The 55,300-nt window shown below is 63.8% G+C and carries 60 protein-coding genes (2 of these 60 only partly in view); 35 read left to right on the top strand and 25 right to left on the bottom strand.

From position 1 onward, the window contains the following. From dapF to AC1D1N_RS03080, 6 genes are all read left to right on the top strand, one after another. Positions 1-480, top strand: partial view of a diaminopimelate epimerase gene (gene dapF / locus AC1D1N_RS03105; protein WP_477346534.1) — the 3' portion only. It extends 405 nt beyond the left edge of the window; the window shows 480 of its 885 coding nt (coding positions 406-885); its start codon lies beyond the left edge, outside the window; the stop codon is at positions 478-480. Further along, the gene (gene mtaB / locus AC1D1N_RS03100) at positions 480-1,784 is read left to right on the top strand and encodes a tRNA (N(6)-L-threonylcarbamoyladenosine(37)-C(2))-methylthiotransferase MtaB (RefSeq protein WP_477346532.1); all 1,305 of its coding nucleotides are present in this window, start codon (positions 480-482) and stop codon (positions 1,782-1,784) included. The genes dapF and mtaB overlap by 1 nt, the downstream gene beginning before the upstream one ends. A gap of 12 nt (positions 1,785-1,796) precedes the next feature. Beyond that, positions 1,797-3,776, top strand: coding sequence for a signal recognition particle-docking protein FtsY (gene ftsY / locus AC1D1N_RS03095; protein ID WP_477346530.1), 1,980 nt, complete (start codon positions 1,797-1,799; stop codon positions 3,774-3,776). A 61-nt stretch (positions 3,777-3,837) separates the two neighbouring features. Then, positions 3,838-4,509, top strand: a complete 672-nt coding sequence (locus AC1D1N_RS03090; protein ID WP_436262406.1) for a septation protein A — start codon at positions 3,838-3,840, stop codon at positions 4,507-4,509. 92 nt (positions 4,510-4,601) lie between these two features. Further along, on the top strand, positions 4,602-5,222 hold the full coding sequence (locus tag AC1D1N_RS03085; RefSeq protein WP_436262405.1) for a pyridoxamine 5'-phosphate oxidase family protein: 621 nt from the start codon (positions 4,602-4,604) through the stop codon (positions 5,220-5,222). A 52-nt stretch (positions 5,223-5,274) separates the two neighbouring features. Beyond that, a complete protein-coding gene (locus AC1D1N_RS03080; RefSeq protein ID WP_477346527.1) occupies positions 5,275-5,808 on the top strand; it encodes an NADPH-dependent FMN reductase in 534 nt (177 codons plus the stop codon). A 39-nt stretch (positions 5,809-5,847) separates the two neighbouring features. Here the strand turns inward: AC1D1N_RS03080 and AC1D1N_RS03075 are convergent, their stop codons facing one another. Beyond that, entirely contained in the window at positions 5,848-6,054 is a 207-nt protein-coding gene (locus tag AC1D1N_RS03075; protein ID WP_013892236.1) for a tautomerase family protein, read from the bottom strand. 165 nt (positions 6,055-6,219) lie between these two features. Beyond that, on the bottom strand, positions 6,220-7,140 hold the full coding sequence (locus AC1D1N_RS03070; RefSeq protein WP_352556955.1) for an SMP-30/gluconolactonase/LRE family protein: 921 nt from the start codon (positions 7,138-7,140) through the stop codon (positions 6,220-6,222). A gap of 289 nt (positions 7,141-7,429) precedes the next feature. Here AC1D1N_RS03070 and AC1D1N_RS03065 point away from each other — a divergent pair, with 289 nt between their 5' ends. Further along, positions 7,430-7,597 (top strand): hypothetical protein, encoded by a 168-nt coding sequence (locus AC1D1N_RS03065; RefSeq protein ID WP_112560088.1) that lies wholly within the window; start codon positions 7,430-7,432, stop codon positions 7,595-7,597. Positions 7,598-7,639: 42 nt separating this feature from the next. Here AC1D1N_RS03065 and AC1D1N_RS03060 read toward each other — a convergent pair whose 3' ends face one another. The 4 genes from AC1D1N_RS03060 to ccmA form a co-directional block, all read right to left on the bottom strand. Next, positions 7,640-8,221 carry a DsbE family thiol:disulfide interchange protein gene (locus tag AC1D1N_RS03060; RefSeq protein ID WP_477346525.1) on the bottom strand — a complete coding sequence of 194 codons (582 nt, stop codon included), beginning with the start codon at positions 8,219-8,221 and terminating at the stop codon, positions 7,640-7,642. Continuing rightward, complete coding sequence (ccmD, locus tag AC1D1N_RS03055; RefSeq protein ID WP_477346523.1) at positions 8,218-8,409, bottom strand: heme exporter protein CcmD; 192 nt, start codon at positions 8,407-8,409, stop codon at positions 8,218-8,220. Before ccmD ends, AC1D1N_RS03060 begins: the two co-directional genes overlap by 4 nt. Positions 8,410-8,514: 105 nt before the next feature. Beyond that, positions 8,515-9,180 carry a heme exporter protein CcmB gene (gene ccmB / locus AC1D1N_RS03050; protein WP_436262401.1) on the bottom strand — a complete coding sequence of 222 codons (666 nt, stop codon included), beginning with the start codon at positions 9,178-9,180 and terminating at the stop codon, positions 8,515-8,517. A 52-nt stretch (positions 9,181-9,232) separates the two neighbouring features. Further along, a complete protein-coding gene (gene ccmA, locus AC1D1N_RS03045) occupies positions 9,233-9,841 on the bottom strand; it encodes a heme ABC exporter ATP-binding protein CcmA (protein WP_477346521.1) in 609 nt (202 codons plus the stop codon). A gap of 285 nt (positions 9,842-10,126) precedes the next feature. On the opposite strand from ccmA, the gene acnA reads away from it, so the two are divergent. From acnA to AC1D1N_RS03030, 3 genes are all read left to right on the top strand, one after another. Beyond that, positions 10,127-12,817, top strand: coding sequence for an aconitate hydratase AcnA (gene acnA / locus AC1D1N_RS03040; RefSeq protein ID WP_477346519.1), 2,691 nt, complete (start codon positions 10,127-10,129; stop codon positions 12,815-12,817). A gap of 321 nt (positions 12,818-13,138) precedes the next feature. Continuing rightward, entirely contained in the window at positions 13,139-13,918 is a 780-nt protein-coding gene (locus AC1D1N_RS03035) for a DUF1223 domain-containing protein (protein WP_477346517.1), read from the top strand. Between the two features lie 605 nt (positions 13,919-14,523). Next, positions 14,524-14,913 (top strand): DUF2794 domain-containing protein, encoded by a 390-nt coding sequence (locus AC1D1N_RS03030; RefSeq protein ID WP_112560078.1) that lies wholly within the window; start codon positions 14,524-14,526, stop codon positions 14,911-14,913. Between the two features lie 146 nt (positions 14,914-15,059). Here AC1D1N_RS03030 and AC1D1N_RS03025 read toward each other — a convergent pair whose 3' ends face one another. From AC1D1N_RS03025 to AC1D1N_RS03010, 4 genes are all read right to left on the bottom strand, one after another. After that, positions 15,060-15,638, bottom strand: coding sequence for an N-acetyltransferase family protein (locus AC1D1N_RS03025; RefSeq protein WP_477346516.1), 579 nt, complete (start codon positions 15,636-15,638; stop codon positions 15,060-15,062). Between the two features lie 118 nt (positions 15,639-15,756). Next, positions 15,757-16,497 carry a Bax inhibitor-1/YccA family protein gene (locus AC1D1N_RS03020; protein WP_112560076.1) on the bottom strand — a complete coding sequence of 247 codons (741 nt, stop codon included), beginning with the start codon at positions 16,495-16,497 and terminating at the stop codon, positions 15,757-15,759. Positions 16,498-16,737: 240 nt separating this feature from the next. Then, a complete protein-coding gene (locus AC1D1N_RS03015) occupies positions 16,738-19,236 on the bottom strand; it encodes an ABC transporter permease (RefSeq protein WP_477347363.1) in 2,499 nt (832 codons plus the stop codon). Positions 19,237-19,421: 185 nt separating this feature from the next. Beyond that, the gene (locus tag AC1D1N_RS03010) at positions 19,422-20,117 is read right to left on the bottom strand and encodes an ABC transporter ATP-binding protein (protein WP_112560074.1); all 696 of its coding nucleotides are present in this window, start codon (positions 20,115-20,117) and stop codon (positions 19,422-19,424) included. 85 nt (positions 20,118-20,202) lie between these two features. On the opposite strand from AC1D1N_RS03010, the gene AC1D1N_RS03005 reads away from it, so the two are divergent. Beyond that, entirely contained in the window at positions 20,203-20,847 is a 645-nt protein-coding gene (locus tag AC1D1N_RS03005) for an arylesterase (protein ID WP_477346514.1), read from the top strand. A gap of 138 nt (positions 20,848-20,985) precedes the next feature. Continuing rightward, the gene (gene thpR, locus AC1D1N_RS03000) at positions 20,986-21,582 is read left to right on the top strand and encodes an RNA 2',3'-cyclic phosphodiesterase (protein ID WP_477346512.1); all 597 of its coding nucleotides are present in this window, start codon (positions 20,986-20,988) and stop codon (positions 21,580-21,582) included. On the opposite strand, the gene AC1D1N_RS02995 is transcribed toward thpR, so the two are convergent. After that, a complete protein-coding gene (locus AC1D1N_RS02995; RefSeq protein ID WP_477346510.1) occupies positions 21,486-21,998 on the bottom strand; it encodes a low molecular weight protein-tyrosine-phosphatase in 513 nt (170 codons plus the stop codon). The two genes, thpR and AC1D1N_RS02995, sit on opposite strands and share 97 nt — an antisense overlap. Positions 21,999-22,101: 103 nt before the next feature. Between AC1D1N_RS02995 and AC1D1N_RS02990 the strand changes: the two genes are divergently transcribed. From AC1D1N_RS02990 to AC1D1N_RS02980, 3 genes are all read left to right on the top strand, one after another. Next, positions 22,102-22,398 (top strand): 4a-hydroxytetrahydrobiopterin dehydratase, encoded by a 297-nt coding sequence (locus AC1D1N_RS02990; RefSeq protein ID WP_352586466.1) that lies wholly within the window; start codon positions 22,102-22,104, stop codon positions 22,396-22,398. Positions 22,399-22,530: 132 nt separating this feature from the next. After that, entirely contained in the window at positions 22,531-22,893 is a 363-nt protein-coding gene (locus AC1D1N_RS02985; RefSeq protein WP_477346508.1) for a YkvA family protein, read from the top strand. A 318-nt stretch (positions 22,894-23,211) separates the two neighbouring features. Further along, entirely contained in the window at positions 23,212-23,715 is a 504-nt protein-coding gene (locus AC1D1N_RS02980; protein ID WP_477268350.1) for an invasion associated locus B family protein, read from the top strand. Between the two features lie 165 nt (positions 23,716-23,880). Here AC1D1N_RS02980 and AC1D1N_RS02975 read toward each other — a convergent pair whose 3' ends face one another. Then, positions 23,881-24,348, bottom strand: coding sequence for a hypothetical protein (locus tag AC1D1N_RS02975; protein ID WP_477346506.1), 468 nt, complete (start codon positions 24,346-24,348; stop codon positions 23,881-23,883). A gap of 103 nt (positions 24,349-24,451) precedes the next feature. Here AC1D1N_RS02975 and rlmN point away from each other — a divergent pair, with 103 nt between their 5' ends. Both rlmN and AC1D1N_RS02965 read left to right on the top strand, forming a co-directional pair. Next, positions 24,452-25,687, top strand: a complete 1,236-nt coding sequence (gene rlmN, locus AC1D1N_RS02970; RefSeq protein WP_477346504.1) for a dual-specificity RNA methyltransferase RlmN — start codon at positions 24,452-24,454, stop codon at positions 25,685-25,687. Next, the gene (locus AC1D1N_RS02965; RefSeq protein ID WP_477346502.1) at positions 25,684-26,157 is read left to right on the top strand and encodes a hypothetical protein; all 474 of its coding nucleotides are present in this window, start codon (positions 25,684-25,686) and stop codon (positions 26,155-26,157) included. The genes rlmN and AC1D1N_RS02965 overlap by 4 nt, the downstream gene beginning before the upstream one ends. On the opposite strand, the gene AC1D1N_RS02960 is transcribed toward AC1D1N_RS02965, so the two are convergent. Next, positions 26,129-26,770, bottom strand: a complete 642-nt coding sequence (locus AC1D1N_RS02960) for a LysE family translocator (RefSeq protein ID WP_477346500.1) — start codon at positions 26,768-26,770, stop codon at positions 26,129-26,131. The two genes, AC1D1N_RS02965 and AC1D1N_RS02960, sit on opposite strands and share 29 nt — an antisense overlap. Positions 26,771-26,828: 58 nt before the next feature. On the opposite strand from AC1D1N_RS02960, the gene AC1D1N_RS02955 reads away from it, so the two are divergent. From AC1D1N_RS02955 to AC1D1N_RS02940, 4 genes are all read left to right on the top strand, one after another. After that, positions 26,829-26,954, top strand: coding sequence for a hypothetical protein (locus AC1D1N_RS02955; RefSeq protein ID WP_477346498.1), 126 nt, complete (start codon positions 26,829-26,831; stop codon positions 26,952-26,954). Positions 26,955-26,995: 41 nt separating this feature from the next. Then, positions 26,996-28,219 (top strand): argininosuccinate synthase, encoded by a 1,224-nt coding sequence (locus tag AC1D1N_RS02950; protein ID WP_352556974.1) that lies wholly within the window; start codon positions 26,996-26,998, stop codon positions 28,217-28,219. A 150-nt stretch (positions 28,220-28,369) separates the two neighbouring features. Then, on the top strand, positions 28,370-28,945 hold the full coding sequence (locus AC1D1N_RS02945; RefSeq protein WP_477346496.1) for a hypothetical protein: 576 nt from the start codon (positions 28,370-28,372) through the stop codon (positions 28,943-28,945). A gap of 32 nt (positions 28,946-28,977) precedes the next feature. Continuing rightward, positions 28,978-29,568: a hypothetical protein gene (locus AC1D1N_RS02940; protein WP_477346494.1), complete on the top strand. Its 591-nt coding sequence runs from the start codon at positions 28,978-28,980 to the stop codon at positions 29,566-29,568. A gap of 93 nt (positions 29,569-29,661) precedes the next feature. On the opposite strand, the gene AC1D1N_RS02935 is transcribed toward AC1D1N_RS02940, so the two are convergent. Beyond that, positions 29,662-30,459 (bottom strand): lytic murein transglycosylase, encoded by a 798-nt coding sequence (locus AC1D1N_RS02935; protein WP_436262332.1) that lies wholly within the window; start codon positions 30,457-30,459, stop codon positions 29,662-29,664. A 141-nt stretch (positions 30,460-30,600) separates the two neighbouring features. Here AC1D1N_RS02935 and AC1D1N_RS02930 point away from each other — a divergent pair, with 141 nt between their 5' ends. The 9 genes from AC1D1N_RS02930 to AC1D1N_RS02890 all read left to right on the top strand — a co-directional run bounded on the left by AC1D1N_RS02930 (position 30,601) and on the right by AC1D1N_RS02890 (position 38,802). Next, a complete protein-coding gene (locus AC1D1N_RS02930; protein WP_477346492.1) occupies positions 30,601-31,848 on the top strand; it encodes a flavin monoamine oxidase family protein in 1,248 nt (415 codons plus the stop codon). A gap of 91 nt (positions 31,849-31,939) precedes the next feature. Continuing rightward, on the top strand, positions 31,940-33,037 hold the full coding sequence (locus AC1D1N_RS02925; RefSeq protein WP_477346490.1) for a zinc-binding metallopeptidase family protein: 1,098 nt from the start codon (positions 31,940-31,942) through the stop codon (positions 33,035-33,037). Between the two features lie 64 nt (positions 33,038-33,101). Continuing rightward, on the top strand, positions 33,102-33,701 hold the full coding sequence (locus AC1D1N_RS02920) for a DUF1236 domain-containing protein (RefSeq protein ID WP_112560060.1): 600 nt from the start codon (positions 33,102-33,104) through the stop codon (positions 33,699-33,701). 370 nt (positions 33,702-34,071) lie between these two features. Continuing rightward, a complete protein-coding gene (gene sdhC / locus AC1D1N_RS02915) occupies positions 34,072-34,491 on the top strand; it encodes a succinate dehydrogenase, cytochrome b556 subunit (RefSeq protein WP_477346487.1) in 420 nt (139 codons plus the stop codon). Beyond that, positions 34,491-34,886 (top strand): succinate dehydrogenase, hydrophobic membrane anchor protein, encoded by a 396-nt coding sequence (gene sdhD, locus AC1D1N_RS02910; protein WP_192254711.1) that lies wholly within the window; start codon positions 34,491-34,493, stop codon positions 34,884-34,886. Before sdhC ends, sdhD begins: the two co-directional genes overlap by 1 nt. Position 34,887: 1 nt before the next feature. Beyond that, positions 34,888-36,720, top strand: a complete 1,833-nt coding sequence (gene sdhA / locus AC1D1N_RS02905; protein ID WP_477346485.1) for a succinate dehydrogenase flavoprotein subunit — start codon at positions 34,888-34,890, stop codon at positions 36,718-36,720. Positions 36,721-36,722: 2 nt separating this feature from the next. After that, positions 36,723-37,160: a DUF3052 family protein gene (locus AC1D1N_RS02900; RefSeq protein ID WP_477346483.1), complete on the top strand. Its 438-nt coding sequence runs from the start codon at positions 36,723-36,725 to the stop codon at positions 37,158-37,160. Next, positions 37,160-37,939, top strand: coding sequence for a succinate dehydrogenase iron-sulfur subunit (locus AC1D1N_RS02895; RefSeq protein WP_477346481.1), 780 nt, complete (start codon positions 37,160-37,162; stop codon positions 37,937-37,939). Before AC1D1N_RS02900 ends, AC1D1N_RS02895 begins: the two co-directional genes overlap by 1 nt. 233 nt (positions 37,940-38,172) lie before the next feature. Next, the gene (locus AC1D1N_RS02890; protein WP_477346479.1) at positions 38,173-38,802 is read left to right on the top strand and encodes a YceH family protein; all 630 of its coding nucleotides are present in this window, start codon (positions 38,173-38,175) and stop codon (positions 38,800-38,802) included. A gap of 227 nt (positions 38,803-39,029) precedes the next feature. On the opposite strand, the gene AC1D1N_RS02885 is transcribed toward AC1D1N_RS02890, so the two are convergent. Further along, a complete protein-coding gene (locus tag AC1D1N_RS02885) occupies positions 39,030-39,455 on the bottom strand; it encodes an OsmC family protein (RefSeq protein WP_112560053.1) in 426 nt (141 codons plus the stop codon). 220 nt (positions 39,456-39,675) lie between these two features. Between AC1D1N_RS02885 and AC1D1N_RS02880 the strand changes: the two genes are divergently transcribed. Further along, complete coding sequence (locus AC1D1N_RS02880) at positions 39,676-39,885, top strand: hypothetical protein (RefSeq protein ID WP_112560052.1); 210 nt, start codon at positions 39,676-39,678, stop codon at positions 39,883-39,885. Continuing rightward, positions 39,882-40,238, top strand: coding sequence for a YciI family protein (locus AC1D1N_RS02875; protein ID WP_112560051.1), 357 nt, complete (start codon positions 39,882-39,884; stop codon positions 40,236-40,238). Before AC1D1N_RS02880 ends, AC1D1N_RS02875 begins: the two co-directional genes overlap by 4 nt. A gap of 38 nt (positions 40,239-40,276) precedes the next feature. Here the strand turns inward: AC1D1N_RS02875 and AC1D1N_RS02870 are convergent, their stop codons facing one another. From AC1D1N_RS02870 to AC1D1N_RS02830, 9 genes are all read right to left on the bottom strand, one after another. Next, a complete protein-coding gene (locus AC1D1N_RS02870) occupies positions 40,277-41,884 on the bottom strand; it encodes a GMC family oxidoreductase (RefSeq protein ID WP_477346476.1) in 1,608 nt (535 codons plus the stop codon). Further along, entirely contained in the window at positions 41,881-43,404 is a 1,524-nt protein-coding gene (locus tag AC1D1N_RS02865; RefSeq protein ID WP_477346474.1) for an FGGY-family carbohydrate kinase, read from the bottom strand. The genes AC1D1N_RS02870 and AC1D1N_RS02865 overlap by 4 nt, the downstream gene beginning before the upstream one ends. Next, entirely contained in the window at positions 43,397-44,239 is an 843-nt protein-coding gene (locus tag AC1D1N_RS02860) for a class I fructose-bisphosphate aldolase (RefSeq protein ID WP_477346472.1), read from the bottom strand. Before AC1D1N_RS02860 ends, AC1D1N_RS02865 begins: the two co-directional genes overlap by 8 nt. After that, positions 44,151-45,959: a glycerol-3-phosphate dehydrogenase/oxidase gene (locus AC1D1N_RS02855; protein WP_477346470.1), complete on the bottom strand. Its 1,809-nt coding sequence runs from the start codon at positions 45,957-45,959 to the stop codon at positions 44,151-44,153. The genes AC1D1N_RS02860 and AC1D1N_RS02855 overlap by 89 nt, the downstream gene beginning before the upstream one ends. Positions 45,960-46,033: 74 nt before the next feature. Continuing rightward, the gene (locus AC1D1N_RS02850) at positions 46,034-47,029 is read right to left on the bottom strand and encodes an aldo/keto reductase (protein WP_436262322.1); all 996 of its coding nucleotides are present in this window, start codon (positions 47,027-47,029) and stop codon (positions 46,034-46,036) included. Then, positions 47,019-47,999: a sugar-binding transcriptional regulator gene (locus AC1D1N_RS02845; protein ID WP_436262321.1), complete on the bottom strand. Its 981-nt coding sequence runs from the start codon at positions 47,997-47,999 to the stop codon at positions 47,019-47,021. Before AC1D1N_RS02845 ends, AC1D1N_RS02850 begins: the two co-directional genes overlap by 11 nt. Before the next feature lies 1 nt (position 48,000). Next, on the bottom strand, positions 48,001-48,960 hold the full coding sequence (locus AC1D1N_RS02840; RefSeq protein ID WP_352557084.1) for an ABC transporter permease: 960 nt from the start codon (positions 48,958-48,960) through the stop codon (positions 48,001-48,003). Positions 48,961-49,004: 44 nt separating this feature from the next. Beyond that, positions 49,005-50,531 carry a sugar ABC transporter ATP-binding protein gene (locus tag AC1D1N_RS02835; protein ID WP_436262320.1) on the bottom strand — a complete coding sequence of 509 codons (1,527 nt, stop codon included), beginning with the start codon at positions 50,529-50,531 and terminating at the stop codon, positions 49,005-49,007. Between the two features lie 66 nt (positions 50,532-50,597). After that, a complete protein-coding gene (locus tag AC1D1N_RS02830; protein WP_436262319.1) occupies positions 50,598-51,617 on the bottom strand; it encodes a substrate-binding domain-containing protein in 1,020 nt (339 codons plus the stop codon). A 361-nt stretch (positions 51,618-51,978) separates the two neighbouring features. On the opposite strand from AC1D1N_RS02830, the gene AC1D1N_RS02825 reads away from it, so the two are divergent. Further along, positions 51,979-52,509 carry a hypothetical protein gene (locus tag AC1D1N_RS02825; RefSeq protein WP_352586492.1) on the top strand — a complete coding sequence of 177 codons (531 nt, stop codon included), beginning with the start codon at positions 51,979-51,981 and terminating at the stop codon, positions 52,507-52,509. Positions 52,510-52,782: 273 nt separating this feature from the next. Here AC1D1N_RS02825 and AC1D1N_RS02820 read toward each other — a convergent pair whose 3' ends face one another. Next, a complete protein-coding gene (locus AC1D1N_RS02820; protein ID WP_436262318.1) occupies positions 52,783-54,039 on the bottom strand; it encodes a ubiquinone biosynthesis hydroxylase in 1,257 nt (418 codons plus the stop codon). 114 nt (positions 54,040-54,153) lie between these two features. Here AC1D1N_RS02820 and AC1D1N_RS02815 point away from each other — a divergent pair, with 114 nt between their 5' ends. Both AC1D1N_RS02815 and AC1D1N_RS02810 read left to right on the top strand, forming a co-directional pair. Further along, entirely contained in the window at positions 54,154-55,029 is an 876-nt protein-coding gene (locus AC1D1N_RS02815) for an acyl-CoA thioesterase (RefSeq protein WP_477346466.1), read from the top strand. Between the two features lie 217 nt (positions 55,030-55,246). Then, positions 55,247-55,300, top strand: partial view of a P-II family nitrogen regulator gene (locus tag AC1D1N_RS02810; RefSeq protein WP_023670499.1) — the 5' end (the start) only. Its footprint extends 285 nt past the window's final position; 54 of the gene's 339 nt are visible here — the first part of the coding sequence; its start codon is at positions 55,247-55,249; the stop codon falls past the right edge of the window.

Genomic DNA, 55,300 nt, shown 5'->3' with positions numbered 1-55,300 from the left:
CGCGACACCCGCATGATCGAATTGCAGATCGGCCCGATCGACGCGCCGGTGCTGCATTCGCCTTCGGCTCTCTCGATGGGCAACCCGCACGCCATCTTCTGGGTCGATCGCGACGTCTGGTCCCACGAGCTGGAGCGTTTCGGCCCGCTGCTCGAAAACCATCCGATCTTCCCCGAGCGCGCCAACATCACAATCGCACAGGTGACGTCGCCGGAGACGATGATCATCCGCACCTGGGAGCGCGGCGCCGGCCTGACCAAGGCCTGCGGCTCGGCCGCTTGCGCAGCGGTAGTCGCCGCAGCCCGCACCCGGCGCACCGGCCGCAGCGTCACGCTGATGACGCCAGGCGGCGGCTCGCTGCATGTCGAATGGCGCGAGGACGACCACGTTATCCTGACCGGCGCTGCCGAATGGGAGTTTTCCGGCAGTTTCGATCCGTCGACCGGAAGCTGGGCTCGCGACACTGAAAGCGCGGCCTGATGTCTGGTCTTGCCAACGCAAAAGGCATAGACGTCGTCACCTTCGGCTGCCGCCTCAACACCTATGAATCTGAGGTGATGCGTCGCGAAGCCGAAAGTGCCGGCCTCGGCGCGCTCGCAGGCGGCGCCATCATCTTCAACACCTGCGCCGTCACCTCGGAAGCGGTGCGCCAGGCCAAGCAGTCGATCCGCAAGGCCCGCCGCGAAAACCCGCAGGCGCGCATCATCGTCACCGGCTGCGCGGCGCAGACCGAACCGCAGAATTTCGTTGCCATGGACGAGGTCGACCTCGTGCTCGGCAATGAGGAGAAGCTGAAGGCGAACTCCTACCGCGCGCTGCCGGATTTCGGCGTCAACGACACCGAGAAGGCGCGCGTCAACGACATTTTCTCGGTGCGCGAGACCGCTGGTCACATGGTCGACGCCATCGAGGGCAGGGCACGCGCCTTCGTCCAGGTGCAAAATGGTTGCGACCACCGCTGCACCTTCTGCATCATCCCCTATGGCCGCGGCAATTCACGCTCGGTGCCAATGGGCGCCGTGGTCGAGCAGGTCAAGCGTCTCGCCGGCAACGGCTATGCCGAGATCGTGCTGACCGGCGTCGACATGACCTCCTTCGGCGCCGATCTGCCGGGCGCTCCGAAACTCGGTAAGCTGGTGAAGACCATCCTGAAGCAGGTGCCCGACGTGAAGCGCCTGCGGCTGTCCTCCATCGATTCGATCGAGGCCGACGACGAATTGCTCGACGCCATCGCCACCGAGCCCAGGCTGATGCCGCATCTGCACCTGTCGCTGCAGTCGGGCGACGACATGATCCTGAAGCGGATGAAGCGCAGGCATCTGCGCGACCAGTCGATCCGCTTCTGCGAGGATGTGCGCAAGCTGCGCCCTGACATCGTCTTCGGTGCCGACATCATCGCCGGCTTCCCGACCGAGACCGAGGACATGTTCGAGAATTCGATAAAGATCGTCGAGGAATGCGGGCTGACGCATCTGCACGTCTTCCCGTTCTCGTCCCGCGAAGGCACGCCCGCCGCGCGCATGCCGCAGGTCCGCCGCGAACTGGTGAAGCAGCGCGCCGCAAGGCTGCGCGCCGCCGGCGAGGCCGCGTATCGCCGCCATTTGTCGGCACTCCCGGGAACGCGCCAGTCGATCCTGGTCGAGCGCGACGGCCTCGGCCGCACCGAGGGATTTACGCTGGCCGCCATCGCCGCCGGTGCGCCGGGCGAGATCGTCGAGGCCACCATTACCGGCCATGACGGCGCGCGCCTGACCGCAGCGCCGCTCACCGCCCGCGCCGCCTGAGACGATTGAAGCATGGCCGGTTTTTTCAAGAAGATATTTTCGTTCGGCAAGAAGGAAGTCGTCGAGGCGCGCATCGACGAAACCGCGCCGCTGCCGCCGATCAAATGGGATGCGCTTGAGGCGCTGAAGCCAGCTGCCGAGCAGGTCGTTCCGGAGTTTTTGAAGCGTGACGAGGCGCCAGCGCCCCACCCTCCCCTCGATGGGGAGGGTCGCCACGAAGCGGCGGGGAGGGGTGACAGCGCCGACGCCGATCACCCCCACCCCCAAGCTTCGCTTGGGACCTCCCCCATCGAGGGGGAGGTAAAAGCAGCGCCGGAGCCGGCGCCCGAGGAGCCGAAGCCCGAACCAGCGCCGACCATTCCGCCGGCACCGGAGCCGGTCGTTCCCTCCGAGCCGGAACCGCTGCCGGAGCCTGTGCCGGAGGAAGAGCCGCAACCGGAACCTGAGCCCGAGCCGCTGGAACCTGAGGAGGTTCCTGCGTCGCCCGCCGCTCCGGAGCCCGAACCGCAGCCGCAAGAGGTGCCGCCGGCACCAGCCGAGCCGGAGATCGAACCGTCGCGCCCGGAAAGGCAGCCTGAGCCAGCGCCTGTCGAAGTGCCGCCACCGGCCGAGGTTCCCGCCGAAGCGCCCCCGATCGAGGTGCCGCCACCGGCGCCGTCTCCCGCGCAGCCAACCTCAAAGGCCGGCGCTGCCCCTCATCCGCCTGCCGGCACCTTCTCTCCGTATAGTGACGGGGAGAAGGAAGAAGCTCCTGCGCCGACGCCTCACCCTCCCCTCGATGGCGAGGGTCGACGCGGAGCGGCGGGGTGGGGTGACAGCGCCGACGTTGGCGCCAGTCACCCCCACCCCCGAGCTGCGATCGGGACCTCCCCCATCGAGGGGGAGGTAAAGCGCACACCGCCCGAAGCTACACCCGCGCCGGTCGAAGCACAGCGCGTCATTGCCGAGATCGCGCCCGAACCACAGCCCATCCCCCAACCTTCGCCAGAGCCCAAACCCGCTCCCGGCAAGGTGACCGTCACCAAAAAAGTCGAGCAGAAGGCTGAGCCGGTCAAGGCGCCGGAACCGACGCCGCGTCGTTCGTGGTTCCAGCGCATGCGCGACGGGCTGGCGCGGTCGTCGCGCGAGCTCACCGGCAACATTGCCGGCGTCTTCACCAAGCGCAAGCTGGATGAGGACACGCTGCAGGACCTGGAGGACGTGCTGATCCGCGCCGATCTCGGCCTGGAAACCGCGCTCCGCGTCACCGATGCGCTGGCCTCCAGCCGCTACGGCAAGGATGTCTCCGACGCGGAAGTGCGCGCCGTGATGGCTGCCGAGGTCGAGAAGGTGCTGACCCATGTCGCCATGCCGCTGGAGCTCGACCTTTCGCACAAGCCGCATGTCATCCTGGTCGTCGGCGTCAACGGCACCGGCAAGACCACGACCATCGGCAAGCTGGCGGCAAAACTGACCGATGGCGGGCTGTCGGTGATGCTCGCCGCCGGCGACACGTTTCGCGCTGCAGCCATCGAGCAATTGAAGATCTGGGGTGAGCGGACGAAATCGCCGGTCATCGCCTCCAAGATCGGCGCCGATGCCGCCGGCCTCGCCTACGACGCCTTCGAACGCGCGAAAGAGGCCGGTTCCGATGTGCTGATCATCGACACCGCCGGCCGGCTGCAGAACAAGACCGAACTGATGGCCGAACTGGAAAAGATCGTGCGCGTGCTGGGCAAGCTCGATCCGGAAGCGCCGCACACCGTGCTGCAGACGGTCGACGCCACCACCGGCCAGAATGCGCTCAACCAGGTCGAGATCTTCCGCAATGTCGCCGGCGTCAACGGCCTGGTGATGACCAAGCTGGACGGCACGGCGCGCGGCGGTATTCTGGTGGCGATCGCGGCAAAGCATAAACTGCCGGTCTATTTCATCGGCGTCGGCGAACAGGTCGACGACCTCGAACCTTTCTCAGCCAGCGAATTCGCCAGGGCGATCGCGGGCGTAGCGTAACAGGCAATGATCTCGAAGAGCTGACGGCTTTTTGGACAAGATCATGCGTCAGAAGGAAGTCATGAACCCTCCCATCCTCGAACGCGACCCGTCCGACCCGCAAAAGAAGAAGGAAAGCGTCAATCCGCTGCTCAAGCTGGTGCTGGAACTCGGGCCGCTGATGGTGTTCTTCTTCGCCAATGCGCGCGGCGCCTGGCTGGTCGAGAAATTTCCGGTGCTGGCCGAATTCGGCGGGCCGATCTTCGTCGCCACCGGCCTGTTCATGGCTGCGACCGCAATCGCGCTGATCGCCTCCTGGCTGCTGATGCGCACCTTGCCGATCATGCCGATGGTCTCGGGCGTCGTCGTCTTCATCTTCGGCGCGCTGACGCTCTATCTGCAGGACGATGTCTTCATCAAGATGAAGCCGACCATCGTCAACACGCTGTTCGGCGGCGTGCTGCTTGGCGGCCTGTATTTCGGCCGCTCGCTGCTCGGCTATGTCTTCGATTCGGCCTTTCGCCTCGATGCCGAAGGCTGGCGCAAGCTGACCTTCCGCTGGGGCCTGTTCTTCCTGTTCCTGGCTCTTGCCAATGAAGTGGTGTGGCGGAATTTTTCGACCGACTTCTGGGTTACCTTCAAGGTCTGGGGCATCATGCCGATCACGCTGCTGTTCACCTTCAGCCAGATGCCGCTGATCCTGCGCCATTCGATCGAGGATAAGACCGATAAGGCGGAGGAAGCAGGCAAGTAGAGCAATTCCAGGAAAAGTGTGCAGCGGTTTTCCCGGGAAAAGCGCGTAGCGCTTTCCCTTGGGAATTGCGCTGGAATTGGAGGAGAGGGGCCATGGAATTCGTCACCACAAGCGACGAGTTGAGGACAATCTACAAGACGCCGCGGCCGACCGACGCCTCGATGCGCAAGGAGCTCAGGGCGCTCGACGGCCACTGCCGCTCCTTCATCGGCAAGAGCCCCTTCGTGCTGATCGGTTCTTCCGATAACGCCGGCAATGCCGACGTGACGCCGAAAGGCGACAGGCCCGGCTTCGCCCTTGTCCTCGACGACAAGACCATCGCCATCCCCGACCGGCCCGGCAACAACCGGCTCGACACGCTGGAAAACATCCTGCTCAACCCTTCGGTCGGGCTGCTGTTCCTCATCCCCGGCATGAACGAAACGCTGCGCATCAATGGCGACGCCCGCATCACCGTCGATGCGGATTTGCGTGAGCGCCTCAGCGTCGACGGCAAGCAGCCGCAAAGCGTCGTCGTGGTGAGCGTCAAGGCCGCCTACATGCATTGCGCCAAGGCCTTCATGCGCTCGCAATTGTGGAAGCCGGACAGCTGGTACGACCGCGCGACGCTGCCGACGCTCGGCCAGATCCTGTCCGATCAGATGGCGCATGCCGAAACGCCCGATGATTTCGACCGCTCACTGGACGAGGCCTACAGCAAGACCCTGTGGTAGATTTTCGGCGACGATTCGCTCGTCCCGGTTTCCCCCTTGCCCGGTTTCCCCTTTGATTGAAATCCTCGCCATCTCCGGCAGTCTGCGCGCTGCCTCGACCAATTCGGCGCTGCTCGCGGCGCTGGCCGCGAACGCGCCTTCGGATTGCCGCGTAGCCGTTTATGACGGGCTAGGCCTGCTGCCGATCTTCAATCCCGACGACGAAGGCGAGCGCACGCCACGCGAAGCCGCCCGGCTGATCGGGGCCGTCACCAGCGCCGACGGCATTATCGTTTCCAGCCCCGAATATGCGCATGGCGTGCCGGGCGGCATGAAGAACGCGCTCGACTGGCTGGTCTCGCGCGACGCCGCCGTCGACAAGCCGGCCATGCTGGTGCACGCCTCCGCGCGCTCGCTATACGCCCGCGCCGCGCTCGCCGAGATCATGCGGACGATGTCGTTTGCGCTCTGCGAGGAAACGTTCGAGATCGCGCTGCTGGGCAAGAAGCCGGCGGAGGTGGAGACGATCTTGGGCGAAGATGCGAACCGGCAGGCTATGCGCGACGCGGTCCAAGGGTTCGTGGATTTTATACGCAGGCGGCGGTGAGCGGCTTTCCCTTCTCCCACAAGGCGAGAAGGAAGGCGCCTACCCCTTCCGCAGCGTCTCGACGTCGGTCTTGCCGACATACCAGTCGCGCGCATTGACCTCTTCGAACACCACCCAGACATCGTCGTTGCCGAGCCCGGTGGCGTCCATGATGGCCGCCGTGACCTTTTTGGCGATGTCAGCCTTCTTGCCCGCCGGATCAGCGGCGATCACTTCCTTGACGATGCGGATGTTGACGAATGGCATGACGTCCTCCCCTGGAATTGTTCCTGATGCCGCCACTGGCAGATGGCTTAGAAATCCGCTCCGGCGAACCACCTGGCGGCGGTTCCGGCAGCCGCAGCGCAACCGGCGTCGCGGGCATGCGCAGGAGCGCCATCAAGGGCCGCCAGAGAAGTGTTTCCAGCAGCCTCAATAGGTCTTGGCCCCGTTCACCATCAGCCGCACCATGTAAAGCGACGTCGTGCCGGCGATGTAGAGGCAGTTCAGCTTGTTGCCGCCGAACACGCAATTGGCGGTGACTTCCGGCACCTTGACCTTGCCGATCAGCGTGCCGTCGGGATCGTAGCAGTGGATGCCGTCGGCGGCGCTGGTCCAGATGCGGCCGGCCTCGTCGAGCCGGAAGCCGTCGAACAGGCCGGCCGTGCAGTCGGCGAACACCTTGCCGCCCGACACTTTCTTGCCGCCCTTGCCGATGTTGAAGACCCGCATATGCGCCGGGTTTTGTGCGCCATGGGTGCGGCCGGTGTCGACGACATAGAGCTGGCTTTCATCGAGCGAGAAGGCAAGCCCGTTCGGCCTGACCATGTCGGTAATGACAGCCTCGACCTCGCCGCTGTCGGGATCGACCCGGTAGACGTAGCAGGCGCCGATTTCGCTCTCGGCCTTGTCGCCCTCATAGTCAGTGTCGATGCCGTAGCTCGGATCGGTGAACCAGATCGAGCCGTCGGAGCGCACCACGACGTCATTTGGCGAATTCAGCCGCTTGCCTTTCCATTTGGCCGCGATGGTGGTGATCGAGCCGTCATACTCGGTGCGGCTGACGCGGCGGCCCGAATGCTCGCACGTCACCAGCCGGCCCTGGCGGTCGACGGTGTTGCCATTGGAATTGCCGGAGGGCTGACGGAACACGCTGACATTGCCGTCGGTCTCGTCATAGCGCAGCATGCGATTGTTGGGGATGTCGGACCAGACCACATAGCGGCCGGCAGCGAACCAGGCCGGCCCTTCCGCCCACTGACATCCGGTGAACAGTTTTTCCACCTGCGCGTTGCCATTGAACAGCCGCGCGAAACGCGGATCGAGAATTTCGTAATAGTCTGCGGCCGCCATGCTTTTCCTCCGGGCATCACGTGACGCGCGGATCAAGCCAGCCTGCGGGCGAGAAGGCAAGATGGCGCATGCGCAATTTGTAAGACAAAAGGCATGCGGCCCGGCATTGGCTCGCCAGCCTGCCCGGCCGGGTACGGTGCTGTTAGCGCTGCATTAACCGGCTATGCGCTCTGTGCAATGGTGCATTGCAACATCTTCTTTTTGCATCGCACCATTCCTATGTCATGCTGCGTACAGTCAAGGGAGGAACAAATTCGCCGCTGATATGCGGCACGAAAGGACCCTTGCTATGATCTTCGACAGTCTCATGACCCGCGCTCGCACCTCGATTGCCAAGCGCAAGCACTACAACCGCCTCGTCGCCGAAATCGAGAACCTCTCCGGCCGCGACCTCGCCGACCTGCGCGCCGATCGCTCGGAAATGCTCTACCAGGTCCGCAAGCAGATCTACGGCTGAGCTTAATGCCCTGACGGCCCCGCGTTCGAAGCGAGGCGGCCGTCAGCGCGGTGCCGCGAGCGCCTTCTCAATTTCAGGCATCAGCACCGTCTGCGAGGACTCGCCCGTCAGCGGCCCGACATGCTTGTAGGCGATCTTGCCATCCTTGCCGATGACGAACGTTTCCGGCACGCCGTAGACACCCCAGTCGATGGCCGTGCGGCCGGTTTCGTCGACGCCGATGGCCTGGAACGGATTGCCGAGATCGCCGAGGAACCGGCGCGCGTTTTGCGGCTCGTCCTTGTAGTTCAGCGCTGCCATGACGAAGCGCTTGTCTTGCGACAGCGCCAGGAGCACCGGATGTTCTTCCCGGCACGGCGCGCACCACGATGCAAAGACATTGACCAGCGTCACCTTGCCGGCGAAGGTTTTTGAATCGAGGCCGGGCAGGTTTGACCCTTCCAGCGCCGGCAAATTGGTCTGCGGCGCCGGCAGGCCAAGCAGCGCCGACGGCACTTCAGCCTCGTCGCGCCCCGACAAAAGCTGCAACAGGAACAGCCCCGCAAGGCCGAGGAAAACCAGCAGCGGCAACAGCACAATCAGGCGGCGGCGCGGCGGCGCCGGCGTTTCGCTTTCCGTGCTCATGGTTTGTTGGCCCCAGTGCTGGCCCCAGTGCTGGCCTTGTCCGAACGCCGCCGTACGCCTGCTGCCTCTAGTTCTGCCAGTTCGCGTTTGCGCCCACGCTGGTCGAGCAGGATCCAACCGATCAGTCCGGCTAGCACGATCGCCGTGATGCCATAGGCGGCGGTGACATAAAGGGCGTGTGCGCTCATGCAGCCCGCTTCCCTTCCGCTGTCGCTTCGCTGTGCTCGATCATGGCCTTCCCATAGCTTTGCAGCTTCGGCTTCGCAATTGGCCGCTGCGCCGCAGCCGTCACGTCAATCCGTTCCATGCCGCAGCGCCAGCGCTGCCGCCACCGGCCCCAGCACGGCAAGAAACAGCGTCAGCGCGGCAAGAATGAGGAAGGGCTGCGCGAACGGGTCGGGATCGGCCACCGCGCCGTAGCTGGCCGACACGCCGAAGATCAGCACCGGAATGGTCAGCGGCAGCACCAGCACCGAGATCAACAGCCCGCCGCGCGGCAGCGCCACCGCCACCGCCGCGCCCACCGCACCGATGAAGGTGATTGCCGGCGTGCCGACCAGAAGGGTCAGCGCCGTCGCGCCGATGCTGAGTGGCTCCATGTTCATGAATAGGCCGAGCAGAGGGGCGGCGACCACCAGCGGCAGAACGCTGCCCGCCCAATGTGCCAGGCACTTCACCAGCACCGTCAGCGCCAGCATATGGCGGTCATTGCCCAGCACCAGAAGATCGAGGGACCCGTCCTCGCGGTCGGCCTGGAACAGCCGGTCGAGGCCGAGCAGGCAGGCGAGCAGAGCGCCGATCCACAGGATCGCCGGACCGATACGGGCCAGCAGCTTCAGGTCCGGCCCAACGCCGAAGGGGATGGTGGCGATGACGGCGAGGAAGAAGATGACGCCAGTCAACGCTCCGCCGCCGGCACGGATGGAGAGGCGGATGTCGCGGAGGAAGAGGGACCACATTACGAAGTGGTCCTTTGTTGAGGAAGGCGTTCTTGCACGTAGAGGACCGACATCAAGCGGCTTCCCCCATCACCAACGCCTGCGCCCCATCCAACCCCAGCGGCAGATGCGTCGCCGCGACAATGATCCCACCCTCCTCGCAGTGCTTCGCCATCAATCCCGCAAACCGCGCCTCCGAAGCCTTGTCCAGCCCCGCCGTCGGCTCATCGAGCAGCCACAGCGGCCTGTGGCTGACCAGAAGCTTCGCAATCGCCGCGCGCCTTCTTTGCCCGGTCGACAGATAGCCGAATGGCAGATAGCCGATGCCGCCGAGACCGACCGTCTCCAGTGCCTCTTCGACACCCAGCTGGCCATCGCCATTGAAATCGCGCCAGAAGCGCAGATTCTCCGCCACGCTCAGCGCCGTCTTCATCGCATTGAGATGGCCGAGATAATGGACGGCCGAAGCGATCGTCGGAAACGTCTCGCCGCCGCCTTCAAGCCGCACGTCGCCTTCTGCTTTCGGCAGCAGCCCGGCGATGACCCTGAGCAGCGTCGATTTGCCTGATCCGTTCGGTCCGGTGACGACCAGCGCCTGGCCATCCTCAATCACGAAACCGATGCCGGAAAAGACCGTCTCGCCGCCGCGTTCGCCGCCCAGATTTTCGGCGATCAGCCGCATCCTTGCCCGTCCCGAAAACTTTACCGTGCGACAGCTGCCGCATCGCACAAAATTGCCTGTCGCCTGTCTAGAACTATTCCAGAAAATTCTCTATATGCGGTTCATCCGTGCCAGCGGTCGGCACGGGAAGAGAATTTGCGCCGAACCAGCGCACGCGCCGCCTTGAACGGCTCGGGTTGCTTGGGAGCGGACAGCGGAAATGGCCGTACCCGCACCTTTGCGCGTGATTGCATGCCCATCGGCGTCCGTTCCCTTTCAGGCTGAACAGACAAGGACGGACCGCACGTGTCAAAATCCCTCGACAGTTTCAATTGCCGCCGCACCCTCACCGTGGGTGGCGCGGACTATGTCTATTACAATCTGGTCGAGGCCGAGAAGAACGGCCTCACCGGCATCGCCCAGTTGCCCTATTCGATGAAGGTGCTGCTGGAGAACCTTTTGCGCAACGAAGACGGCCGCTCCGTCACCAAGGAATCGATCCAGGCGGTTGCCGGCTGGCTGACCGACAAGGGCACCGCCGGCGTCGAGATCGCCTATCGCCCGGCCCGCGTCCTGATGCAGGATTTCACCGGCGTTCCAGCGGTGGTCGATCTCGCGGCCATGCGCGACGGCCTCAAGGCGCTCGGCGGCGATCCGCAGAAGATCAACCCGCTGGTGCCGGTCGACCTCGTCATCGACCATTCGGTCATCGTCGACGAATTCGGCACGCCGATGGCCTTCGCCCGCAATGTCGAGCTCGAATATGAGCGCAACGAAGAGCGCTACAAGTTCCTGAAATGGGGCCAGCAAGCGTTCCGCAACTTCCGCGTCGTGCCGCCCGGCACCGGCATCTGCCACCAGGTCAACCTCGAATATCTCGGCCAGGTCGTCTGGACCAACACCGAGGACGGCGAAACCACCGCCTATCCCGACACCTGCGTCGGTACCGATTCGCATACCACGATGATAAACGGCCTTGGCGTGCTGGGCTGGGGCGTCGGTGGCATCGAGGCAGAGGCCGCCATGCTCGGTCAGCCGGTCTCCATGCTGTTGCCGGAAGTGATCGGCTTCCGCCTCACCGGCAAGCTGAAAGAAGGCGTCACCGCCACCGACCTCGTGCTCACCGTCACCCAGATGCTGCGCAAGAAGGGCGTCGTCGGCAAGTTCGTCGAGTTCTTCGGCCCCGGCCTCTCCAACATGACGCTGGCCGACCGCGCCACCATCGGCAACATGGCACCCGAATATGGCGCCACCTGCGGCTTCTTCCCGGTCGACGGCGAAACCATCCGCTACCTGACAATGTCGGGTCGTGAGGAAAGCCGCATCGCTCTGGTCGAAGCCTATTCTAAGGCGCAAGGCATGTGGCGCGACACCGGATCGGCCGATCCGGTCTTCACCGACCTGCTCGAGCTTGAACTCAGCGAGGTCGTGCCGTCGATGGCCGGCCCCAAGCGCCCCGAAGGCCGCGTTGCGCTGGAAGGCATTCCGGCCGGCTTCGTCAAGGCGATGGAGACCGAGTACAAGAAGGCCGCCGAAATCCACAAGCGCTACGCCGTCGAAGGCACCGACCATGATCTCGGCCATGGCGACGTCGTCATCGCCGCCATCACCTCCTGCACCAACACCTCGAACCCGAGCGTGCTGATCGGCGCCGGCCTGTTGGCGCGCAACGCCAACCGCCTCGGCCTCAAGCAGAAACCCTGGGTGAAGACCTCGCTTGCCCCCGGCAGCCAGGTGGTCGCCGAATATCTCGAAAAATCCGGCCTGCAGAAGGAGCTCGACCAGATTGGCTTCAACCTGGTCGGCTTCGGCTGCACCACGTGCATCGGCAATTCCGGCCCGCTGCCGGCGCCGATCTCCAAGACCATCAACGACAAAGGTTTGATCGCTGCCGCGGTGCTTTCCGGTAATCGCAATTTCGAAGGCCGCGTCTCGCCCGACGTGCAGGCGAACTACCTGGCGTCGCCGCCGCTGGTCGTCGCGCATGCGCTGGCCGGCACGGTCACCAAGGACCTCACCACCGAACCGCTTGGCGAAGGCCGCGACGGCAAGCCGGTCTACCTCAAGGATATCTGGCCGAGCTCGGCCGAGATCCAGGAGTTCATCGAGAAGAACGTCACCCGCGAGCTGTTCGCCCGCAAATATGCCGACGTCTTCAAGGGCGACGAGTACTGGCAGAACGTCAAGGCGCCGGAAGGCCAGACCTATGCCTGGGACGACAATTCGACCTATGTGCAGAACCCGCCCTATTTCGCTGGGATGACCGCCGGTTTCGGCAAGATCGGCGACATCAAGGGCGCGCGCGTGCTGGGTCTCTTCGGCGACAAGATCACCACCGACCACATCTCGCCGGCGGGTTCGATCAAGGCGGCGTCGCCGGCCGGAAAATACCTCACCGATCACGGCGTCGGCGTTGCCGACTTCAACCAATACGGCACGCGGCGCGGCAATCACGAGGTGATGATGCGCGGCACCTTTGCCAACATCCGCATCCGCAACCACATGCTGGGCGAGAACGGCCGCGAGGGCGGCTACACCATCCACTACCCGTCGAAGGAAGAGGAATCGATCTACGACGCGGCGATGGAGTACAAAAGGGAAGGCGTGCCGCTGGTCATCTTCGCCGGTGTCGAATACGGCAACGGCTCGTCGCGTGACTGGGCGGCCAAGGGCACCAACCTGCTCGGTGTCCGCGCCGTTATCGCCCAGTCCTTCGAGCGCATCCATCGCTCGAACCTGGTCGGCATGGGCGTCATCCCCTTCGTCTTCGAGGAAGGCACCTCATGGGCCTCGCTCAACCTCAAGGGCGACGAGATGGTCGAGATCGACGGCCTGAGCGCCATCAAGCCGCGCCAGACGATGATCGCCAAGGTCACCTATGGCGATGGCACGGTGAAGAACGTGCCGATCATCTGCCGCATCGATACGCTGGATGAACTCGACTACTTCAAGAACGGCGGCATCCTGCAATACGTGCTGCGCGATCTGGCCGCGTAGGGAATAGGGCGTAGGCAGTAGGGAATAAGGCCTTCTACTGCCTACCGCCTAGTCTTTCCAAAGCATTGGCCGGTCGGCCGGAAGTTCCGCCCTGTCCGCCCGCAGTAAAAATCGGTTGGGCTCAGCAAGAGCTGCCGCAAGCTCCTGATGCCATGCTCCCGATCGAACCGGGCGGTGAAGTGCTCCGCCTAATTGCGGCCGTGCACGCCGTTGCAGGAGCAAAAATTTCACCGCAACGTGACTTCCCGTTGACTGTCGCTTCTGCCACAAATCTGGGCAACCAGAACAAGGCCGGCGTCACCGGCGGGAATCGGAACGGCCATGGCACCTCGACAACCTTTACGGCTTGCGGCTTTCGCGCTGGCCTTCTCGGCGCTTGCCGGGACCGGGTTGGCCGAGGAATCGGGAACCACCCAGGCCGAGAAGCCCCAGACCGACAAACCCTTGGGCGTCGTCGAGCTTTTCACCAGCCAGGGCTGTAACTCCTGTCCGCCGGCCGACGCTTTCTTTGCCGAGCTGGCAGCCAAGGACAACGTGGTCGCGCTCGCCTATCACGTCAATTACTGGGACTATCTCGGCTGGCAGGATACGCTGAGCAGCAAGGATAACACCGACCGGCAATATGACTATATGCGCGCCTTCGGCACCCGCTCGGTGTACACGCCGCAAGCAGTCATCAATGGTCGCAGCCATGTCAACGGCGCCAGCCGCAGGGAGGTCGACGGTGCGCTTGCCCGCATGGAGAAGTCGGGCGAAGGCATGCGGGTCAGCATCAAGGTCAGCCGCACCAGCGACCGCGTCATGATCGATACCGGCGACGCCGGCAGCGGCCCGAGCGACGCCCATGTCGTCATCGTCTATTTCGAACCGCCGCAGACGGTTACCATCGCCAAGGGCGAGAACACCGGCCGCAGCATGACCTACTGGAACGCCGTCACCGGCATCCAGACCGCCGGCATGTGGCACGGCAAGGCGCAGCGCTACGAGTTGCCGATGACCGAGATCGCCAAGAAAGGCGGCTGCGCCGTGCTGCTGCAATCGGTCGGTAAGGACGGCCTTCCCGGTCCGATTTTGGGCGCCGCGTTTATTCACAAGCCGTAAAAGGCTGGTCCAGACTCTTTGATATCGGGGGGCAGCACCCCCCTCGGGCCTGCCGGACATCTCCCCCGCAAGGAGGGAGATTGGCAGCTTCGCCATTTCCTGTCCGACGTTTGAGTTTGGCGACAGCAATCGCGAAAATCTGATTTCACCCTTGCGGGGGAGATGTCCGGCAGGACAGAGAGGGGTGTGAAGGATCGCGACGCAACAAGCGCATTGGCGTCGGCCAACAAAAAACCGACGTCAGCTTGCTTCTGACGTCGGTCATTTAGGTTTTGGGATCGTCGCACCCGGTCTCTCCCTAAGGAAAGTCCGAGGTTGGTTCGATCCGACGCAGACCCGTGGGCGGGGGGCTTGGGGTTTACGAGCCGGTGCCGGACCGAACCGTCTCAGGCAACGCCGGTAAATTCGTCGGACATTGGGGCATGAGCGCGGATAAAATAAGGCAGGAATGTGGCGGAGCATCACCAATTCAAACACCGCGTTTTATAAAAGTGACTGGACGTTGCGAAAACAGCGCAGCCCCGGGATGGTTAGCCGGGTCTTGCAATTCCACCGCGAACACGCCAACTTCTGCAAGCGAGATTCATTTTTAAAGGGATCGCGGTATGACCGATCGCAGCAGCGGTGGAGCGGAGGATGGGGACTCATCCGCAATATTGATCCCGCTGCAGGAGGCGCGACGCGAACGCCTCGACCAGCCGGTTCGCTTCGACCGGCGTGAACTCGATGAGATATTGAGGCTCTACGGACGCATGGTCGCCGCCAATGAATGGCGCGACTACGCCATCGATCATCTCGCTGATCGCGCTGTGTTTTCGGTCTTCCGCCGAGCCAGCGAAGTGCCGCTGTTCCAGATCGTCAAGGATCCGAAACTGGCGCGCCGGCAAGGCGCGTTCGCCGTCATCGCTGCCGGCGGCCGCATCCTCAAGCGCGGCCAGGAACTCGGCCGCGTGCTCGGCGTGTTCGATCCCAAGCTGAAAGTTGTCGAGGCCTGAGTTGGGGAATTGAAGAACTTAGGAATTGGGGAATTGAAGAAATAGAGAGCTGAGGAGTCGAGAAGACGGGACTACGCCAGGACTGAGTCCCTTTCTCCAATTCTTCAGTTCATCAATTCTCCAGTTCCTAAGTTCGTCAACCCCACTCACTTCCCGCCAAGACTCTTGCGAAATTTCCGCTCCGGCAGCGAATCCGGATCGGGCGGAGCCGTTGCCCCGCCATTCAGCGGCAGCTGCATGAACACCGTGTCCAGCCAGCGCCCATGCTTGTAGCCGGAACCTTCCAGACGGCCGGAATGGCGAAAGCCAAGCTTTTCATGCAACCGAACCGACGCGCTGTCGGCGTGACCGTCGCCGATCACAGCGATGATCTGGCGAAAACCCGCGACCCGGCACGCCTCGATCAGCGCCTGCATCAGCAGCAGCCCGACGCCCTGGCCCTTGGCGCCAGGCGCGACATAGACCGAATCCTCGACGATGAAGCGGTAGGCTGGGCGCGGGCGGAACGCGCCAGCATAGGCGTAGCCAAGCAGCCCGCCGTCCTTTTCCGCCACCAGATAGGGAAAGCCGCCAGTTGTCAGACTGTCGAAGCGCGCGCCCATCTCGGCACGGCTCGGCGGCTCCAGTTCATAGCTCGCCGTGCCATGCCTCACCGCATCGGCGTAGATCTCGGTGATTCGGTCGAGGTCGCCCTCCAGCGCCGCTCGTATGGTAATAATGCTCATAATTTGTGCAAACGATTCATCTGCCTGGCATCACAGCAAAGGCCGGCACAAAAGAAAAGGGCGGCCGTTAGGCCGCCCTTTCGATATCAGCTGGTCCAGTTGCCTGGATGGAGACCGCTTAGCGACGATCGCCCATGAACTGCAGCAGGAACATGAACAGGTTGATGAAGTCGAGATAGAGCCTCAACGCGCCCATGATCGCCTTGCGACCGGCGACGTCGGCCTGGTCGCCTTCGTAGTACATTTCCTTGATGGTCTGCGTGTCATAGGCGGTGAGGCCGGCGAAGATCAGCACGCCGATCGCCGAGATGGCGAAGCCGAGCGCCGACGACTGCAGGAAGATGTTGATCAGCATGGCGATCACCAGGCCGACGACGCCCATGACCAGGAACGAGCCGAACGCCGAAAGATCACGCTTGGTCGTGTAGCCATAGAGCGACAGTCCGCCGAAGGCGGCCGCCGTGGCGAAGAAGGTCTGGGTGATCGAGGCGCCGGTGTAGACCAGGAAGATGGTCGACAGCGACAGGCCGACCAGGCCCGAATAGACCCAGAAGGTTGTCTGCGCCGCGGCCACGCTCATCGACTGGATCCTGAACGACAGGAAGAAGACCGCGGCGAGCGGGGCCAGGATGACCACCCAGCGGAAGGCGCTGGCATAGATCAGCGTGCCGAAAGCGGTCAGCTGTCCGTCGCCGGTGACGGCGAGCTGGAAAGCGCCCCAGGCGGCGATGCCGGTGATGAGGAGACCAAGCCCCATCAAATTGTAGACCTTCAGCATGTAGCTGCGCAGGCCCTGGTCAATGTCGGCGCGTGCGCCCGGCACGGCCGAAGTCTGGTAATTGCGAATGGGCTCAGCCATTGGAATCCTCTGTTGCTTCTGCCCCGTACGGTGTCAGGCCTTTCCGGACCTGGGCGCCGCTGGCGGGGCTCCAGCATGCCTGTGGCGAAATATGATGGTTCTTGACGTCAAGAACAAGACCGTTACGGGCTGCAACGCTTGGTGAATCGCCGAAAGCCGGTTTTCCGGGCTTTCGCGGCCGCTGCATTACCAAGATTTAATCGGAAACGGCCGGATTCGGCCGGCTTTGCCGCTTGAGACCTAGAGGTCGCGCAGCACCGGCGCCGCCTTGTGGCCGAGCACCCGCCAGGTGCCGGCAAGGCCGATGCCGACGGTGATCGCCAGCGCAAACACCAAAGTCGCCACCGCCACCTCCGGCATGAAATGTGATGGCAGCGTCATGATGCGGGCGACGATGTACCAGGCCGCGATGCCGCCGGCGGCAAGCGCGAACACCGCGGTGGCCAACCCGATCAGCATATATTCGAGCGAAAACGCCGTGATCAGCGTCCGTCTCGTGGCCCCCAGCGTCTTCAGCACCACGGCATCGTGGATGCGGGCGCGGTTGCCGGCCGCGAGCGCGCCGGCCAGCACCAGCACCGAAGCGATCAGCGCCACGCCGGCCGCAGCCCGGATCGCCGTGCCGAGTTGGCCGACCAGTCGGTTGACGATATCGAGCGCGTCCTTGACGCGGACCGTCGTCACCGCCGGAAAGGCACGGGTGACGGCGTTGAGCAGGCGCGCGTCATCCGCTACCGACGCGTCCTTCTCGGTCAGCGTCGCCAGCCAGCCATGCGGGGCGCCGGCAAAAGCGTTGGGCGAGAACACCATGACGAAATTGATGCCCATCGTCTCCCATTGCACCTCGCGGAAATTGGCGATCCTGGCCGTCACGTTGCGGCCCAGCACATTGACGGTGACGGTGTCACCGAGTTTCAGCCCGAGCGCCTTGCCTTCATCGTTGGAAAACGAAACCAATGGCTCGCCGGTATAGCCGTCCGGCCACCAGCTGCCTTCGGTCAATGTCGCATTGGCGGGCTGCTTGGCGTCATAAGTCAGGCCGCGATCGCCGCGCAGCACCCAGGCGCCTTCCGCCGGCACATTGGCCTTGTCGACATCGATGCCGTTCAGCGCCATCACCCGGCCGCGCAGCATCGGCACCTTGACCAGCGTGCCCTTGGGCGCCTCTTTGCCGACCAGCGCCGAGAAGGCGTCGACATCGCCGTTCTGGATGTCGACGAAGAAGAAATTCGGCGCCCGCTCCAGCAGGCTGCCTGAGATCTGCTGCCTGAGATTGCCGTCGATCAGCGCCAACGTCACCAAGAGCGTCAGCCCGAGCCCCAGCGACAGCACGACGGAAGGCGTCAGCGCGCCGGGCCGGTGGATGTTGCCGATGGCGAGTCTGAGCGCGACCGAGCGCACGCGCGGGCTTTTGCGCGCCATCCATTGCACCAGAGCGCCGACGAGGCGCAGCACCAGAAAAGCAAAGATCGTCGCGCCGACGAAGATCGAGGCGATGCGCTGGTCACCGGAAAACAGGATCGCCAAGGCGGCCAAAGCGAGCGCGATGCCGACCGCCGCCGCAAGGTAGGGCAGGCGCGGAAAACCGCGGCCCTCAAACCCCATTTCGCGAAACAGCGCCGTTGCCGGCACATCGCGGGCGCGGCCGAGCGGCAGCAGCGCGAACGCCAGCGTCACCAGCAGCCCGAACAGCGCGGCAAGAGCCAGCGCGCCGGGATAGAAGCCGCCTTCGGCCGGAACCGGAATGACCGACTGCAGCGCGGCACTCGCCGCGAACGGCATGGCGGCGCCGAGGATGAGGCCGAGCACGATGCCGAGGCCGGCGATCATCAGGATCTGTACGAGATAGACGGTGAAGACGAAGCCGCCCGAAGCGCCAAGGCTCTTGAAGGTGGCGATGACGCCGCGCTTGCCGTCGAGATAGGCGCGCACTGCATTGGCGACGCCGACGCCGCCGACCACCAGCGCCGTCAGCCCGACCAGCGTCAGGAACTGCGAGAAGCGTTCGATGTTGGAGGACAGTGCGGGTGCGGCGTTGGAGCGCGTGCGGATCGACCAGCCGGCTTCGGGGAAATCGCTCGCGGCCCGTTTCTGGATGCTTTTGAGATCGGCCTCGCTAGCGCGGGCCGGTAGGCGAACCTTGTAGGCATTCTCGACCAGGCTGCCCGGCTGGATCAGCCCCGACGCGGCAAGCCCCGCGGTCGAGACCATCAGCCGCGGCGCGAAGCCGAATCCATCCGACACCGCGTCCGGCTCGCTCACCAGCCTGGCGCGCAATTCGAATGTCGCGCTGCCGAGTTTCAACCGATCGCCGATCTTCACATTGAGCCGATCGAACAGCAGGTCGGGCGCCACGGCGCCGAAGATTCCGGATTTCTCACCGAACAGATCCTGTCTGCCAAGCTGCGGCTCGGTCTGCAGCGCGCCATAGAGCGGATAGGCGTCGTCGACTGCCTTGGCCTCGACCAGCGCCTGGTCGGAGCCGTCCTCGAGCCGCGCCATCGAGCGCATGTTGGCGCTGTGCGACACAGCACCCAGGCCACCGAGGAAGGCGCTTTCGGCCGGCGTCGTATCGCGCTGGTTGATCTGGAAGCGCAGATCGCCGCCGAGCAGCGTCTGGCCCTGGTCGGCAACGCCGGCGGTGATCGCCTGCGCCACCGAATTGACGCCGCCGATCGCCGCGACGCCAAGTGCGATGCAGGCCAGGAAAATCATGAAGCCGGACAGCCCACCGCGCATCTCGCGCAGCGAAAAGCGGAACGCGAGTTTCAGGGTGCGGAGCCAGGTCGCCCCCTCATCCGGCCGCTTCGCGGCCACCTTCTCCCCGAGGGGAGAAGAGGTCACCAGCGCCGGCGTCAGCCTCTTCCCCCCACCGGGGAGAAGGTGGCCCGAAGGGCCGGATGAGGGGGTCTTTTCCACCATGGCTACGCCGTCACTTTGAGCAGAGGCGCATCCTCGATGCGGCCCGAGCGCATCGACACCTGGCGCGAGCAGCGCGCCGCAAGGGCCGGATCATGAGTGACCAGCACCAGCGTCATGCCGCGCTCGGCCGCCTTGGCGAACAAAAGGTCGGCGACCTGCCGCCCCGTCGCCTGGTCGAGATTGCCGGTCGGTTCGTCGGCGATGAGAATGCGCGGCGCGGGTGCCAGCGCCCGCGCAATCGCCACGCGCTGCTGTTCGCCGCCGGAGAGTTCGCCGGGATAGTGGGTGACGCGGTCGCTGAGGCCTACGGCTGCCAGTTCACGCGCGGCCACGCCGAACGGATCGGCGTGGCCGGCCAGCTCCAGCGGCACGGCGACATTTTCCAGCGCCGTCATATTGGGAATGAGATGGAAGGACTGAAAGACGATGCCGATGTTTCGGCCCCGAAACGATGCGATCTGATCCTCGCTTTTGCCGTTAAGCAATTCGCCGGCGATGCGCACCGTGCCCGAATCGACCCGCTCCAGTCCGGCCAGAACCATCAGCAAGGTCGACTTGCCGGATCCTGAGGGACCGACAATGCCGGTCGCCTCGCCGCGCGTCACGTCGAGGCTGACGCCTTTCAGGACATGCACGGACGACGCGCCTTGGCCGAGGGTCAGGGATATGTCTTTCAGCTCGATGACGGCTTCTGTCACAATTAAAGCGTCCTATATGGAGATGAAGGCTCTGCCTGCCGGAAGCCGTCGCCGGAAGAATTCTTGGTCATATGGGGCCTGCCGCATGTCTTTCAAACGCTCGATTGCCGCAGGGCTCATCCTTTTCCTCACCCTTTGCGGCGCCATTTCGTCGGCGCGGGCCGAGACATTCACCGTCGTCGGCTTCGGCGACAGCCTGATGGCGGGCTTTGGCCTCGGGCCTGGCGAAGGCTTCACCGACAAATTGCAGGCAGCCCTTCGCGCCAAGGGCCTTGATGTGAGCGTCGCCAATGCCGGCGTTTCCGGCGATACGTCGAGCGGTGGCCTGTCGCGGCTCGACTGGTCGGTGCCGGACGGCACCAAGCTTGTCATCCTAGAACTCGGCGCCAACGACATGCTGCGCGGCGTCTCGCCCAGCATTACTGAAAAGAACCTGGACGACATGCTGGCGAAGCTGAAGGCGCGCAAGATCGCCGTGCTTCTGGCCGGCATGCGCGCCGCGCCAAATCTCGGCGCCGACTATCAGAGCGCCTTCGATGCGATCTATCCGAAGCTGGCCGGGAAATACGATGTGCCGCTCTATCCGTTCTTTCTCGATGGCGTTGCCGGCGAGAGCGGGTTCCAACTCGAGGACGGCCTGCACCCCAATGCCAAGGGCGTCGACCGCATGGTCGAGCGCATCCTGCCCACCGCGGAAAAGGCAATTGCAGCGGTCGAGGGCGGCGCCTGAGGCCGGGACATTCGCTCCCGGCGCGGCCTTCCGTCAGGGAAACATTAGGGAAAGCCTGTGACCAACAAACCACTTGCCCTGCTTGAATATCGATGATTCGGTAGGGGCATAGTTCGATTCGAGGAAGGGAGGCTCACCATGCCGCGTCTTTTCACCGCCCTCGAAATACCGCGTGACGCCGCGCTTTCGCTGTCCCTTTTGCGGGGCGGCCTGCCCGGGGCCCGCTGGATCGATGTCGAAAACTACCACATGACGCTGCGCTTCATCGGCGATGTCGAAGGCCATGTCGCTGACGAGATCGCCAACGCGCTCGACCGGGTTCACCGCCAATCCTTCTCGCTGACGCTGTCCGGGGTCGGCGCCTTCGGCCAGAAAAAGCCGCACGCCGTCTGGGCCGGCGTTTTCGCCTCGCCCGACCTTTCCGCACTGCAAGGCGAGATCGACCGTATCTGCCAGCGGCTCGGTCTGCCGGCAGACCCGCGCAAATTCACACCGCATGTGACGCTGGCGCGGCTGCGCAATTCGAGCCCGCTCGACGTCGCGCAATATCTGTCGGCGCGCGGCAATTTCTCGACACTGCCGTTTCGCGTCGGCCGCTTCGTCTTGATGTCGTCGCGCGATTCGGTCGGCGGCGGCCCCTACATCGTCGAGGAAGCCTGGCCGCTGTCCGGCGCCGATGCGCGCTCCTCAAGCAGCTTTGCCAGCGCCTCCGACGCTTCGCGGATCATGCGGTAGACCGAAGCGAAGGCTTCCGCCTCGTCGTAATAGGGATCCGGCACGTCGCGGGCTTTTCCCTGCGCGAACTCCGCAAGCAGATGGATGCGTTCGCCGGCACCGGCCGGCGCCATCACCTTCAGGTCTCGGACATTCTGCCGGTCCATACCGAGGATCAGGTCGAAGCGGGCAAAATCCTCCGGCCGGACCTTGCGCGCCCGCTGCCCGGAAATGTCGATGCCGTGGCGGGCAGCGACCGCGACCGAACGCGGGTCGGGTGCTTCGCCGAGGTTCCAGCCGCCGGTCGCGGCCGAGTCCAGCATCATGGCGCGGCCCCGCTCGGCCAGCACGGCGCGAAACACGCCTTCGGCGAGTGGCGAGCGGCAGATGTTGCCGAGGCAGACGAACAGAATGGAATTTATCGGCTTTATGCTCATTCGATATGCGCCGTTTGTGCATTTGGGATCCCAAAACGCAAGGCACGTTTGGGCGACTTGCATTATGGTGAGGGTCAAGATCGGGATAGCACAGGACATCATCATGACGAGAGAGAAACTCAGCAAGGACGCCATTACAGCTGCACTGGCCGAACTGGGCGGCTGGTCGCTGGCCGCGGACGGCGCTTCCATCAAACGCAGCTTCGTCTTCAAGAACTTTTCCGAAGCCTTCGCCTTCATGACCCGCGTCGCTTTGGCCGCGGAGAAGATGGACCATCACCCCGACTGGTCGAATGTCTACAAGACCGTCGACGTGACGCTGAACACCCACGACGCCGGCGGCGTCACCGCGCTCGACATCGCGCTAGCCAAGAAGATGAACGGCTATTTCGGCGGCTGACAGCGCAGCGTTGCAACGCGCCAGTGCCGGCAAATCGGCGTCGTCCTCTTGTAGCGGACCGGCACTTTCACCACATTTTCCCGTGCCGGCCGCGCGCAACACGGTGCGCGACAGCCAGCAGAGGAGACATTGATGGCGCAACAACCCGGTTTTGATTTCTTCGGCTTCGGCAACAGGCTGGGCGATGAAAGCGAAGTGCGCGCGAAATTCTGGCGCACGGCCAAGAAGGCGGCGCGGCAGATACCCTTCATGGAAGAGGTGGTCGCCGCCTATTACTGCGCGCTCGACAAGAAGACGCCTTTGCGCGCCAAGGGCATATTGCTCGCCGCGCTCGGCTATTTCGTACTGCCGGTCGACGTCATCCCCGATTTCGTCCTCGGCCTCGGCTTCACCGACGACATCGCTGTGCTGACCGCAGCGATCACTGCCGTCAGCACCCATATCACGCCTGCCCATCGCAAGGCCGCCAAGGAAGCGATCGCCGACAAGAGCTGAACCGGCGGCCGTCCCATCAGCGAACTTGTTTTCCAGAAATCCGGCGTTCAAACAGGGCGATAGCGGCTTGGCTTCGGGTTCCGCTGCGGCCGTTGAAAAAGTCAAACTCTTGCCGCTTTCGTGGCCTCCAAGTCGCCGCAGGGACATTGCGAAAGCCGTTTTTCAACAAGCGGCGCGGAAATGGCGGTGGTTTCCATGGGTGAATGTCCTTTTCCGAGGGAAATTCACCGTTTGGTAACCCAGATTAAATCAAAATGAAGCGACGGGCAGGACGCCAAGCCGGCCTGCCCCCGCACCATTTGGAATACGGGAAAAGCGATGCGCGGATTGATTGCACTAGTCTCGAGCCTGGTCCTGGTGGCCTCTGCAGCGCCGGCGCTGGCGCAGCAGGCGACCAAGATTGGCCAGCACAACGCCTGGGGCACCTACAGCTATCAGGCGCAGGGCGGCAAGGTCTGCTACGTCCTGACCGTGCCGACCGACAAGCAGCCGCCGACGCTCGATCATGGTGACATGTTCTTCTTCGTCAGCCAGCGGCCGGGCCAGCAGGTGTCCTACGAGCCGCAATTCATCGCCGGCTACACCTTCCAGGAAGGCTCCAAGGCCACCGTCACCATCGACAAGAAGTCGTTCTCGATGTTCACCCGCGGCAAGTCGGCCTGGGTGGAGAACGCCGCCGAAGAGCCGGTGCTGATCGCCGCCATGAAGACCGGCACCGACATGAAGGTGTCGGCGAAGTCGGGCCGCGGCAACACGACGACCTATGTGTTTTCGCTGAAGGGCATCTCGGCCGCGCTGACGTCGATCGCAAAGTGCAAGTAGGCCAATAGGCCCTGACGGAATTTGAATGAAGGCCAGGCCGCAAGGTCCGGCCTTTGCTTTTTGACGAACTGCCACTCAGTTCAAGACCACTTTCGCGCAGGCATTCGAGATTAGCCCGCCGACGCCTGCGCCGGCCGGAATGCGAGAAGCGAGGCGGTTCGAACCTCACATGGCCATTTTTTCACATTCGGCTTGGGCTTTCTTGGTGGACGTGTCGATCATGTAGGCTTTGCCCTTGGCGTCGGTCATCATCATCATGCAGTGCTTGATCGGCTTTGCCATCTTCATCATCTCGGCGCCCATCTTGGCATCCGGCATCATGGTGCCCATGTGGCCGTCCGGCATGATCGCCGTCACCTGCCCGCCCTTCATCATGGTCATCGTTCCCATCGCATCCTCGGCAAACGCCGGGGCGGCAGACATGCCGATGAGTGCGGCAACAACAATAAGCTTGATTGATTGCATTCCGCGTACTCCCATTTTTACAGAGGCATAGTCGCCCCCTTTCAGATTTCGCGATGGACTGCCAACCGTTACGCCAACACGAACATGTGATCGATTTTCCGCGATGGGGATGGCGCTTCGCCGCCCGCGACGGGTCAGCCGGACGATGGGATCGGCAGGCCGCAACATTCGCCGCCCCGCATGACTCTCGCCGCAAGCTGTGCTATGCGCCGCGCTTCATTTCCGGCACGATGGATGAAATCGGCCGCAATTCGCTTATATTGGCGCTGATATGACCCTTTCCTTCGATCTCACCACTGAGGGCGCACGCGATGCGTTGCGCGCCCGTGCCACATCGGCCGAGAAGCCGTCGCTGATCGGCCTGACCCGGGCCGAGCTCGGCGAAGCCCTTGTCGGCGCCGGCATCGTGCCCGAGCGCCAGGCAAAAATGCGCGCCCAGCAGCTGTGGCACTGGATGTATGTGCGCGGCGTCTCCAACTTCGCCGGCATGTTCAACATCTCCAAGGATCTGCGCGCCGAGCTCGACAAGCATTTCACCGTCGCCCGGCCCGAGATCGTCGAGGAACAGATTTCCTCCGACGGCACGCGCAAGTGGCTGTTCCGCTTTCCGCCGCGCGGCGCCGGCCGTCCGGTCGAGATCGAGACCGTCTACATCCCCGAGGAAGGCCGCGGCACGCTGTGCATCTCCTCGCAGGTCGGCTGCACGCTGACTTGCTCGTTCTGCCACACCGGCACGCAGAAGCTGGTGCGCAACCTGACTGCCGAGGAAATCCTGGCGCAATTGCTCACCGCCCGCGACCGGCTCGGCGATTTTCCTGACCGCGACACACCCGACGGCGCCATCGTGCCGGCCGAGGGCCGCAAAGTCTCCAACATCGTTATGATGGGCATGGGCGAGCCGCTCTACAATTTCGAGGCGGTGAAGAAGGCGCTGCTGATCGCCTCCGACGGCGACGGCCTGTCGCTGTCGAAGCGCCGCATCACGCTGTCAACCTCAGGTGTCGTGCCCGAGATCTTCCGCACCGGCGAAGAAATCGGTGTCATGCTGGCGATCTCGCTGCACGCCACCAATGACGACCTGCGCGACCTCCTGGTGCCGATCAACAAGAAGTATCCGCTGAAGGAACTGATCGCGGCCTGCCGCGCCTATCCGGGCCTGTCCAACGCCAAGCGCATCACCTTCGAATATGTGATGCTGAAGGATGTCAACGATTCCATCGAGGACGCCAAGGGGCTGATCAAACTGCTCAAGGGCATTCCGGCCAAGATCAACCTGATCCCGTTCAACCCGTGGCCGGGCACCAACTACCAGTGCTCGGACTGGGAAACGATCGAGAAGTTTGCCGATTACATCAACAATGCCGGCTACGCTTCGCCGATCCGTACGCCCCGCGGCCGCGATATCCTTGCCGCCTGCGGCCAGCTCAAGTCGGACTCCGAACGCATGCGCAAGGTCGACCGGCTGGCGCTGGAAGCCATGATGATCGCGGGGCACGGCGAGGCGTGAGCCGCGTCATCGCCTATCTCGTCCGCTTCGCCGTCATCCTGTTCGGCTATATCGTCGCCTCGCTGGCGGCGAGCGCCTTTCTCAACGTCCTGTTCCTGGCCTCGCTCGGCTACACGCCGGAACATGCCCACCCGACGGCGACCGCATCGCTGTATTTTTCGATCCCCTTCGTGGCGCTGTTCATCGCTTATTTCGCCTTCTTGCCGGCGGCCATCGTCATCCTGATCTCGGAGATACTCAGCCGCAGAGACTGGCTGTTCTATGCCCTTGCGGGCGGCATCGTGGCCGCGGTGTTCCTCGGCTTCGTCCACCAGAATGCCGACATCAATTTCGACGTCACCGATCCGCACGCCATCGCCGCCGTGATCGGCTGCGGCATGGTCGGCGGCATCTTCTACTGGCTAAGCGCCGGCCGCTGGGCCGGAAGCTGGTGGCAGGCCGCTACTTCGCCTGAGCGGTCAGGATCTTGAGCGCGAAAGCCGAAAACACCCCGGCAAAGAGATAGTCGACCACCCGCGTGACGCGTGGGCTGGCCTTCATCGCCTCCGAGAACTTTTCCGCGGCAAACACCATCGGCGCCGTCACCGGGATCGACAGCACGATGAACATGACGCCGAGGAAGAACAGTTTTCCCGGTGCGTTCGGGTCATGCGCCGAGACGAACTGCGGCAGAAACGTCATGAAAAACAGGATGATCTTCGGGTTGAGCAGATTGACGCCGAGCCCGGCGACCCAACTGCGGAACAGCGAAATCTCAGGGCCGCTCTTCTTCTGCGGCGAAAATGCCGAGCCTTTGGTGAGCGCCTGCCAGGCCAGGAAGACGAGATAGGCAGCGCCAAAAATCTTCAGCACGAGGAAGGCCATTGGCGAGGCGACGATCAGCGCCGAGATGCCGACCGCCACCAAAGTGGTGTGGATCAGCGTGCCGCACAGCGCCCCGACCAGCGAGGCAATGCCGGCAGCGCGGCCCTGGCTCAGCGTGCGCGAGACGAACAGCGTCATGTCTGGCCCCGGCGTTATCGCCAGGATCATGGTGGCGACGGCGAACTGGATCAGCGTCGTGGTGTCGGGAATGAAGGACATTGGCGGCCCCTGGCAGAGCGTCGGACCCAAAAGTGGAAGCCGGTTTTGGGAGAATCCGATGCTTAAACAAAAGGAAGCGCAGCCTATAGCGCAGGCGCTTGGCCCGTTCCAGCCGCTGACGGCCGCAGCATCTGGTCCAGCCTTGATCGGCGTTCGTCCCTTGCGCTGGCCGGAAAGCCCGTGATACCTCGCCCGCGAAGAACCCTTGTCGCGGAACCGCCAACAATGTCGAAGACCAAAGACGTCAAGAAGGTCGTGCTCGCCTATTCCGGCGGCCTCGACACCTCCATCATCCTGAAATGGCTGCAGACCGAACTCGGCGCCGAAGTCGTCACCTTCACCGCCGATCTCGGCCAGGGCGGCGAGCTGGAGCCGGCGCGCAAGAAGGCCGAGATGATGGGCATCAAGGATATCCGGGTCGTCGACGTGCGCGAGGAATTCGTCTCCGACTTCGTCTTCCCGATGTTTCGCGCCAACGCCGTCTATGAAGGCACCTATTTGCTCGGCACCTCGATCGCCCGTCCGCTGATCTCCAAGCATCTCGTCGAGATCGCCAGGGAGACCGGCGCCGACGCGATTGCGCATGGCGCCACCGGCAAGGGCAACGACCAGGTCCGTTTCGAACTGTCGGCCTATGCGCTGAACCCGGACATCAAGGTCATTGCGCCGTGGCGCGACTGGTCGTTCAAGTCGCGCACCGACCTGATCAACTTCGCCGAGCAGCACCAGATCCCGGTGGCGAAGGACAAGCGCGGCGAGGCACCCTTCTCGGTCGACGCCAACCTCTTGCACTCCTCCTCGGAGGGCAAGGTGCTGGAAGACCCGTGGAGCGAACCGCCGGAATTCGTCCACCAGCGCACCGTCTCGCCGATGGATGCGCCCGACAAGGTCACCGAGATCGAGATCGAATTTTTGAAGGGCGATCCGATTGCGCTCAACGGCAAGAAGCTGTCGCCGGCTGCGATGCTGACGGCCCTCAACGATCTTGGCCGCGACAACGGCATTGGCCGGCTCGACCTGGTCGAGAACCGCTTCGTCGGCATGAAGTCGCGCGGCGTCTACGAGACGCCCGGCGGCACCATCCTGATCGTCGCCCACCGCGCCATCGAATCGATCACGCTCGACAGGGGTGCAGGTCACCTTAAAGATGAGTTCATGCCGCGCTACGCCGAGCTCATCTACAACGGCTTCTGGTTCTCGCCCGAGCGCCTGATGCTGCAGGCTATGATCGACAAGAGCCAGGAAGATGTGGAAGGCACGGTGCGCCTGAAGCTCTACAAGGGCAATGTCATGGTCACCGGCCGCAAATCGAAGAAGACGCTCTACTCCGACGCACTGGTTACCTTCGAGGATGACCGCGGCGCCTACGACCAGAAGGACGCCGCCGGTTTCATCCGCCTCAACGCGCTGCGGCTGAGGACACTTGCAGCACGCAATCGCAAGGGTTGAGCCCAACTACTATTACAGGCAGACCCGGCGGAGACGCCGGGTTTTTATTTGGCATCTCTAATATAAGAAAAGTCAAACCAGCCAGGCGGCTCCTGTTGACCTTCTAAAAGCTTCATCTAAATTCCCTCGCGGGACGGAGGGATTCTGATCGTGAAGAACGCTATTTTTTTCCTGCTTGCGGCGGCCACCGCCTTTACAGGATGCCAGTCCGCGCAGGCGGCCGCGAAACGCGAGCAGAATCCAGACGGGTGCATCTCCGCCGTCCATTTATGGAGCATCACGTTCAAGCACGAAATCGCCTCTTTCATGGGCGTCTCGCAGGAGCGCATGCCGGCTTTGTTCTGCCAGCGCCTTGGCGAAGGGATACGCAGCGGGCGGATCAGCTACTCCGACTTGAACCGGCTGCAGCTCGACCAATCGACCGAGATATGGCTGGTCATCAAGGGCAAGTCGAAGGCTGCTACGCAAGCCCCGGCGCCTCGGACGTCCAACTTCCGTACTTGCTACCGTAATAACGGCGCCTTCCAGGTTCCCGTTTCCCAGAAATGCCCGTTGAGCGGCCACGCGCAGTTCGACCAACCGACCAAAATCGAGATGACGGGGAAATCAAAGAAGGCTGCCGCGGCGCCGCGGAACCCCAAATTTCGTACCTGCAGCGGTATTACCGGTACCTTCCAGATTCCCGTTTCCGGGAAATGCCCGTTGAGCGGCTACGCGAATTATTGAGAGAGATCGAATCTGGTCGTTCTGGAGGGCTGTTGACCGTGCAAAACCGTATCTTTCTCTTGCTTGCGGCGGCCGTCGTCTTTACCGGATGCCAGTCCTCGCAGGCGGCCGGAAAACGCGAGCAGAATCCAGACGGGTGCATCTCCGCCGTCCATTTATGGAGCATCACGTTCAAGCACGAAATCGCCTCTTTCATGGGCGTCTCGCAGGAGCGCATGCCGGCCCTGTTCTGCCAACGCATTGGCGAAGGGGTCCGCAGCGGGCGGATCAGCTACTCCGATTTGAACAAAGTGCAGCTCGACCTACCGACCGAGATATGGCTGGTCATCAAGGGCAAATCAAAAGCGCCTCCGCAACCACCGGCGCCGCAGAACTCCAAGTTCCGCACCTGCTCAAATGTTATCACCGGCTCCTTCGAGGTTCTCGCTTCCGAGAAATGCCTCTTGGGCGGCAGCTACTCGCAAGCTGCCGGAGTCCCGACGGTGTTCGAGGGTAGGCCAAAGGCGGCTCCTCCAACGCGGAGGAACTCCAAGTTCCGTACCTGCTCGAACCTTTACGGCGGCACCTTCGAGGTTCCCGCTTCGAAGAGATGCCCCGTGGCCGGCGGTTACGTGAACAATTGAGAGCCAAGGCGCTCGCCGCTCTTGGCATGCCACACGCACCGACAAAAAAGCCCGGCACATGGCCGGGCTTTCCGTTGAATGGGAGATTGTCGCTCAATTGCCGTCGATTGCGTCGGCGATCTGGGCGATGGCCTGCTGATAGACGCTGGCGGAATTCCAGCCGGCAATTGCGCCCATATTGGCACTTGCGCTCGCACCCGCCCGCCAGCCATGAGCCTTGAGGAAGTTGGCGGTGGACGCCAGCGCGGTCGCCTTGTCGCGCAGATTTGCGTTGCCGACCCCATACTTCAGGACATTGCCCGGCAGGAACTGAGTATGGCCGATCTCGCCATGCGCGGCACCCACCGACGAGGCGCTCAGCGCGCCGCGATCGACCAGCTTCAGCGCTGCAATGGCATGCGGGTAGAAGAATCCCGGGCGGCGGCAATCGTAAGCCAGCGTCAGGATGGCAGAGACCGTGTTCTGGTTGCCCAGGGAGGCACCGAAGCCGGTCTCCATGCCCCAGATGGCGAGCAACACGCCCGGCGAGACGCCGTAATTGCTCTCGATCCTGTCGAACATCGCCGCGTTCGACTTCTTCAGCGTACGGCCCTTGGAAATGATGGCAGCCCCGCCACGGCGCTTCATGAAAGCGTCCACCGAGCCGCTGAATGCCTTGTGGATGGCACGGTCGACGGAGATCGTCTTGGTCGCGTAGTTGGCACCGGCCAGAGCAGCCAGACCCTTCCCGCCGACACCCTCGGACCTGGCCTGTGCGGCGAAGTCCGACTTCCACGCGTCAAAGCCCGCGCCGGTCTTGCCGCAGCTGGCGGCCGCCTGCGCGCCCGTCGCCAGCGCAAATACCGCCACTGCCGCGGCCACAAAAACTCTTCCCTTGGCAAACAATGCCATGTTTCTCTCCTGATTGCCTGAATCACGTCCCGGTTGTGAACTTGCCAGTGAAACGCGCCATTGTCACCGTAGCCCCGGCGCCACGCTGGCCAATGCAGCGGAATTTGCCTACGATCAAGTGCTTATTGTGGCGGGGAACCCATGGAAGACGTTGATGTCGTCATCATCGGCGCCGGCTCAGCTGGCTTAGCTGCCGCCAGGACCATTCGTGCCGCAGGCCTTTCCTTCAAGCTGCTCGAAGCCATGGGCCGCATCGGCGGCCGCGCCTGGACCAGCGACCAGCATTTCGGCATCCCGTTCGACATCGGCTGCGCCTGGCTGCACGCCGCCGACCGCAATCCCTATTTTCCCGAAGCGCAGGCTGCCGGCTGGACGCTGCATCACCATGACATGAATGTCGACCATCTCTATTACCGCCAGCGCAAGGCGAGCGAGCAGGAGGAGGCAGAGATGAAGGCCGCCGATGCGCGGCTGTTCGAGCTGCTGGCCACGCATCAGGTCGAACAGGGCGACGACGACCGGCTGTCGACGCTTCTGGCCAAGGGCCAGGCGCCGCGCGCCGCCGCCACTTTCGCCGGACCGATGGATTTCGGCGCCGACGAGGACGAGATCTCGATCCGCGACTTCCAGGCCGCCGCCGATCTCGACCCGAACTATTTCAGCAAAGAAGGCTTCGGCGCGCTGGTCGCCCGCTTCGGCGCCGACCTGCCGGTCGAACTGTCAACTCCGGTGCGCAAGATCCTGTGGGATGTGCCGGGCGTCGCCTGCGTCACCGATCGCGGCACCGTGCGCGCCAAGGCGGTGATCGTCACCGCCTCGCCGGCCGTCCTCGCCTTCGAGGAGATCGAATTCTCGCCTGCACTTCCCGACGCGCATTTTGGCGCCTTCTTCGACCTGCCGATGGGCATGCTGACCAAGCTGCCCGTGGAGATCCGCGGCACCAGGCTCGGCCTGGAGCCCTTCGACGACCTGTTGATCGAACGCATGGCCCGGCACGACATCTATTTCCTGTGCTTCCCCTTCGACCTCGACCTGATGGTCGGTTTTGTCGGCGGCGACTTCGCCTGGGAAATGTCGGCGGCGGGCGAGGCGGCCGGCATCGACTTCGTCGTCGACCGGCTGTGCGGCATTTTCGGCAGCGACACCAGAAAGCATGTGGCACGCGCCATGATGACCAACTGGGGTGGCGAGCGCTTCGTGCGCGGGGCCTATGCCGCGGCCCGTCCCGGACGCTCGGAGGCCCGCGCAACGCTAATGCAGCCGGTGGCGGACAAGATATTCTTCGCCGGCGAGCATCTGGCTGGCCCGCTGATCCAGACCTGCGGCGGCGCGCGCCTGTCGGGTGAGAACGTGGCGCGGCAGGTCGCCGCCCGGCTGGCCGTGAAATAGCCCCGGCAAAAGGGGAACGCCCGCCGGTCACTGGCGTTTTGGGCCGCGCGCCGCGCGTACCATATAACTGCCGTGACGATTTGAGGCCGAGATGAAACTGTTCGACTGTCCGCATTGCGGCCACCGGCTCTATTTCGAGAACGCGCAGTGCCTGAGCTGCTCGAACCTCGTTCTCTACGACCCAGAGCATGCGCGCTTCGCCCTGTCTGATATCGACGGCATCTTCCACTGCACCAACGCCGATGAATGCGCCTGCAACTGGATGGCCGAGCCGGGCCACCCCTTCTGCCGCGCCTGCGTGCTGAACCAGCTGATCCCCGACCTCTCCGTCGACGGCAACCGCCGCCGCTGGATCCGCGTCGAGGCGGCCAAGAAGCGCGCCATCTATTCGCTGCTCGCCTTCGGCCTGCCGGTGGCGCCCAAGCAGAAGCCTGGCGACGAGATCGGGTTGGCCTTCGACTTCCTGGCCGACCCGATCGGCGGCGGTCCCGGCGGCGAACGCATCCTCACCGGTCACGACAACGGCCTAATCACACTCAATGTCGCCGAGGCGGACTCGGCCGAGCGCGAGCGACGGCGCGTCGAGATGGGCGAGAACTACCGCACGCTGCTCGGCCATTTCCGCCATGAGCTCGGCCACTATTATTGGGACCGGCTGATCCGCGACGACCCGCAACGGCTTGACGCCTTCCGGGCGCTGTTCGGCGACGAGCGCGCCGACTATGAGCAGGCGCTGCAGACCTACTACGCCAATGGCGCGGCGCCCGACTGGCAGCAGAACCACATCTCGGCCTACGCGACATCGCATCCGTGGGAGGACTGGGCGGAGACCTGGGCGCACCATCTGCACATCACCGACACGCTTGAGATGGTGCACGCGTTGAACTTTCCGCTCGGCCAGCTGGAGACGATGGAGGCCAATGTGTTGCCGCAGGGCGACACCGGTGGCCGCCTGCAGCCCGCCCCAGCCGAGCCTCACGCCGTGCCCGAGCCGTTCGAAAAGATCCTCGCCCGCTGGCTGGTGCTGTCGGAAGCCTCCAACTCAATCAACCGCTGCATGGGCCTGCCCGACCTCTATCCCTTCGTCATTTCGGACGTGACGGCGCAGAAACTCGCCTTCGTACATGAGCTTCTGACGGGTTTGCCGAAAGAAACCGGAATAAATCGTGAGCCGGCACAGGCATTTTAGCCGGAACGCATAAGGCCCGGTTTCGTTTCGGCTCGCGAGGGACCAACGAAAACGGAGCGAAATCATGAGACGCATACTGTTTCCGGCCGTCGCCGGGGCGCTTGTCGCCATGTCGGGTGCGGCACTCGCCGATACTGCCGTCTCGGCCGTCACCGATCTTAACGTGCGCGCCGGCCCCGGCCCGCAATATCCGGTGATCGGCGTGCTTGCCGCCGGCCAGTCGGCGACGCTCAATGGCTGCATCGAAAACAGCAAATGGTGCACCATCGCCGAAGCCGGCGGCCAGGGCTGGGTCTATTCCGACTACGTGACGGCCGATTTCGGCGGCAGCCGGGTCGTGCTGACGCGCCGCCCTGCCGACGCCGCCATCACCGTCGTTGCACCGCCGCAGGATGATTATCCCGACACCTATACCGGCGCGATACTTTCCGACGACGGCCCCATCGACGCCATCGACAGGCCGCCGGCGGAAGTCGGCACCTATGTCAGCACGCACCGGCTCGACCCGGTCTATCTCGACGGCGAGGTGGTGACAGGCGCGACCTTGCCTGACACCGTCGAACTGCGCGAAATCCCCGATTACCGCTACCGCTATGTCTATGTGAACGGCCAGCCTGCGCTGGTCGACCCGCAGACACGGCGCATCATGTATGTAGTGCGCTGATCGAGTCCCCGAAGGCGGTCCCCATCCGGCGGCCGCCTTCTCCCCGGTGTCGGCTTGGTCAGGCCGCTTGGAGCTGCTCTGTCGATCTCGGCCTTCCTGGCCTTGCTCCCGACGGCGAGGTCATAGCTCGCCTGCGCCGTCGCGGAACGATTATTCCGCACTGCAGCGAACGTTGCGCCGGCTTCGGGCCGGCCCCTAATCGATTGAAGCAATCGCCAGCCTTTTTGTCAGACTAAATGACGTTTCCAAAACGATTTTCTGGCTTTGACGCGGTGCAAAAAGAGCATTAGAAACCGGCTGTCTGAAGTCACACATGAAGGCGGCAAACGCCGCATTCCATTGCGGCTCCGGACTTCGAACTGGGGCAGCCATGAGCAAATCACCAGCCACCCGAACCGCCAGACGTGAACGGCCGCTCTCGCCGCATCTGACGATCTACCGCCCGCCGATCACCATGACGATGTCGATCGTCCATCGCATCACCGGCGGCGCGCTGTATTTCGGCACGCTCCTGGTCGCGGCCTGGCTGATGGCGGCGGCGAGTTCGCAAGGTGCCTTCGATTGGGTCAATTGGGCCTTCGGCACCTGGCTCGGCCGCCTCATCCTGTTCGGCTACACCTGGGCGCTGATGCACCATATGCTGGGCGGCGTGCGCCACCTCGTCTGGGACACCGGCGCCGGGCTCGAGAAACATACGGCATCGAAGATCGCCTGGACGACGCTGGCCGGCTCGGTTGCGCTCACGCTGCTGATCTGGGTCGCCGGCTATATGGCACGGGGAGCCTTGTGATGAGCGGCAGCAACAACGACATGCGCACGCCGCTGGCAAAAGTCCGTGGTCTTGGCTCGTCCCACGAGGGGACACAGCATTTCTGGCGCCAGCGGCTGACGGCGCTCGCCAACATTCCACTGACACTGTTCTTCGTCGGCTTCCTCATCGCGCTCAACGGCGCCGGCTATACCGAGGTGCGGGCAGCGCTCGCCAATCCGTTCGTGGCACTGGTGATGATTCTTTTCCTGATTTCCGGGCTTTACCATATGCGGCTCGGCATGCAGGTGATCATCGAGGACTATGTGATCAGCGAAGGCCTGAAGCTGCTGACGATCGCGCTCAGCACATTTTTCACCATAGCGGTCGGCGTCGCCTCGATCTTCGCCCTGCTCAAGCTCGCATTCGGAGGCTGAGTTGGCCAAGGACGCAAAATCAGCCAACCCGGCTTACACCTATGTCGACCACAAATTCGATGTCGTGATCGTCGGCGCAGGCGGCGCCGGCCTGCGCGCCACGCTCGGCATGGCCGAACAGGGCCTGCGCACCGCCTGCATCACCAAGGTGTTCCCGACCCGCTCGCACACGGTGGCGGCGCAGGGCGGCATTGCTGCTTCGCTTGCCAATATGGGTCCCGACAACTGGCAATGGCATCTCTTCGATACCGTCAAGGGTTCGGACTGGCTGGGCGACATAGACGCGCAGGAATACATGGTCCAGCAGGCGCCCGCCGCCGTCTACGAGCTCGAACATTACGGGGTGCCGTTCTCGCGCACCGAAGAGGGCAAGATCTATCAGCGGCCGTTCGGCGGCATGATGATGAATTTCGGCGAGGGCCCGCCCGTGCAGCGCACATGCGCTGCCGCCGACCGTACCGGCCACGCCATGCTGCACACGCTCTACGGCCAGTCGCTGAAGCACAACGCGCAGTTCTTCATCGAGTATTTCGCACTCGACCTGATCATGGAGCCGGACGGCACCTGCACCGGCGTCGTCGCCTGGAATCTCGATGACGGCACCATCCATCGCTTTTCGGCCAAGATGGTGGTGCTGGCGACGGGCGGTTACGGCCGCGCCTATTTCTCTGCGACGTCGGCGCACACCTGCACTGGCGATGGTGGCGGTATGGCCGCACGCGCCGGCTTCCCGCTGCAGGACATGGAATTCGTGCAGTTCCACCCGACCGGCATCTACGGCGCCGGCTGCCTGATCACCGAAGGCGCGCGCGGCGAGGGCGGCTATCTCGTCAATTCCGAGGGCGAGCGCTTCATGGAGCGCTATGCGCCGTCGGCCAAGGACCTTGCCTCACGCGACGTGGTGTCGCGCTGCATGACGCTGGAAATCCGCGAGGGGCGGGGCGTCGGCCCGAAGAAGGACCATATCTTCCTGCATCTCGATCATCTCGACCCGGCCGTCCTGCATGAGCGGCTACCCGGCATTTCGGAATCGGCCAAGATCTTCGCCGGCGTCGACCTGACCAAGGAGCCGATCCCGGTGCTGCCGACGGTGCACTACAATATGGGCGGCGTGCCGACCAATTACTGGGGCGAGGTGCTGAACCCGACAGGCGAAAATCCCGACCGGGTATCGCCCGGACTGATGGCGGTCGGCGAAGCCGGCTGCGCCTCGGTCCACGGCGCCAACCGGCTGGGCTCGAACTCGCTGATCGATCTCGTGGTGTTCGGCCGCGCCGCGGCGATCCGCGCCGGCCAGGTCATCGACCGCAACTCGGCGATCCCCGCGCCCAACGAAGCCTCGGTCGAAAGGATCATGGACCGCTTCGACCGGCTGCGTCATGCCAACGGCTCGACGCCGACCGCCGTGCTGCGTGAAAAGATGCAAAAGGCGATGCAGGAAGACGCAGCGGTGTTCCGCACCCAGGAATCGCTGGACAATGGCTGCAAGCGCATTTCGCAGATCTGGACCGAGCTCAAGGACGTCAAGGTCTTCGACCGTTCGATGATCTGGAACTCCGACCTGGTCGAGACGCTGGAGTTGGAAAATCTGATGGCCAACGCCATCACCACGGTCTACGGCGCCGCGGCGCGCAAGGAAAGTCGTGGCGCACACGCCCGCGAGGATTTCTCGGCGCGTGACGACACGACCTGGCGCAAGCATACGCTGGCCCACCTCAATGAGGACGGCAAGGTGAGCCTAAGCTACCGCCCCGTGCACACCGAGCCGCTACTGGCCGAGAAGGACGGCGGCATCAGCCTCGCCAAGATCGCGCCCAAGGCCAGGGTGTATTGACCATGGCGCTGTCGGCCTCGGGATATTCGGGCACGCCGCTTCCGGCCAAGCTTGGCCTGAAGGACGGGATGGTCGCGGCGTTCATCGCGCTGCCCGACGATCTCAGCGATCTCACGGAGGCCGTCGATTTCGCCCTGGTCGACCGGCTGGGCGACTGGTCGGCGATTTCGGGAACGTCCCTGAAATACGATGCCGTCCACGCCTTCACGCGGCAGCGCACCGAGATCGAGGATCGCCTCGGCGATGTCGAAGCGGCGATCAAACGCGGCGGCATGGTCTGGGTGTCCTGGCCGAAAAAGGCATCGAAAGTGCCGACCGATGTCACCGAAAGCGTCGTTCGCACTGAAGCGCTGAAGCGCGACCTGGTCGACGTCAAGGTCGCTGCCGTCAATGAAATCTGGTCCGGGCTGAAGCTCGTCATCCGAAAGGACCTGCGGTAATGGTCGAACTCACGCTTCCCAAGAACTCGAAGGTGCAGCCGGGCAAGACCTGGCCCAAGCCGGAGGGCGCCACCAACCTGCGGGAATATCGGATCTACCGCTGGTCGCCGGACGATGACGAGAACCCGCGCATCGACACCTATTTCGTCGACATGGACGATTGCGGACCGATGGTGCTCGACGCGCTTTTGTGGATTAAGAACAAGATCGACCCGACGCTGGCCTTGCGCCGCTCCTGCCGCGAAGGCATTTGCGGCTCCTGCGCCATGAACATAGACGGCTCCAACACGCTGGCCTGCACTAAGGGCTGCGACGACATTTCCGGCGCCGTCAAAGTCTATCCGCTGCCGCATATGCAGGTGGTCAAGGATCTGGTGCCCGACCTCACCAATTTCTACGCCCAGCATGCTTCTATCCAGCCCTGGCTGCAGACGGTTTCGCCGATGCCGGCCAAGGAGTGGCTGCAGAGCCATGAGGACCGCGAGAAGCTCGACGGACTCTACGAGTGCATCCTGTGCGCCTGCTGTTCGACCTCGTGCCCGAGCTACTGGTGGAATGGCGACCGCTATCTCGGCCCGGCAACGCTGCTGCAGGCCTATCGCTGGCTGATCGACAGCCGCGACGAAGCCAAGGGCGAGCGGCTCGACAATCTCGAAGACCCGTTCCGGCTCTATCGCTGCCACACCATCATGAACTGCGCCCAGACCTGTCCGAAGGGGTTGAACCCGGCCAAGGCGATTGCCGAAATCAAGAAGATGATGGTGGAGAGAAGGGTTTAGGCCCGGCGGGCCGCTCGCGGCGATCTCGAACGCAGCGATCCTTCGCGCCCCTCTGTCCTGCCGGCCATCTCCCCCACAGGTGGGGAGATTGGGCTGTCATCCCGTCGTTCGCCAATCTCCCAGGTTGAAGGATGGCGCGCTGTCGGCGAAGCTGGCGATCTCCCCTCATGTGGGGGAGATGTCCGGCAGGACAAAGGGGCTGTCCCGCCAGCCTCAGAAAGGATTGCAACCCAATGAGCGACGACCTTCCCATCCTTAATCCCGTCGAAGCTCGCGTGCTCGGCTGCCTGATCGAAAAGAAGGAGCTGACGCCTGACGTCTATCCGCTGACGCTGAATGCGGCACTTGCCGCAGCCAATCAGAAGACGGCGCGCGAGCCTGTCATGGCGCTGGAGCAGACGGAGGTGCACCGCGGGCTGAAGCTGCTCGAGCAGAAGGGGCTGGTGCGGCAGATGTTCGGTTCGCGCGTCGAGCGCTATGAGCATCAGATGGCGCAGCGCTTCTCGCTGACCACACCGCAGACCGCCTTACTCGGGCTGCTCCTGTTGCGTGGACCGCAGACGGCGCATGAGCTCCTGGCGCGAGCTGAGCGCATGGCGCGGTTCTCGTCGATCGAGGATTTGCGCGCCGAACTCGACATGCTGATCGGTCGCCGGCCGCCGCTGATCCAGGAAATCCCACGCGGGCCAGGCCAGCGCGAGGACCGCTACGTGCATCTGCTCGCTGGAGCGGTGGACGTCGCAGCATTATCGGTACAGCGCAGCGCGCAAGCCATGCCTGCTTCCGACCTGGAAGAGCGCGTGAGGGTGCTGGAAGAAGATGTTGCCGCGCTGCGCGCCCGGCTCGAAGCGCTGGGCGGGTAAGATTTCCGAAGTTAGCGCTGCCCCTCATCGCCCTGCCGGGCACTTCTCCCCGTATAGTGACGGGGAGAAGGAGGCCGGCCGCAACCGCGACGCATTTCTTGCAACGTTGGCGGTTGGCGAAACCGTCGATAACAGCATCCCTCGCCCCGTTTACGGGGAGAGGATGGCGGCAGCCAGGTGAGGGGCGGCGCTGACGGCGAAAGTACGGTGCAGACCCTGCCGGCCCTTCACCCCAATTTCGCGTCGAGCGACACCTTGATGGCCCCGAGCGCCTTCGAGACCGGGCATTCGGCCTTGGCCTTTTCGGCCAATTCCTTGAACTTCGCCGCGTCGATGCCCGGCACCTTGCCGACCAAAGTGATGGCGCTGCCGGTGATGCCGGTGCCGGGCACCAGGGTCACCACCGCCTTGGCGTCGAGTTCGGTGGCCGGCGTGCCGTTCTCGGCCAGGAAATGCGATAGCTGCATGGCGTAGCAGCCGGCGTGCGCGGCGGCGATCAACTCTTCGGGATTGGTGCCGGATTTGCCGCTCTCGTCCTCGAAACGTGCCTTGAACGAATAGGGGGTGCCCTTCAAGGCGCCGCTCTGCGTGTCGAGCGTGCCGTTGCCCTCTTTCAGATTGCCTTTCCAGACGGCGTTTGCGGTGCGGTCCATGAAGTCCTCCTTGATTGCAGCGATAGCGCCGGCCTGGCGGCGTTCCCATCAACTATAGCGCGGCGGCAGGGGAAGACCATCGCGCTGTTTTGGCGTGACTGCGGCGCCGCCGAGCCCTGCCGAATCTTTTTGAAAAAATCTGCGTGCAAAAATGTCGACTTGCACCTGCGCCGACCGTCCTGCGGGCGGCCACGGATTCTCGTGGCGGATGGAGGTACCCATGAACAATCTGTTTTCTGCCCATTGGAACAGCACCGGCGGAAGGCCGCAACACATCGACTGCTCGCGACCTTCCGGCTTCGGCCGGCTGCTTTTGGCGATCGCCATCATCGGTCTTGCGGTCTGCGTGCTCGACCACGTCTCCGCCGGCAGGGCTGCAACCGGCACGTTGATCGCCTATGGTTCGTCCGAGCAAGGGAGCTGGAAATGAAATATGTCTGTCTGGTCTACGGCGAGGAAAAAGATCTCCATGCCATGACGCCGCAGCGTCTGGCCAAGCTCGACGCCGATTCGATGGCCTATGACCGGTCACTGGATCAGCAAGGCAAGCTCATCATCGCGCAGGCGCTGCAATCGGTGAAAACGTCGAAGACGGTGCGGCGGCGCCAGGGCAAGCGGCTGATCACGGACGGCCCCTTCGCCGAAACCAAGGAGCAATTGCTCGGTTTCGTCATGATCGAGGCCGATACTCTCGACGCGGCGCTGGAGATCGCCGGCGAGATTCCTCTGGCCGAAATCGGTACCATCGAGGTGCGGGCGATCTACGACGTGCCTGGGTCATAAGAAGGTCGGAGCGCTTCGTCGGCCGCGCGTGGGCAGACTCACGCCGGTCGGCGGATCATGTCGGCTGCCTTTTCGGCGATCATCACCACCGGCGAGGCTGTGTTGCCGGAAACGATGCGCGGCATGATCGAGGCGTCGATGACGCGCAGGCTCTCGACGCCGGTGACGCGCAAATCCGGCCTGACGACGGCGCGGTCGTCGACGCCCATCCGGCAGGTGCCGACGGGATGGAAGATCGTCGTCGCGATCGAGCCGATCTGGTGCAGCAAATCATCGTCGGACTGGTGGGCAAGACCGGGCAAGATTTCTTCCGGATGGAAGGCTTCAAGCGCCTTGGCAGTCATGATCGAGCGTGCCTGGCGCACCGAGCGCAGCGCAATCTCGCGGTCGCGCACCGTGGACAGATAATTCAACCGGATTTCCGGCTGCACGGCCAGTTCGCGCGTCGTGGCGTGCACGGAGCCGACGCTGTCGGGCCGCAGATTGCAGACCGACATGGTGATCGCCGGGAACGGATGCAGCGGGTCGCCCAGCCGGTCGGTCGACAGCGGCTGGACATGATATTCCAGGTCCGGCGTCGCCATCGACGGATCGGATTTGCTGAACATGCCGAACTGGCTCGGCGCCATCGACATCGGCCCCGATCGGGCAAAGGCATATTGCAGCGCGATGCGCGCCTTGCCGGTCAGACTGTTGGCAAGGGTGTTGAGGGTCAGCGCCGACGACACTTTGTAGACGGTGCGGATCTGCAGGTGGTCCTGCAGGTTTTCGCCTACATCGGGGCTGGCGTGCACCACGTCGACGCCGAGTGCGGCGAGGCGATCCGGCTGGCCGACGCCGGAAAGCTCGAGCAGTTTCGGCGTGTTGATCGAGCCTGCCGTCAGCAGCACCTCACTTCCGGCCTTTGCCTCGATGGCTTCGCCGCCGGCGAGATAGCGGACGCCGATCGCGCGCTTGCCGTCAAACAGCACCTTCTCGACATGCGCGTTGACAACCAGCCGAAGGTTGGGCCGCCGCAGCACCGGGCGCAGGAACGCCTTGGCCGTGTTCCAGCGCACGCCCTTGCTCTGGTTCACTTCGAAGAAGCCGGAGCCCTCATTGTCGCCGTCGTTGAAGTCCTCGCGCGGCATGATGCCGAATTCCTTCGCGGCTTCCTGCACCGTGTTGAGGATCGGCCAGGACAGGCGTTGCCGCGCCACTTTCCATTCGCCGCCGGAACCATGCAGCCTGGTCTTGCCGCCATGATGGTCCTCGGATTTGAGGAAGTAGGGCAGCACATCGTCCCAGCCCCAGCCGACATTGCCCATCTGCCGCCAGCCATCGTAATCCGCCGCCTGGCCGCGCATGTAGATCATGCCGTTGACCGAGGTGCAGCCACCCAGCACCTTGCCCCGGGGATAGACCAGCGAGCGGCCGTTCAGGCCTGCTTCCGGGGCGGTCTTCATCATCCAGTCGGTGCGCGGATTGCCGATGCAATAGAGATAGCCGACGGGGATATGCACCCAGTGGTAATTGTCGCTGCCGCCGGCCTCGAGCAAAAGCACGCGTGTCGCCGGGTTTTCGCTCAGGCGGTTGGCCAGCACGCAGCCGGCGGTGCCCGCGCCGACGATGATGTAGTCGTAGTCGCCATCGAGCCGTTGGGTCATTGCGGTGTTCTACTCGGTTCTGCGGCCTGTTCGGCCCAGAACGATCGCAGCGTATCGGCGAGGCCGCAATAGGCGCGATAACGCCTGTTGTAATGGTCCCGCATGGCGGGGTCCGGCCGATAGGCGGCGCTTGACCGGGTCATGGCGTCGACGCCGGCTTCATAGTCGGCGAACAGGCCGACCGCGACGCCGGCGCCGATGGCCGCGCCGAGCGCGCCGGTCTCGCGCGCTTCGGGTACGGTGATCGGCACGCCAAGCCCGTCGGCGAAGATTTGCGGCCAGTGTTCGCTGCGCGAGCCGCCGCCCGACAGCACAGCCTTGTCGAAGCCGACGCCGGCGTTCTTCAACACGTCGATGTGGCGCCTGTGCTCGAACATCACGCCTTCGAACAGCGCACGCAGCAAATGGCCTTCTTTGTGCCAGCCGGCGAGGCCGTAGAAGCCGGCGCGGAATTCCGCGCCTTGCCCCGAGCCGTAGAGAAACGGATGGAAAATCGGATCGTCCCAGGCCGGCGTCACCGCACCGACCGCCGCGTTGCAGTGAGCGAAGGGGTCGTGATGGTGATTGCTGCGCTCGACGAATTCGCGCACATACCATTCGAGATTGGCGGCCGATGTCGCGCTGGATTCGATGTTGGCGAAGCGGCCGGGGCCGAAGCGTGCCACCATGAAAACATTGGGGTCGACCACCGGCGCGGTCGAGAAAACCTGATTGACCGACCAGGTGCCGGCGATGACAGAGGCTTCGCCGGGCCGCACGACGCCGGCGCCCATGGCGCTGGCGACAACGTCGAAATAGCCCGCAATGACCGGCGTGCCTTCAGCCAGCCCGGTCTCCTCAGCTGCCTTCGCGGTCACCGCACCGGCAATGTCGGCGCTGTCCAACAATCGCGGCAGTTTGGCTTGCGCATCTTCAATGCCGTAAAGTGCGAGAAGCTCGGCATCGTAGACGCCTTCGGGCATGCGGACGAGGCCACAACCGGACATGTCGGAGACATCGCTCACTCGCTCACCCGTCAGGCGAAATGTGATGAAATCCTTGCACAGCATCGCCGTGCCGGTCGCGGCATAGAGGTCCGGTGCGTGCTGCTTGACCCAGGCCAGCAAGGCCGGGGTCTGCGCCGGCCACGGCTTTTGCAGGCAGATGGCGTGCAGTGCCTCGGCGTTGCGCGACGCCAGCGTCGTCGCCGTGCCGGCGGCGCGTGTATCGAGCGACTGGATGCCGATCAGCGGGGCGCCGGCGCGGTCGATCAGATAGAGGCCATTGCCATGGCCGGCGCAGCCGATGGCAGCGATCTCACGCGCATCGATGCCGGCCTGCGCCATGCAGGCGCGGATGGCGTCGCGCGCATCGGCCCACATGCCGCCGAGGTCGCGCTCGACATAACCGGGTTGCGGCGTGTGCGAGCGGCCGGCGACGGCATGCATGGCGAGCTGCCGACCGGTTTGGTCGAACAGCACCGCCTTGATGATGGTGTTGCCGGCGTCGAGGCCGAGCAGATATGCGGCTTGATCAGCCATTGTTATAGATGTCCCAGGCCTCTTCGCCGCCGGCGTCGTTGTGGATCATCGCCATCAGCGCGTTGACCACCGCCTTCGGCTTGGCATGCTGATAGATGTTGCGGCCATAGACCAGCCCTTTGGCGCCTTGCCTGAGCAGGGCCGACGATTTCGCCAGCACCGTCTTGAGGTCATCCTTGCCGCCGCCACGAACCAGGACCGGCACGCGCGCTGCCTCGACGACGCGGTGGAAATCCTCCGGCCGGTCAGTCGGGTCGGCCTTGATGATGTCGGCGCCCATTTCGGCGGCGAGCCGCACCAGGGTCACGATCTTCTCGGCGTCGCCATCGACCTCGTAGCCGCCCCTGATATCGTTGGGCAGCATCACCAGCGGCTCGATCATCAGGGGCATGCCGTAGCGGTGACAGGCAGCGCGGACCTTGCTGATGTTTTCGACGCATTGGCGAAACAGCTCTGGCTCGTCCGGCAGCATGAACAGGTTGACGACAACGCAGGCCGCGTCCATCTCCAGCGCGCCGATGATCGGCTCATCATGGTTCTGCAGCATCGACCACATCACCCGGTGGCGCTCAGCGTTATAGGGATTGCCCATGTCGATGCGCATGACCAGGGCCGGCTTGTCCTCGTCCGGCCGTGATTGCAGGAGATCGGCCTGGCCGTAAGCGAGCTGTAGCGCGTCGGGGCCTGCCGCGATCAGCGTGTCGATGACCCTGGGCATGTCCTCCAGGCCGACGAGGAAACCGGGCTCATTGCAGACGCCGTGATCGAGCGCCACGTCGAGGCAATTGCCGTTGGTGAACATCCGGTTCATCCGGGCTTTGGCGCTGAGTTTCATTTTGTGCTCCTGAGATCGTGCGTTGGTCGAGCATCTCTTGCGAGACGCCGTGATAGGTGTCGAGTTCGGCGATCAGGTTTTTTATCTCGTCGTCGCGATGCTGGTGGTTCCAGCCGCGCTCGGCGGCCAGAGCATCGGCGATGCGCTCGATCGACACGATCGAGATGTCGCCGGCAATGGCAAGCGAGGTGCGACGCAGGACAAGGTCCGACAGGCAGGTCACGAACTCATGCCGGATGAGGTAGACGATCTCGGCCGCCGTGGTTTCGGTCCGGTCGTCCAGCCTGATATCGTCGGGACGTCCGAGACAGAACAGGATGATGTCGCGCGCGCCGCTGCCGTAACGATCGACGAGATAGGCGGCGCGTTCGCCGCTGATCGCAAACTCACCCGCCAGATCGGCAGCCAGCGACGCCGGGTGTGCGGGGAATCCGAGGCCGCCACCGATCGGCAGGGTCAGCGTGCCGCAAAGGCGTTCGCGGCCAAGCTCGGCCAGCACTTCGTCGGCCGCCTGTTCGGCGAAGGCGCGGAAGGTCGTCCACTTGCCGCCGATCATGCAGAATTGCGGGATGTCGCCGGCAATGCGATGCACGGAATGGCCACGCGAGATCCGGCCGGTGAAGGCATGGTCGCTCTTCGGCAATGGCCGGATGCCGCTATAGGTGAAGACGACATCGGCGGCATTGACAGGAATGGACGGGAAGACCAGGCGCGCCGCCGCCAATATGTAGTCGGTCTCGGCCGGTTCGCAGCGCACGCGCCCGGCTTGGCTGACGCGGATATCCGTCGAACCGACCAGCACCTTGCCGAGATAGGGAAACATGATGCAGACGCGGCCGTCGGCATTCTCAAAGAAGATCATGTGGCCGCCGAGCGCCTGGTATAGTGGCTCGTTATCGAGGATGAGATGCGAGCCCTTGGTGCCTTCGACCAAGGGCGCTGCCGGCTTTTCGGAGGCGTCGAGGCGGGCGATCGCCGAATCCAGCCACGCACCTGTCGCATTGACGATCGCCTTGGCGGTGATGATGAAACGTTCTCCACCCGCCGTGTCGGTGAGTTCGAAGGCCGAGCCCACCCGCGCGATCTCTGCGCGGTTGAGCGCAAGGCTGTCGGGCGCCAGACGTGCGGTGTCGCGCAGCAATTCGATGCCGAGCCGTTCGGGATAGCTGATCCAGGCGTCGTAGTAGGTGGCGGAAAAGCGCAGTTTCGGGTCGAGCGCCGGCCATTGCGCGAGTGTCGCTTTGGCGCCGCGGAAATTGTGACGCGGCAGAACGCGGCGCTTGCGCGTCGTCCAGTCGTAGAGCGCCAGTCCGGCCTTGATCGCCAGCGCGCCGCGGCTGGAAGGCGTTTCCGAAAGCCCGAGAAAGCCGGCCGCGCCGTTCATCAGCCCGGAGAAGACGGATCGGATCGGAATTGTCGTCGGCAGCGGCCGCACCATATGCGGCGCATTGGCCAGCAGCGCGTCGCGTTCGCGCAGCGATTCCTGCACCAGGCCGAACTCGCCATTTTCGAGATAGCGCAGGCCGCCATGGATCATGCGCGAAGGGGCGGCGCTGCAGCCGGAGCAGAAATCGTTGCGCTCGACCAGCAGTACCCTCAGGCCCTGCAGCGCCAGCTCGCGAAAGACGCCGATGCCGTTGATGCCGCCGCCCACGACGACGACATCGAACGCGCCGTTGCGGCGGATCGTCTCGAGGATGACGGTTCTCTGGTCAGGCATGGCTTTGCCGGGCAAGGTTGGCCGTTCTGCCGTCCGGTGGGCGGCAGCTCAACTGGTTTCGGTTATGGATGGCGTCAGGCGTCGAGTTTGGTCAGATGGCGGCTGGCTGCCTCACTGATCTGGTTCAACTCTTCACCGGACAATCTGATGCGGCCGGCTTGTGCGTTTTCCCTGGCCTGCTGCGGGCTGCGCGCGCCGCAGAGCGAGAAGGTGATGCCCGGCTGCTGCAGCGTCCAGGCGATGACCACCTGCGCCTCGCTGGCGCCGTGCGCCTCGGCGATCGGCCGGATCGCCTCCATCAGCGCTGCAACTTTGCGTCGATTGGCCAGCGAGAAGCGCGGATTGTCCTTGCGCTGATCGTCGCCGGTAAAGACGCGGTCCGGACCGATCTTGCCCGAGAGAAGGCCGAGCGCCAGCGAGGAATAGCTGAGCACCGACACGTTATTTGCCGCGCAGAAGGGCAACAGGTCGCGCTCCATGTCGCGCACCACCATGCTGTATTCCTGTTGGACGGCGTCGAGCTGGCCAGCCGCGAGATAGGCCTGCACGTCGGCAACGCTGACATTGCTGGCGCCGATGGAGCGGATCTTGCCCTGGGCTTTGAGCCGGTCGAGCGCTTCCATCGTCTCGGCGACCGGCGTCGTCGGATCCTGCCAGTGGGTGATGTAATGGTCGATATGGTCGGTACCGAGGCGGCGCAGGCTCTGCTCCACCTCATAGACCACCGAGTCGGCGCCGAGATAACGATGCACCGGCACGCCGTCATAATCGAAGAAGTGGTTGCCCTTCTTCGTGTGCCAGACCAGCCCAAGTTTGGTGGCGAGCACTACCTTGTCGCGGCGGCCCTTGATCGCCTTGCCGACGATTTCCTCTGACAGGCCCTGCCCATAGGCCGGCGCGGTGTCGATCAGCGAAACGCCTTCGTCGATCGAGGCGCGGATGGTGTCGATGGACTGTGCCTCGTCGGTGCCGCCCCACATCCAACCGCCGATGGCCCAGGTGCCTAGGCCAATCGCGGAGGCGGAGATTCCCGACGCGCCAATGGTGCGCGTCAACATTTCAGGCGACATTGCGTATGCTCCCCGCATTGCTCAGGACTGCGTTGGCCGTCTCTTCGTCGACGACCAGTGATTTCAGATAACCGCCGCGCAGTGCGGCGCGTATCGGCCAGACTTTTTCGGCGCCGCTGGCCACGCCCATCACGGACCGGCAGCGGCCGAGCTCCGAAGGCGCCAGCGCCACAAGGCGGTCATTGGGCGGGTAGTCGGCCAGCGTGCCGTCGTCGCGGATGAGATGCGCAAGGAACTCACCGACCGCACCGCTGGCGGCGAGCTTTTCGCGATCGGGGTCGAGGCCCGGGTGGAGGTCGTAATAGCTCGATCCCGGCGTCTGGATCGACCCGACGCCGACGAGCGCGATCGCGGCCTTGCGCGCCAGGTCGAAGATTTCGCGCACCGAGGCCATCTGCAGCAGCAGATCGCGCTGCTCGCGGCTTTCGGCGAACAGCGGCGCATGCAAGAGCATGCTGGAGCCGCCGAGCCGCTCGGCCAGCCGCGTCGCCAGATGGTTGACGTCGGTATAGTGCTTACCCTGCACACCGCCGGTCAGCGGCACGACGGTGATGTCGAAGGCGCGCTCCGGCTGCAGGTTCTCGACCAGGGCGCTGATCGCCTTGCCGCCGGTAATGGCGATGACGTCGCCGTCACGCAAGGTCTCGAGCAGCTGGTTGGCCGCCGCGCGTCCCACCTGCTGCAGCGTGCTGTCGGGACTGCCGGCCACGGTTGGCGTCACGATCGCGCCCGCCAATTGGGCGACTTCGATCAATTGCTTTTCGATATCGACCAAACGCTGGAACGGGCTCTCGACCGCGATCCTCAGCATGCCGAGCTTGCGACCCTGGGCAATCAGGCGATTGACCTTGGACGCCGACAGATTGAGCGCCGCGGCTATGTCGTTCTGCTTCATGCCGTCGACGAAGTGCAGCACCAGCACCGTGTGGATCTGCCGGATCGCCTCGAAATCTTCCCTGCCGTCCGCCATCTCAGCCCCGCCGCTTGTTGAAGTAGTAATCGGCGGTGACCGCCGTCAGCAGAATGGACCCGCGGATGATGTCCTGCCAATAGACGGACACGTCGAGCAGGGCTAGCGAGCTTGAAACGACGGAGAGCAGGATGGTGCCGAGGATGGCGCCGAGAATTGTGCCGGAGCCGCCGGTCAGGCTGGCGCCGCCGATCACCGCCGCGGCAATGACGTTCAGCTCCATGCCGGCGCCGAATGTCGGCTGGGCCGAACCGAAGCGGGCCATGTAGATGACCCCGGCAAAGCCGCACAGCGTCGAGCAGAGCGTCGTCGTCAGGAACACGACCTTCTTGGTGCGGATGCCGGAATAGGCCGCCGCCTTCTCATTGCTGCCGGTATAGAAGACTTTGCGGAACATCGTCGTGCGGCGCAGCATGAAGTCGGACAGGACGGTGAAGACGATGAAGATGATGATGACGACCGGAATGCCGCCAATGGCGCCCTGGCCGATGAATTTGAACTCGGGCGGCAGCGTATAGAGCCCGAGCGGCCGGCCGCCGGTGCCGAGCAGGCAGAGGCCGCGTGCAATCACCATCACCGCCAGCGAGACGATGAAGTGGTGCAGCCCCACTCTGGTGACGAAGAACCCCATGAAGGCGCCGATGCCGGCGCAGGCTGCAATCGCTGCCAGTGACGCCAGCCAGGGGTCGACACCGCCGAGGAACAGCAGGCCGGCGATCACCATGGCGAGTGCGGTGACCGAGCCGACCGAAAGGTCGATGCCGCCCGAAATCAGCAGGATGGTCATGCCGACGACGACAATGCCTTCGACCGCGAAGGCCATCGCCATCGCCCGCATATTGTCCCAGGTCAGGAAATAGGGTGAAGCGAACGACATGACGGCAAACAGCACGGCGATGATCAGGATCAGGCCGATCTCGCGCATCCTGATCAGGCCGCCAAGCCTTTCGCCGAGACCCATCCGGGCGGCTCGCGTCGCGCTGTCCATGCTTTCCCCCACGATGCTCATGCGGCGCTCCGTTCCCGGTCTTCATCGGCAAGCGATGCCAGGACCATGATGTTTTCTTCCGTCATCGCGTCGCCGGTGACCTCGCCGGTGATACGGCCCTCGCGCACGATAAGCACCCGGTCGCAGACGCCGATCAGTTCCGGCAACTCGGACGAGATGACCACGATGCCGACGCCGTCACGCGCCAGCTTGCGCAGGATGCGGTGGATCTCGGCCTTGGCGCCGACATCGACGCCGCGCGTCGGCTCGTCGAGGAAGATCACCTTGGGGTCGACCGACAGCATCTTGGCGATCGCCACCTTCTGCTGGTTGCCGCCCGACAGCGTCGAAACCGGCTGCCCGACATGGCCGCATTTCAGCGACAGCTGCCTGCCGATGGTCTCGGCCCGCTGCTTCTCGCGCCGCTCGTTGATGAGGCCGAAGCGGGTGGCGATGCGGTCGACCGCGAGTGCTGAGATGTTGGCGGCGATCGACATGTCGAGGAACAGCCCGTCGCCCTTGCGGTCCTCCGAGAGGTAGACGATCCCTGCGGCGATGCTGTCGCCATAGTGGGTCAGCGACAGCGGCTTGCCGTGCAGGCTGACATCGCCGGTGACCTGACCCTCCAGCCGGCAGATGCCCTTGACGATCTCGCTGCGGCCGGCGCCGATCAGGCCGCCAATGCCGAGGATCTCGCCCTTGCGCAGCTGGAAGCTGATGTCGCGAAAGGTGCGAGCCTCGCAGAGGTTGCTGACCTCGAGCAGGATGTCTTCGGACCTTTCGTCGTCGCGCAGCTTCTCGGGATAGAGGCTGTCGATGACGCGGCCAACCATGGACGCCACCACCTGTTCGGGCGTCGTCGCTGGGATGTCGAGCGTGGTGATGTACTGGCCGTCGCGCAGCACCGTGACGCGGTCGCAATTGTCGAAGATCTCGGCCATGCGGTGCGAGATATAGATGATGCCGATGCCTTCGCCGGCAAGCTGGTGAATGATCTCGAACAGTTTCTTGGCCTCGCGCTCGGTCAGCGCTGCGGTCGGTTCGTCGAAGATGAGGATGCGGCAGTCGAGCGTCAGCGCCTTGGCGATCTCGACCAGCTGCTGCTGGGAAATCGACAGGCTGCGCACCATCGCGGTCGGATCGATGTTGCCGAGCCGCGCCAGGATTGCCGCTGCGCGTTTCTCGAGGTCGCGGTAGTTCATCAGCAGCGCCTCGCTGGCGTTGGTGATCGACATGAAGATGTTTTCGGCCACCGAGACATCGGGGCAGAGCGCAATCTCCTGATGCACGAAGCCGATGCCGAGCTTCTGCGCCGCCAGCGGCGAGGGGATCGACACGGAGCGGCCGTCGACCTGGATGTCGCCGCTGTCGGGCGGCAGGATGCCGTCGATGACCTTCATCAGCGTCGACTTGCCGGCGCCGTTCTCGCCGGCGATGGCGTGGATTTCGCCGGCGCGCAGCTCGAAGGAGACATCACGCAACGCCCGGACAGGGCCGAACGATTTGCTGAGGCCGGATATTGTGAGAAGGGCCGGAGTTTCCACTTGTGCGCTCGCCTGGGAAGGGTGAGGCAACCGCGCCTGACGGCGCGGCTGCTCAATTGGGACGGATCAGCTGGGATCGCGGCCTTGCATGTATTTGTTCAGGTCGAATGAGTCGGCATTCTCCTTGGTGATGACGGCAAAGCCGTTATCGGCGAAGGGGATGCTCATCGGGTTGTAGCCCGACGTCTTGTAGTCGTTGAACGGGTCGATCAGCTCGGGGTGCGCCGCCATGAAAGTGGCGACGAAACCGAGATAGCCCTGCATGCCCTGGTTCGGGCTCAACGCCATGTGGATGTTGCCGGCCTTGATCTGTTCCAGCGTCGCCGGGGTGATGTCGGCGTGCATGATCAGCACCTTGGCCTTGGCTTCGAGAACGGCAGCGACCGCGCCTTCTGCCGAACCGGCTTCCGGAATCCACAGCGCCTTCAGGTTCGGGTTGGCCTGCAGCATCGAGGCCACCGCCTTGTTGGCGACATTGGTGTCCTGGTTGGAGGCCTGGCGTCCCACCAGCTTCATCTTCGGATAGTTCTTGGCGAGGTAATCGATGAAGGCGGTGACGCGCAGATCGTGGTTGCTCTGGCCGGGGTTCTCCAGCACGCCGTATTCGGCATCGTCGCCGACCTGCTTGACGATCTCCTCGGCGGCAAACTTGGCTTCCGCCAGATTGTCCGAGGTGATGTAGGACACGCGCTTGGACTTCGGCGAGTCGGCGGCGAAGGTGACGACGGTGGTGCCGTTTTCGATGGCGCGGTTGATCGGCTCGATGAACGGATCGGCCTGCATCGGGTGCAGCAGCACGCCGGCCGGCTTCTTGATCAGATCCTGTTCGAAGGACGCGATCTGCTTGGCGATGTCATAGTCCGGCGTGCCCGAAAACACGGTCTTGCAGCCCATCGCCGCTGCTGCCTGCTTGAAGCCCTGGTAGACCGGCACCCAATAAGGATGCGCGGAGACCATGACGTTCATCACATAGGTCTCATCCGGCTTGCACTGAAACTTGCTCTCTGCCGACGCTGCGCCTGGCATCGCCAGGGTCAGCGTCATCACGGCGGCGCTCAATACGCCCGCCAGCCCAATCCTGTTCATTCTCTCCTCCGGGTTCCCCGACGATGAAAGCCTCGTCGCGTCAGCTTGCAAGAAATTTCATCATGTGAAATCTCTGGCGAACTTGAGTAGGCCGGGATTTTTTGCGTGTCAATGAGTATGCATTAAAAATCATGCAGTGAAATTTCTTGCATGAGGGGTGCTGAGCCGGATAATGGCGTTATCGCAAAAGGGGCATCGTCTGATTGGCTTTGCGGCCGGCGACCTGAAAACAAGATGTTCGGTCCCGGTGTCGGTGCTCCAGGGGGAAACCCTCTGTTTTCTTAACCAGCCGCAATTCTTGCGTGTTGAAGCAACGTCGGAGTTCTCTTATCGTCGCCGGGATTTTGGGGGAATTTTCGACATGCCTTTTCTGATTGCTCTTCTCGGCGTGCTGGGAGCGGCGGCGTTCTGGTGGTACCGCATGAAGGCCATGAACGACGCCGCGCGCGAGGTCGCCGATGTCGTCGGGCGCGTCCAGGGCAACATCCGCCGCAAGAAGCTGCGCAAGCAGGCGGCGCTGTCGCCGCTGACGGCGATCGACGACCCGGTCGTGGCGGCGGCAACGCTGATCACTGCCATGGCTGCGGAGCACGGCCCGATCCTGCCGAAGCGCGAAACCATCATCCGCGAAGTGATTTCGCAGATTGCCGAGAACCAGAAGAAAACCGACGAGGCCGTCGTCTACGCCAAGTGGGCCTCGGCGCAGATCGACGACACGACCATCGTCATCGACAAGCTGGCGCCTTTCCTGCGCGAGCGCCTCGATCCGCACGAGCGGGAAGATCTGCTGCAGATGCTGAACCGCGTCGCGCAAGGTGGCGAGCAGAGCTTCAAGGTCGCCGACCAGCGCATGCTGCGGCTGCGGCAGAAGCTGGGTTTCGAGGTGAACTGAGGTGTGCCGATATTCGGGGCGGTTGCTTCAGATTTGAATCCATGGCCAGCGTTTGCGCTGCCCCTCACCTGCCTGCCGGCATCCTCTCCCCGTATAGGGACGGGGAGAGGGGGCGCTCTCATCGATGATTTCGCTAATCTCCAGCGTTGCAAGAAATAGTGCCGAGGGTGCGGTAAGCCCTTTCTCCCCGTCACTATACGGGGAGAAATGCCCGGCAGGGCAATGAGGGGCGGCGCTGACCTTCGATAATCTGTCGCTCGCACCGTGAGGGCTTCAAATCGCCTCACCCTTGAGCAGCTTTGGCGTGTCGCCCGACAGCCCCGACGCTTGGCGGATGAAGAACTCCTTCAGCCGGGGCATGCGTTCGACGAGGCCGAGGCCGATGTCGCGGAGCTGGCGCAGCGGGCCGATGTCGTTGGAAAATAGCCGGTTCAGCACATCGGTGGTGACGCCCATCTGCACGGTGTCGAAGCGGCGCCATTGCTGGTAGCGCTCGAGCACGTCGAGCGCGCCGATGTCCTGCCCAAGGCGATCGGCCTCGACAATCACTTCGGCCAGCGCCGCCACATCCTTGAAGCCGAGATTGAGGCCCTGGCCGGCAATCGGGTGGATGCCGTGGGCGGCGTCGCCGGCAAGCGCGATGCGCGGGGCGACGAAGGCGCGCGCGAGGGTCAGGCCGAGCGGCCAGGCGCGTGGCTTGTCGGTGACGCGGATCTCGCCGAGCTTGAGGCCGAAGCGGAGTTCCAGCTCATGCTCGAAGACGAGGTCGTCGCCGGCCACCAGTTTTTCGGCATCCTCGGAGCGTTCGACCCAGACCAGCGATGAACGGTTGGTGCCGTCCTCGGTCGGCTTCAGCGGCAAAGTGGCAAACGGGCCGGCGGGCAGGAAATGCTCCTCGGCGCGGCCATTGTGCGGGCGCTCATGCGCCACCGTGCAGACGATGCCGGACTGGCCATATTCCCATTTCACCGTCTTGATGCCAGCCATGTCGCGCAATTTCGAATTGACGCCGTCGGCGGCGACAAGCAGCCGCGCTTTGAGCGTCGCGCCGTCGGCCAGATGCACGGTGACGCCGGCGCCGTTCGTGTCGAAGGCGCTGACCGCGACACCTTCGATGATATCGATGCCAAGCTTTTGCGCGCGGCGGCGCAAGGCGCCGTTCAGATCCCGGTTGGCGACCATGTGGGCGAACGGTTCGCCCGGCGCGACCTCGCCGTCGAAGGTGAGGAACACCGGGCGCACCGGATCGGCGGTTCGCGAATCGGTGACGATCATTTCGGTGATAGCTTGCGAGTGGCCGACGATTTCCTGCCAGACGCCGAGCTGGTCGAGCATGCGGCAAGCGGCGGCGGCGATCGCCGAGGCGCGGCCGTCCTTCTGCCAGACGCCGGCTGGAGCTGCATCGACGACGGCAACCGCCAGGTTCGGCCGCGCCTGTTTCAGCGAGACGGCGGCGGCGAGGCCAACATAGCCGGCGCCGGCGATCAGCACATCGAGCGAGTTTTTTGCATCCGTCTTGCGGTCTGCCATGTCAATTCCTTTCGAAGCCATGACCGCCCTGCCTCCATGGGGACATTGCGGCCTTGACTGCCTGCCATTCCTGTCCGAAACCGCCATAGCATCTTTAAGGCGAGGTCACGAAGCATGACAGCGGCCATGGACGAGCTTCTCAGCATTCTCGACCTCGAGCAGCTGGAACACAATCTGTACCGTGGTCGCAGCCCAAAGCTCGACTGGCAGCGCGTCTTCGGCGGCCAGACCATCGCCCAGGCGCTGGTCGCCGCCCAGCGCACGGTCGAGCCCGAGCGCCATGTGCATTCCCTGCACGGCTATTTCATGCGGCCGGGCGACACCAAGGTGCCGATCGTCTACGAGGTCGACCGCATCCGCGACGGCGGCTCCTTCACCACGCGCCGCGTGGTGGCGATCCAGCATGGCCAGGCGATCTTTTCGCTGGAGGCCTCGTTCCAGCAGGACGAGGTGGGACTGGAGCATCAGCTGCCGATGCCGCGCGACGTGCCGGCGCCCGACAGCCTGTTGTCGCAGCGTGAATTGCTGGGCAAATTCGGCGAGGCGGTGCCGGACGGCATCAGGCGCTACTGGGAGCGCGACCGGCCGATCGAGATGAAGCCGGTGATGCTGAAACACTACACCAGCCGCGAAAAGCTGGAGCCGCAGCAGAACATCTGGATCCGCACCACCGGCCCGGTGCCGGCCGACCGCGGCATACAGGCTGCGGTGCTTTCCTACCTCTCGGACATGACGTTGCTGGACACTTCGACCTTTGCGCACGGACGCGCCATTTTCGACCGCGACATCCAGGCGGCGAGCCTCGACCACGCCATGTGGTTTCACCGCAGCCATCCGCTCGACGACTGGATCCTGTACACGCAGGACAGCCCGTCGACGCAAGGGTCGCGCGGCTTCACCCGCGGCTCGTTGTTTGCCCGTGACGGCACGCTGATCGCCTCGGTTGCCCAGGAAGGCCTGATCCGCCTGAAGCGTCCGCCTGCCGAATAGGCATTTTCTAAAAATTGCCCATTTTTTAATCAGTGACTGCCCGGTGACAATGTGCACCGCGCTGCTGCGGCCCGGTCAATCTGTTTGTTTACAATGAGTTAAAACACTGCTTCGGCAATTGGCACGGAGCTTGAATCCTGTTGGGCACTCTCCGGGCTCTTTGGGATCGGTGAAGGTGTAAAACGCGGGGGACCGCAACAGCAAAGGGTGAAACCTTATGAAAATCGTGATGGCAATCATCAAGCCGTTCAAGCTCGACGAGGTGCGCGAA

Source organism: Mesorhizobium sp. P2_B5 (assembly GCF_056404775.1).
This window is presented reverse-complemented; position numbering and strand designations above follow the sequence as displayed.

Coding starts and splice junctions, on each gene's coding strand:
- AC1D1N_RS02890 (WP_477346479.1), top strand. CDS start 38,173: ATGAGCGACGACCTTCCCATCCTTAATCCCGTCGAAGCTCGCGTGCTC.
- AC1D1N_RS03075 (WP_013892236.1), bottom strand. CDS start 6,054: ATGCCATTCGTCAACATCCGCATCGTCAAGGAAGTGATCGCCGCTGAT.
- AC1D1N_RS02920 (WP_112560060.1), top strand. CDS start 33,102: ATGAGACGCATACTGTTTCCGGCCGTCGCCGGGGCGCTTGTCGCCATG.
- AC1D1N_RS03005 (WP_477346514.1), top strand. CDS start 20,203: ATGTCTTTCAAACGCTCGATTGCCGCAGGGCTCATCCTTTTCCTCACC.
- AC1D1N_RS03030 (WP_112560078.1), top strand. CDS start 14,524: ATGACCGATCGCAGCAGCGGTGGAGCGGAGGATGGGGACTCATCCGCA.
- sdhD (WP_192254711.1), top strand. CDS start 34,491: ATGAGCGGCAGCAACAACGACATGCGCACGCCGCTGGCAAAAGTCCGT.
- AC1D1N_RS02885 (WP_112560053.1), bottom strand. CDS start 39,455: ATGGACCGCACCGCAAACGCCGTCTGGAAAGGCAATCTGAAAGAGGGC.
- AC1D1N_RS02960 (WP_477346500.1), bottom strand. CDS start 26,770: ATGTCCTTCATTCCCGACACCACGACGCTGATCCAGTTCGCCGTCGCC.
- AC1D1N_RS03090 (WP_436262406.1), top strand. CDS start 3,838: ATGAACCCTCCCATCCTCGAACGCGACCCGTCCGACCCGCAAAAGAAG.
- AC1D1N_RS03060 (WP_477346525.1), bottom strand. CDS start 8,221: ATGAGCACGGAAAGCGAAACGCCGGCGCCGCCGCGCCGCCGCCTGATT.
- AC1D1N_RS02935 (WP_436262332.1), bottom strand. CDS start 30,459: ATGGCATTGTTTGCCAAGGGAAGAGTTTTTGTGGCCGCGGCAGTGGCG.
- AC1D1N_RS02870 (WP_477346476.1), bottom strand. CDS start 41,884: ATGACCCAACGGCTCGATGGCGACTACGACTACATCATCGTCGGCGCG.
- AC1D1N_RS03085 (WP_436262405.1), top strand. CDS start 4,602: ATGGAATTCGTCACCACAAGCGACGAGTTGAGGACAATCTACAAGACG.
- AC1D1N_RS02855 (WP_477346470.1), bottom strand. CDS start 45,959: ATGCCTGACCAGAGAACCGTCATCCTCGAGACGATCCGCCGCAACGGC.
- sdhC (WP_477346487.1), top strand. CDS start 34,072: ATGAGCAAATCACCAGCCACCCGAACCGCCAGACGTGAACGGCCGCTC.
- AC1D1N_RS02880 (WP_112560052.1), top strand. CDS start 39,676: ATGAACAATCTGTTTTCTGCCCATTGGAACAGCACCGGCGGAAGGCCG.
- AC1D1N_RS02895 (WP_477346481.1), top strand. CDS start 37,160: ATGGTCGAACTCACGCTTCCCAAGAACTCGAAGGTGCAGCCGGGCAAG.
- AC1D1N_RS02830 (WP_436262319.1), bottom strand. CDS start 51,617: ATGAACAGGATTGGGCTGGCGGGCGTATTGAGCGCCGCCGTGATGACG.
- AC1D1N_RS02980 (WP_477268350.1), top strand. CDS start 23,212: ATGCGCGGATTGATTGCACTAGTCTCGAGCCTGGTCCTGGTGGCCTCT.
- AC1D1N_RS03070 (WP_352556955.1), bottom strand. CDS start 7,140: ATGGCGGCCGCAGACTATTACGAAATTCTCGATCCGCGTTTCGCGCGG.
- AC1D1N_RS02860 (WP_477346472.1), bottom strand. CDS start 44,239: ATGAAACTCAGCGCCAAAGCCCGGATGAACCGGATGTTCACCAACGGC.
- AC1D1N_RS03015 (WP_477347363.1), bottom strand. CDS start 19,236: ATGCGCGGTGGGCTGTCCGGCTTCATGATTTTCCTGGCCTGCATCGCA.
- mtaB (WP_477346532.1), top strand. CDS start 480: ATGTCTGGTCTTGCCAACGCAAAAGGCATAGACGTCGTCACCTTCGGC.
- AC1D1N_RS02990 (WP_352586466.1), top strand. CDS start 22,102: ATGACGAGAGAGAAACTCAGCAAGGACGCCATTACAGCTGCACTGGCC.
- AC1D1N_RS02985 (WP_477346508.1), top strand. CDS start 22,531: ATGGCGCAACAACCCGGTTTTGATTTCTTCGGCTTCGGCAACAGGCTG.
- ccmB (WP_436262401.1), bottom strand. CDS start 9,180: ATGTGGTCCCTCTTCCTCCGCGACATCCGCCTCTCCATCCGTGCCGGC.
- AC1D1N_RS02845 (WP_436262321.1), bottom strand. CDS start 47,999: ATGGCGGACGGCAGGGAAGATTTCGAGGCGATCCGGCAGATCCACACG.
- AC1D1N_RS03020 (WP_112560076.1), bottom strand. CDS start 16,497: ATGGCTGAGCCCATTCGCAATTACCAGACTTCGGCCGTGCCGGGCGCA.
- AC1D1N_RS03025 (WP_477346516.1), bottom strand. CDS start 15,638: ATGAGCATTATTACCATACGAGCGGCGCTGGAGGGCGACCTCGACCGA.
- AC1D1N_RS02815 (WP_477346466.1), top strand. CDS start 54,154: ATGACAGCGGCCATGGACGAGCTTCTCAGCATTCTCGACCTCGAGCAG.
- AC1D1N_RS02955 (WP_477346498.1), top strand. CDS start 26,829: ATGCTTAAACAAAAGGAAGCGCAGCCTATAGCGCAGGCGCTTGGCCCG.
- AC1D1N_RS02850 (WP_436262322.1), bottom strand. CDS start 47,029: ATGTCGCCTGAAATGTTGACGCGCACCATTGGCGCGTCGGGAATCTCC.
- ftsY (WP_477346530.1), top strand. CDS start 1,797: ATGGCCGGTTTTTTCAAGAAGATATTTTCGTTCGGCAAGAAGGAAGTC.
- AC1D1N_RS02930 (WP_477346492.1), top strand. CDS start 30,601: ATGGAAGACGTTGATGTCGTCATCATCGGCGCCGGCTCAGCTGGCTTA.
- ccmD (WP_477346523.1), bottom strand. CDS start 8,409: ATGAGCGCACACGCCCTTTATGTCACCGCCGCCTATGGCATCACGGCG.
- AC1D1N_RS02840 (WP_352557084.1), bottom strand. CDS start 48,960: ATGGGTCTCGGCGAAAGGCTTGGCGGCCTGATCAGGATGCGCGAGATC.
- thpR (WP_477346512.1), top strand. CDS start 20,986: ATGCCGCGTCTTTTCACCGCCCTCGAAATACCGCGTGACGCCGCGCTT.
- AC1D1N_RS02925 (WP_477346490.1), top strand. CDS start 31,940: ATGAAACTGTTCGACTGTCCGCATTGCGGCCACCGGCTCTATTTCGAG.
- AC1D1N_RS02950 (WP_352556974.1), top strand. CDS start 26,996: ATGTCGAAGACCAAAGACGTCAAGAAGGTCGTGCTCGCCTATTCCGGC.
- AC1D1N_RS02820 (WP_436262318.1), bottom strand. CDS start 54,039: ATGGCAGACCGCAAGACGGATGCAAAAAACTCGCTCGATGTGCTGATC.
- AC1D1N_RS02865 (WP_477346474.1), bottom strand. CDS start 43,404: ATGGCTGATCAAGCCGCATATCTGCTCGGCCTCGACGCCGGCAACACC.
- AC1D1N_RS03035 (WP_477346517.1), top strand. CDS start 13,139: ATGGCACCTCGACAACCTTTACGGCTTGCGGCTTTCGCGCTGGCCTTC.
- ccmA (WP_477346521.1), bottom strand. CDS start 9,841: ATGCGGCTGATCGCCGAAAATCTGGGCGGCGAACGCGGCGGCGAGACG.
- AC1D1N_RS02875 (WP_112560051.1), top strand. CDS start 39,882: ATGAAATATGTCTGTCTGGTCTACGGCGAGGAAAAAGATCTCCATGCC.
- AC1D1N_RS02975 (WP_477346506.1), bottom strand. CDS start 24,348: ATGTTGCGGCCTGCCGATCCCATCGTCCGGCTGACCCGTCGCGGGCGG.
- AC1D1N_RS02995 (WP_477346510.1), bottom strand. CDS start 21,998: ATGAGCATAAAGCCGATAAATTCCATTCTGTTCGTCTGCCTCGGCAAC.
- rlmN (WP_477346504.1), top strand. CDS start 24,452: ATGACCCTTTCCTTCGATCTCACCACTGAGGGCGCACGCGATGCGTTG.
- AC1D1N_RS03065 (WP_112560088.1), top strand. CDS start 7,430: ATGATCTTCGACAGTCTCATGACCCGCGCTCGCACCTCGATTGCCAAG.
- AC1D1N_RS02900 (WP_477346483.1), top strand. CDS start 36,723: ATGGCGCTGTCGGCCTCGGGATATTCGGGCACGCCGCTTCCGGCCAAG.
- AC1D1N_RS02825 (WP_352586492.1), top strand. CDS start 51,979: ATGCCTTTTCTGATTGCTCTTCTCGGCGTGCTGGGAGCGGCGGCGTTC.